Annotated in this window: 57 protein-coding genes (1 of these 57 running past the window's edge); 30 read left to right on the forward strand and 27 right to left on the reverse strand. The window is 71.7% G+C overall.

Translation table 11 applies throughout. The features are described 5' to 3' along the window. The first annotated feature begins 171 nt into the window (after window positions 1–171). The 9 genes from ABD327_RS30460 (at window position 172) to ABD327_RS30500 (ending at window position 13,889) form a co-directional block, all read left to right on the forward strand. A complete protein-coding gene (locus tag ABD327_RS30460; protein WP_344455567.1) occupies window positions 172–1,353 on the forward strand; it encodes a cytochrome P450 in 1,182 nt (393 codons plus the stop codon). Continuing rightward, window positions 1,350–1,538, forward strand: a complete 189-nt coding sequence (locus ABD327_RS30465) for a ferredoxin (protein WP_344455569.1) — start codon at window positions 1,350–1,352, stop codon at window positions 1,536–1,538. Before ABD327_RS30460 ends, ABD327_RS30465 begins: the two co-directional genes overlap by 4 nt. Further along, on the forward strand, window positions 1,535–2,671 hold the full coding sequence (locus ABD327_RS30470; protein ID WP_344455571.1) for an NAD(P)/FAD-dependent oxidoreductase: 1,137 nt from the start codon (window positions 1,535–1,537) through the stop codon (window positions 2,669–2,671). The genes ABD327_RS30465 and ABD327_RS30470 overlap by 4 nt, the downstream gene beginning before the upstream one ends. Before the next feature lie 12 nt (window positions 2,672–2,683). Continuing rightward, a complete protein-coding gene (locus ABD327_RS30475; protein ID WP_344455573.1) occupies window positions 2,684–3,604 on the forward strand; it encodes a LysR family transcriptional regulator in 921 nt (306 codons plus the stop codon). Between the two features lie 95 nt (window positions 3,605–3,699). After that, entirely contained in the window at window positions 3,700–4,146 is a 447-nt protein-coding gene (locus ABD327_RS30480) for a helix-turn-helix transcriptional regulator (RefSeq protein WP_344455575.1), read from the forward strand. 5 nt (window positions 4,147–4,151) lie between these two features. Then, complete coding sequence (locus ABD327_RS30485) at window positions 4,152–4,562, forward strand: VOC family protein (RefSeq protein WP_344455578.1); 411 nt, start codon at window positions 4,152–4,154, stop codon at window positions 4,560–4,562. Between the two features lie 94 nt (window positions 4,563–4,656). After that, complete coding sequence (locus ABD327_RS30490; protein ID WP_344455580.1) at window positions 4,657–7,047, forward strand: ATP-binding cassette domain-containing protein; 2,391 nt, start codon at window positions 4,657–4,659, stop codon at window positions 7,045–7,047. A 259-nt stretch (window positions 7,048–7,306) separates the two neighbouring features. Continuing rightward, the gene (locus ABD327_RS30495) at window positions 7,307–11,539 is read left to right on the forward strand and encodes a HAMP domain-containing protein (protein WP_344455582.1); all 4,233 of its coding nucleotides are present in this window, start codon (window positions 7,307–7,309) and stop codon (window positions 11,537–11,539) included. 4 nt (window positions 11,540–11,543) lie between these two features. Then, window positions 11,544–13,889, forward strand: coding sequence for a SpoIIE family protein phosphatase (locus tag ABD327_RS30500; protein WP_344455584.1), 2,346 nt, complete (start codon window positions 11,544–11,546; stop codon window positions 13,887–13,889). 24 nt (window positions 13,890–13,913) lie between these two features. On the opposite strand, the gene ABD327_RS30505 is transcribed toward ABD327_RS30500, so the two are convergent. The 10 genes from ABD327_RS30505 to ABD327_RS30550 all read right to left on the reverse strand — a co-directional run bounded on the left by ABD327_RS30505 (window position 13,914) and on the right by ABD327_RS30550 (window position 23,880). Next, a complete protein-coding gene (locus tag ABD327_RS30505) occupies window positions 13,914–14,411 on the reverse strand; it encodes a flavin reductase family protein (RefSeq protein WP_344455587.1) in 498 nt (165 codons plus the stop codon). A 51-nt stretch (window positions 14,412–14,462) separates the two neighbouring features. Next, window positions 14,463–15,254 carry a DUF1295 domain-containing protein gene (locus ABD327_RS30510; RefSeq protein ID WP_344455589.1) on the reverse strand — a complete coding sequence of 264 codons (792 nt, stop codon included), beginning with the start codon at window positions 15,252–15,254 and terminating at the stop codon, window positions 14,463–14,465. Then, window positions 15,242–16,486, reverse strand: coding sequence for a class I SAM-dependent methyltransferase (locus ABD327_RS30515; RefSeq protein ID WP_344455591.1), 1,245 nt, complete (start codon window positions 16,484–16,486; stop codon window positions 15,242–15,244). Before ABD327_RS30515 ends, ABD327_RS30510 begins: the two co-directional genes overlap by 13 nt. Beyond that, on the reverse strand, window positions 16,483–17,193 hold the full coding sequence (locus ABD327_RS30520) for a DUF1365 domain-containing protein (RefSeq protein WP_344455594.1): 711 nt from the start codon (window positions 17,191–17,193) through the stop codon (window positions 16,483–16,485). The genes ABD327_RS30515 and ABD327_RS30520 overlap by 4 nt, the downstream gene beginning before the upstream one ends. Next, window positions 17,190–18,410 (reverse strand): NAD(P)/FAD-dependent oxidoreductase, encoded by a 1,221-nt coding sequence (locus ABD327_RS30525; RefSeq protein WP_344455596.1) that lies wholly within the window; start codon window positions 18,408–18,410, stop codon window positions 17,190–17,192. The genes ABD327_RS30520 and ABD327_RS30525 overlap by 4 nt, the downstream gene beginning before the upstream one ends. A gap of 189 nt (window positions 18,411–18,599) precedes the next feature. Beyond that, the gene (locus ABD327_RS30530; protein ID WP_344455599.1) at window positions 18,600–19,502 is read right to left on the reverse strand and encodes a MerR family transcriptional regulator; all 903 of its coding nucleotides are present in this window, start codon (window positions 19,500–19,502) and stop codon (window positions 18,600–18,602) included. A 118-nt stretch (window positions 19,503–19,620) separates the two neighbouring features. Next, window positions 19,621–20,337, reverse strand: coding sequence for a TSUP family transporter (locus tag ABD327_RS30535; protein WP_344455601.1), 717 nt, complete (start codon window positions 20,335–20,337; stop codon window positions 19,621–19,623). Continuing rightward, entirely contained in the window at window positions 20,334–21,665 is a 1,332-nt protein-coding gene (locus ABD327_RS30540; RefSeq protein WP_344455603.1) for an MFS transporter, read from the reverse strand. Before ABD327_RS30540 ends, ABD327_RS30535 begins: the two co-directional genes overlap by 4 nt. Then, window positions 21,662–22,510 carry an SDR family NAD(P)-dependent oxidoreductase gene (locus ABD327_RS30545; protein WP_344455605.1) on the reverse strand — a complete coding sequence of 283 codons (849 nt, stop codon included), beginning with the start codon at window positions 22,508–22,510 and terminating at the stop codon, window positions 21,662–21,664. The genes ABD327_RS30540 and ABD327_RS30545 overlap by 4 nt, the downstream gene beginning before the upstream one ends. Further along, the gene (locus tag ABD327_RS30550; protein ID WP_344455607.1) at window positions 22,507–23,880 is read right to left on the reverse strand and encodes a flavin-containing monooxygenase; all 1,374 of its coding nucleotides are present in this window, start codon (window positions 23,878–23,880) and stop codon (window positions 22,507–22,509) included. Before ABD327_RS30550 ends, ABD327_RS30545 begins: the two co-directional genes overlap by 4 nt. 166 nt (window positions 23,881–24,046) lie before the next feature. Here ABD327_RS30550 and ABD327_RS30555 point away from each other — a divergent pair, with 166 nt between their 5' ends. Continuing rightward, window positions 24,047–25,180: a helix-turn-helix domain-containing protein gene (locus ABD327_RS30555; RefSeq protein ID WP_344455609.1), complete on the forward strand. Its 1,134-nt coding sequence runs from the start codon at window positions 24,047–24,049 to the stop codon at window positions 25,178–25,180. A 1-nt stretch (window position 25,181) separates the two neighbouring features. Here ABD327_RS30555 and ABD327_RS30560 read toward each other — a convergent pair whose 3' ends face one another. The 9 genes from ABD327_RS30560 to ABD327_RS30600 form a co-directional block, all read right to left on the reverse strand. Then, entirely contained in the window at window positions 25,182–26,072 is an 891-nt protein-coding gene (locus ABD327_RS30560; RefSeq protein WP_344455611.1) for an oxidoreductase, read from the reverse strand. Window positions 26,073–26,118: 46 nt separating this feature from the next. Beyond that, window positions 26,119–26,745: a hypothetical protein gene (locus tag ABD327_RS30565; RefSeq protein ID WP_344455613.1), complete on the reverse strand. Its 627-nt coding sequence runs from the start codon at window positions 26,743–26,745 to the stop codon at window positions 26,119–26,121. 82 nt (window positions 26,746–26,827) lie between these two features. Continuing rightward, window positions 26,828–27,559 (reverse strand): TIGR03943 family putative permease subunit, encoded by a 732-nt coding sequence (locus tag ABD327_RS30570; RefSeq protein WP_344455615.1) that lies wholly within the window; start codon window positions 27,557–27,559, stop codon window positions 26,828–26,830. Further along, a complete protein-coding gene (locus ABD327_RS30575) occupies window positions 27,556–28,566 on the reverse strand; it encodes a permease (protein WP_344455617.1) in 1,011 nt (336 codons plus the stop codon). Before ABD327_RS30575 ends, ABD327_RS30570 begins: the two co-directional genes overlap by 4 nt. A 95-nt stretch (window positions 28,567–28,661) precedes the next feature. Beyond that, complete coding sequence (locus ABD327_RS30580) at window positions 28,662–29,039, reverse strand: DUF6234 family protein (RefSeq protein ID WP_344455619.1); 378 nt, start codon at window positions 29,037–29,039, stop codon at window positions 28,662–28,664. Between the two features lie 474 nt (window positions 29,040–29,513). Continuing rightward, window positions 29,514–30,698, reverse strand: a complete 1,185-nt coding sequence (locus tag ABD327_RS30585; RefSeq protein WP_344455621.1) for a zinc-dependent alcohol dehydrogenase — start codon at window positions 30,696–30,698, stop codon at window positions 29,514–29,516. A gap of 122 nt (window positions 30,699–30,820) precedes the next feature. Further along, window positions 30,821–31,633, reverse strand: coding sequence for a cytochrome c oxidase assembly protein (locus tag ABD327_RS30590; RefSeq protein WP_344455623.1), 813 nt, complete (start codon window positions 31,631–31,633; stop codon window positions 30,821–30,823). Then, the gene (locus ABD327_RS30595) at window positions 31,633–32,082 is read right to left on the reverse strand and encodes a DUF2243 domain-containing protein (RefSeq protein WP_344455626.1); all 450 of its coding nucleotides are present in this window, start codon (window positions 32,080–32,082) and stop codon (window positions 31,633–31,635) included. Before ABD327_RS30595 ends, ABD327_RS30590 begins: the two co-directional genes overlap by 1 nt. Window positions 32,083–32,087: 5 nt before the next feature. Beyond that, window positions 32,088–32,879: a DUF72 domain-containing protein gene (locus ABD327_RS30600; protein ID WP_344455628.1), complete on the reverse strand. Its 792-nt coding sequence runs from the start codon at window positions 32,877–32,879 to the stop codon at window positions 32,088–32,090. Window positions 32,880–33,044: 165 nt separating this feature from the next. Here ABD327_RS30600 and ABD327_RS30605 point away from each other — a divergent pair, with 165 nt between their 5' ends. The 5 genes from ABD327_RS30605 to ABD327_RS30625 all read left to right on the forward strand — a co-directional run bounded on the left by ABD327_RS30605 (window position 33,045) and on the right by ABD327_RS30625 (window position 37,368). Then, complete coding sequence (locus tag ABD327_RS30605; protein WP_344455630.1) at window positions 33,045–34,094, forward strand: NAD-dependent epimerase/dehydratase family protein; 1,050 nt, start codon at window positions 33,045–33,047, stop codon at window positions 34,092–34,094. A 59-nt stretch (window positions 34,095–34,153) separates the two neighbouring features. Next, window positions 34,154–35,518, forward strand: coding sequence for a cytochrome P450 (locus ABD327_RS30610; protein WP_344455632.1), 1,365 nt, complete (start codon window positions 34,154–34,156; stop codon window positions 35,516–35,518). A gap of 357 nt (window positions 35,519–35,875) precedes the next feature. After that, entirely contained in the window at window positions 35,876–36,280 is a 405-nt protein-coding gene (locus tag ABD327_RS30615; protein WP_344455634.1) for a DUF2795 domain-containing protein, read from the forward strand. Between the two features lie 85 nt (window positions 36,281–36,365). After that, window positions 36,366–37,163, forward strand: coding sequence for an SDR family oxidoreductase (locus ABD327_RS30620; protein ID WP_425547265.1), 798 nt, complete (start codon window positions 36,366–36,368; stop codon window positions 37,161–37,163). 16 nt (window positions 37,164–37,179) lie between these two features. Further along, window positions 37,180–37,368 carry a hypothetical protein gene (locus tag ABD327_RS30625; RefSeq protein ID WP_344455638.1) on the forward strand — a complete coding sequence of 63 codons (189 nt, stop codon included), beginning with the start codon at window positions 37,180–37,182 and terminating at the stop codon, window positions 37,366–37,368. Window positions 37,369–37,378: 10 nt separating this feature from the next. Here ABD327_RS30625 and ABD327_RS30630 read toward each other — a convergent pair whose 3' ends face one another. The 3 genes from ABD327_RS30630 to ABD327_RS30640 form a co-directional block, all read right to left on the reverse strand. Further along, entirely contained in the window at window positions 37,379–38,044 is a 666-nt protein-coding gene (locus ABD327_RS30630) for a UdgX family uracil-DNA binding protein (RefSeq protein WP_344455640.1), read from the reverse strand. A 39-nt stretch (window positions 38,045–38,083) separates the two neighbouring features. After that, a complete protein-coding gene (locus ABD327_RS30635) occupies window positions 38,084–39,466 on the reverse strand; it encodes an arylsulfatase (protein WP_344455642.1) in 1,383 nt (460 codons plus the stop codon). A 147-nt stretch (window positions 39,467–39,613) separates the two neighbouring features. Next, on the reverse strand, window positions 39,614–40,060 hold the full coding sequence (locus tag ABD327_RS30640; protein ID WP_344455644.1) for a lamin tail domain-containing protein: 447 nt from the start codon (window positions 40,058–40,060) through the stop codon (window positions 39,614–39,616). Between the two features lie 199 nt (window positions 40,061–40,259). Here ABD327_RS30640 and ABD327_RS30645 point away from each other — a divergent pair, with 199 nt between their 5' ends. Continuing rightward, on the forward strand, window positions 40,260–41,030 hold the full coding sequence (locus tag ABD327_RS30645; RefSeq protein WP_344455647.1) for a hypothetical protein: 771 nt from the start codon (window positions 40,260–40,262) through the stop codon (window positions 41,028–41,030). 55 nt (window positions 41,031–41,085) lie between these two features. Beyond that, window positions 41,086–41,556 (forward strand): GNAT family N-acetyltransferase, encoded by a 471-nt coding sequence (locus ABD327_RS30650; RefSeq protein ID WP_344455648.1) that lies wholly within the window; start codon window positions 41,086–41,088, stop codon window positions 41,554–41,556. An 8-nt stretch (window positions 41,557–41,564) separates the two neighbouring features. On the opposite strand, the gene ABD327_RS30655 is transcribed toward ABD327_RS30650, so the two are convergent. After that, a complete protein-coding gene (locus tag ABD327_RS30655; protein WP_344455651.1) occupies window positions 41,565–42,194 on the reverse strand; it encodes a TetR/AcrR family transcriptional regulator in 630 nt (209 codons plus the stop codon). Next, window positions 42,184–43,395 (reverse strand): acyl-CoA dehydrogenase family protein, encoded by a 1,212-nt coding sequence (locus ABD327_RS30660; RefSeq protein WP_344455654.1) that lies wholly within the window; start codon window positions 43,393–43,395, stop codon window positions 42,184–42,186. Before ABD327_RS30660 ends, ABD327_RS30655 begins: the two co-directional genes overlap by 11 nt. A gap of 44 nt (window positions 43,396–43,439) precedes the next feature. Here ABD327_RS30660 and ABD327_RS30665 point away from each other — a divergent pair, with 44 nt between their 5' ends. Together ABD327_RS30665 and ABD327_RS30670 are read left to right on the forward strand one after the other, a co-directional pair. Beyond that, window positions 43,440–44,174, forward strand: coding sequence for an SDR family oxidoreductase (locus ABD327_RS30665; protein WP_344455656.1), 735 nt, complete (start codon window positions 43,440–43,442; stop codon window positions 44,172–44,174). Window positions 44,175–44,187: 13 nt separating this feature from the next. After that, a complete protein-coding gene (locus ABD327_RS30670; RefSeq protein WP_344455658.1) occupies window positions 44,188–45,144 on the forward strand; it encodes a quinone oxidoreductase family protein in 957 nt (318 codons plus the stop codon). 55 nt (window positions 45,145–45,199) lie between these two features. On the opposite strand, the gene ABD327_RS30675 is transcribed toward ABD327_RS30670, so the two are convergent. Both ABD327_RS30675 and ABD327_RS30680 read right to left on the reverse strand, forming a co-directional pair. Further along, window positions 45,200–45,850, reverse strand: a complete 651-nt coding sequence (locus tag ABD327_RS30675; RefSeq protein ID WP_344455661.1) for a response regulator — start codon at window positions 45,848–45,850, stop codon at window positions 45,200–45,202. After that, the gene (locus ABD327_RS30680; protein WP_344455664.1) at window positions 45,828–47,078 is read right to left on the reverse strand and encodes a sensor histidine kinase; all 1,251 of its coding nucleotides are present in this window, start codon (window positions 47,076–47,078) and stop codon (window positions 45,828–45,830) included. The genes ABD327_RS30675 and ABD327_RS30680 overlap by 23 nt, the downstream gene beginning before the upstream one ends. 158 nt (window positions 47,079–47,236) lie before the next feature. Between ABD327_RS30680 and ABD327_RS30685 the strand changes: the two genes are divergently transcribed. From ABD327_RS30685 to ABD327_RS30705, 5 genes are all read left to right on the forward strand, one after another. Next, the gene (locus tag ABD327_RS30685; protein ID WP_344455667.1) at window positions 47,237–47,692 is read left to right on the forward strand and encodes a cysteine dioxygenase; all 456 of its coding nucleotides are present in this window, start codon (window positions 47,237–47,239) and stop codon (window positions 47,690–47,692) included. After that, on the forward strand, window positions 47,689–48,081 hold the full coding sequence (locus ABD327_RS30690; RefSeq protein WP_344455669.1) for a rhodanese-like domain-containing protein: 393 nt from the start codon (window positions 47,689–47,691) through the stop codon (window positions 48,079–48,081). The genes ABD327_RS30685 and ABD327_RS30690 overlap by 4 nt, the downstream gene beginning before the upstream one ends. Window positions 48,082–48,291: 210 nt before the next feature. Then, window positions 48,292–50,247 carry a threonine--tRNA ligase gene (gene thrS, locus ABD327_RS30695; protein WP_344455671.1) on the forward strand — a complete coding sequence of 652 codons (1,956 nt, stop codon included), beginning with the start codon at window positions 48,292–48,294 and terminating at the stop codon, window positions 50,245–50,247. 79 nt (window positions 50,248–50,326) lie between these two features. Next, complete coding sequence (locus ABD327_RS30700; protein WP_344455673.1) at window positions 50,327–50,923, forward strand: TetR/AcrR family transcriptional regulator; 597 nt, start codon at window positions 50,327–50,329, stop codon at window positions 50,921–50,923. Between the two features lie 44 nt (window positions 50,924–50,967). Further along, window positions 50,968–51,489 (forward strand): hypothetical protein, encoded by a 522-nt coding sequence (locus tag ABD327_RS30705; RefSeq protein WP_344455675.1) that lies wholly within the window; start codon window positions 50,968–50,970, stop codon window positions 51,487–51,489. A gap of 35 nt (window positions 51,490–51,524) precedes the next feature. On the opposite strand, the gene ABD327_RS30710 is transcribed toward ABD327_RS30705, so the two are convergent. After that, window positions 51,525–52,157 (reverse strand): Asp23/Gls24 family envelope stress response protein, encoded by a 633-nt coding sequence (locus tag ABD327_RS30710; protein WP_344455677.1) that lies wholly within the window; start codon window positions 52,155–52,157, stop codon window positions 51,525–51,527. A 193-nt stretch (window positions 52,158–52,350) separates the two neighbouring features. Here ABD327_RS30710 and ABD327_RS30715 point away from each other — a divergent pair, with 193 nt between their 5' ends. The 6 genes from ABD327_RS30715 to ABD327_RS30740 all read left to right on the forward strand — a co-directional run. After that, entirely contained in the window at window positions 52,351–52,917 is a 567-nt protein-coding gene (locus ABD327_RS30715; RefSeq protein ID WP_425547262.1) for an HIT family protein, read from the forward strand. A 70-nt stretch (window positions 52,918–52,987) separates the two neighbouring features. Further along, window positions 52,988–53,599, forward strand: a complete 612-nt coding sequence (gene pgsA / locus ABD327_RS30720; protein ID WP_344455844.1) for a phosphatidylinositol phosphate synthase — start codon at window positions 52,988–52,990, stop codon at window positions 53,597–53,599. Further along, the gene (locus ABD327_RS30725; RefSeq protein ID WP_344455679.1) at window positions 53,596–54,501 is read left to right on the forward strand and encodes a phosphatidylinositol mannoside acyltransferase; all 906 of its coding nucleotides are present in this window, start codon (window positions 53,596–53,598) and stop codon (window positions 54,499–54,501) included. The genes pgsA and ABD327_RS30725 overlap by 4 nt, the downstream gene beginning before the upstream one ends. Beyond that, the gene (locus tag ABD327_RS30730) at window positions 54,498–55,640 is read left to right on the forward strand and encodes a glycosyltransferase family 4 protein (protein ID WP_344455681.1); all 1,143 of its coding nucleotides are present in this window, start codon (window positions 54,498–54,500) and stop codon (window positions 55,638–55,640) included. Before ABD327_RS30725 ends, ABD327_RS30730 begins: the two co-directional genes overlap by 4 nt. Further along, window positions 55,637–56,164 (forward strand): LemA family protein, encoded by a 528-nt coding sequence (locus ABD327_RS30735; protein WP_344455683.1) that lies wholly within the window; start codon window positions 55,637–55,639, stop codon window positions 56,162–56,164. The genes ABD327_RS30730 and ABD327_RS30735 overlap by 4 nt, the downstream gene beginning before the upstream one ends. Window positions 56,165–56,212: 48 nt before the next feature. After that, window positions 56,213–56,306, forward strand: partial view of a DUF3048 domain-containing protein gene (locus tag ABD327_RS30740; protein WP_344455685.1) — the start only. The gene runs 941 nt beyond the window's last position; 94 of the gene's 1,035 nt are visible here — the first part of the coding sequence; its start codon is at window positions 56,213–56,215; its stop codon lies off the right edge, out of view.

Here is a 56,306-nt window from a genome sequence, read left to right on the forward strand (position 1 = left end):
CTTTTGCGTTGGGGCGGGTGACCGACCGGGTGATCAGGGCTCTGCGGCGGCGGGCGGCGACTGAGCTGTGTATGCACCGTGTGCATGTTGGGTCATGCAATACATGTGTTTGCTTGATGTGAGTGCAGTCACTTCAATGGGTTGACCGCATTACCGACCCGAGGTGAGCTGATGACCGACTCTGTTCCCCCCGTCTCCGATGTCGACCTGTTCGACGACAAGGTGCTCGTCGACCCGTACCCCTCGTACACGGCGCTGCGCGACCTGGGGAGTGTCGTGCGCCTTCCGGCGAACGGCGTTTACGCGTTGACGCGGTATGACGTCATCCGCAACGCGCTGGCCGACTGGGAGACGTTCTCCTCCGACGGGGCGATCGGGTTCAACCCGATGGTCAACGAGGCGCTGGCCGGCACGTCCCTGGCCTCGGACCCGCCGGTCCACACGCGGCTGCGGGCGGCGCTGACGGCGAACCTGTCGCCGCGTGCGCTCCGCGGGCTCAAGGGCGGCATCGACGCCAAGGCCGACGCCCTCGTGGAGGAGCTGGTCGGCAAGGGGGCGTTCGAGGCCATCGACGAGCTGGCCCGGGCGCTGCCGCTCGAGGTCGTCGCGGACCTCATCGGGTTCACCGGCGACGTCCGCGACAACATGCTGCGCTGGGGCCAGGCCGCGATGCAGGTCATCGGGCCGATGAACCAGCGCACCGCGGAGAACTTCCCGATCGCCGGGGAGCTGTACGGCTGGTGCTCGACCGTGACGGCCGAGGACCTGGCGCCGGGTTCCGTCGGCCGGGGGATCTTCGAGGCCGAGGCGCGCGGCGAGATCCCGGCCGGCTCGGCGGGCCACATCATCCACCAGTACCTCGGAGCCGGCGTCGACACCACGATCGCCGCCATCGGCAACGTCGTCGCCCTGTTCGCGGGGCATCCCGGCCAGCTCGCGCTGGTCCGGGAGAACCCGGCGCTGGCGCCGGCCGCGTTCAACGAGGTGCTCCGCTACTGGTCGCCGATCCACGTCTGGGGACGTCGCGCCACCCGGGACGTGGAGATCGACGGCGTCCTGGTCCCGCGGGGCGCGAAGGTCGCGATCCTGCTCGGCGCCGGCAACAGGGACCCCCGCCACTACGAGAGCCCCGACGAGTTCCTGGTCGAGCGCAACCCGGTCGACCACCTCTCCTTCGGGTACGGCCCGCACGGCTGCGCCGGACAGGGACTGGCCCGCCTCGAGGGGCACGCCGTCATCGGCGCGCTGGCCCGCCGCGTCGACCGCCTGGTCGCCGGCCCGGAGGTACGGGTTCCCGGCAACATCACCCGCAGCATCGAAGAACTGCCCGTCCTGGAGGTGACGCCGACATGAAGATCATTTTGGACCGTCCGCGCTGTGAGGGGCACGGGTTGTGCGAGGAGGCCGCGCCCGGCCTGATGCACCTGGACGACGACGGCGAGCTGGTCCTCGACCGCGAGGAGATCGGCGACGCCGTCGCCGCTGCGGCCAACGCCGCCGTCCGGGTCTGCCCGGTCGCGGCCCTGCGCGTCGCATGAGCGCGCCGATCCAGCGGGTCGTCGTCGTCGGGAACGGCATCGCGGGCCTCACGGCGGCCGACACGCTCCGCGGCGCCGGCTTCGACGGCGAGCTCACCATCGTCGGCGACGAGACGCACGCGGCGTACAGCCGTCCGGCCCTGTCGAAGGCGCTGCTGCTCGACGGCGACGACATGTCGTCCCACGAGCTCGCGCCGACCACCCACGGAGCCAGCGAACTCCTGGGCGTACGCGCGACCGGACTCGACGTCGACCGCCGGCTCGTCGAACTCGACGATGGCACGGAGCTCCCCTACGACCGCGTCGTCCTCGCCACCGGATCCCGTGCGCGGCGGTTGTCCGATGCTCCCGGGGAGTTCACCCTGCGCGGCCTCGACGAGGCGTTCGCCCTGCGTGAGCGGCTCGCCGGGCGGCCGTCGGTCGTCGTGGTCGGCGGGGGCGCGCTCGGCATGGAGATCGCGTCGGGCTGCCTGAACGCGGGCTGCAAGGTCACCCTCGTCTCCCGGGGCGTGCCGCTGATCCAGCAGCTGGGCCCGCACCTGTCCGGCGTCTTCGTCAAGGCGGCACTGGAGCGCGGGCTCACCATCGTCGAGACGGGATCCGCGCGGGTCGAGGAGCACGCGGGAGAAACCCGCGTCGTCCTGGACCGCGGCACCGTCGTCGAGGCCGAACTGGTGGTGTCCGCCGTCGGCGACGTCCCCAACACGGAGTGGCTCGCGGGCACGGGCCTGGCAGACCGGAGCGTCGTCCGGGTCGACTCGCGCGGACTGGCGCGCCCCGACATCGCGGCCGTCGGCGACCTGGCGGCGTTCCCGACGCCCTACGGCCTGCGCCGCGTCCCGCTGTGGAGCAGCGCGATCGAGCAGGCGAAGACGGCCGCGGCCGCCCTCGTCCGGGGGGAGGACACGCCACCGCTTCAGTTCCAGCCGTACTTCTGGACCGAGCAGTTCGGGCTCGGCCTCAAGGCCGTCGGCCATCTTCCGCTGGAAGGGGAGCCGGAGTACGTCGAGGGTGGATACGGTGGTCCGGCGCTGATGCGCTGGCCGCGCGGCGAAGGTTCCGGAACGGCCGTGGCGCTGAACTACCGGATCCCGATTCCGCGCCTGCGCCGCCTGAGCAGGGAAGCCGTGTAGGGTTCCGTCGCGATGAGCGACGACGGAGAGGGTACGGCGGGTTCCAGGCTGGACCGGCTGGCCGCGGTCAACCTCAACCTGCTGGTGCCCCTCCTCGCGATCCTGGAGGAGCGCTCGGTGACGAAGGCGGCCGAGCGCGTCGGCCTGACGCAGTCGGCGATGAGCCACGCGCTGGGCCGCATGCGGCGTCTCCTGAACGACGACCTCCTCGTCCGGCAGGGGAACAGCACCACGCTGACCCCGCGCGCGCTCGAGCTGATCGGGCCGTTGCGGGCGACGCTCCAGCAGGCCGCGGACGTGGTCGATTTCCCGGGCTTCGATCCGGAGACGGATCGCCGTGTCATCACCGTCGCGATGACCACCAGCACGGCCTTCGTCCTCGCGGCGCGGCTGATGCGACTCCTCGCCGAACGAGCCCCGAACACGACCCTCCGCGTGCGCACCATCACCGTGCCGACCGACGACACCTTCACGGAGCACGGTGTCGACGTCGTGCTGATCTCCGAGGCGTTCACGTCGCCGTACCCGCGGGAGCGCCTGTACGACGACCGCATCGTGGTGGTGGCCGCCGCGGACACGCCACCGGAGGCGAGCCCGCTCGACCTGCTGGTCACGCAGCCGCACATCGTCGTCGACACCGAACGGCGGGTCTTCCCGTACTCGGTGCTCGACGAGAAGGAGGTCGCCTACCGCGTCGGCCTGCTGATCTCCGACTTCCTGCTCGTCCCCTACCTGGTCGGACGCGCCGGCGGCGTCGCCCTCCTCCGCCACCGGGTCGCCGCCGAGATGCGGACGCTCGTCGACCTGCGGATCGAGGAGTTCCCGTTCCCGCTCCCGGGGCTGGGCATCGACATGGTGTGGAACCCGCATCTGGGCGACCACTACTTCATCGCCTGGCTGCGCCAGCTCCTGTTCGACGCGGCGAGGCCCTGACGCGCCTCGGCGCGGGCTCGCGGGGCCGCGAGCGAGGCGCTGCCGTGCCGGCGGGGTCAGGCGTTCTGTCTCTGGCGCGGCATAAGATTTCGAAGGTGACCAGCAGACCCACTGCAGAACAGCGTTTGCGGGACCTCGCGCGGCTGCGCCGTGTCCGCGACCGGATCGACCGGGAGTACGCGCAGCCACTGGACGTCGAGGCGCTCGCGCGTGGCGTGAACATGTCGGCCGGGCATCTCAGCCGCCAGTTTCGGCTGGCCTACGGCGAGTCGCCGTACTCGTACCTGATGACGCGGCGTATCGAGCGGGCGATGACGTTGCTGCGTCGTGGTGATCTCAGTGTCACCGAGGTCTGTTTCGAGGTCGGCTGCTCGTCGCTGGGCACCTTCAGTACCCGCTTCACCGAGCTGGTCGGTATGTCGCCGAGTGCCTACCGGCGTGGGGCGGAGGCGACGGAGGGGATGCCGCCGTGCGTGGCCAAGCAGGTGACGAGACCGGTCAGGAATCGAGAAGCGCCGGCGGGCGAGCCGCAACTAGCTTGACCGTCATGGAAATCACCATTCACCAGACCTTCCTCCCGCACAACGACCCGGCCGCGTCCCTGGCCTTCTACCGCGACGCCCTCGGCTTCGAGGTCCGCAACGACGTCGGATACGGCGGTATGCGCTGGATCACGGTCGGCCCCGTCGGCCAGCCCGGCACGTCCATCGTTCTGACGCCGCCCGCCGCGGACCCCGGCGTCACCGAGGAGGAGCGCCGCGTCATCACCGAGATGATGGCCAAGGGCACTTACGCCAGCGTCAACCTCGCCACCACGGACCTCGACAGCGCCTTCGAGCGGTTGCAGGCCGGCGAAACCGAAGTGGTCCAGGAGCCGACCGAACAGCCGTACGGCATCCGTGACTGCGCCTTCCGCGACCCCGCGGGCAACCTCATCCGCATCCAGGAACTGCGCTGAGCCTTCCGGAGCCCGCAGCCGCCCGTACGGCGCGGTGAAGGAACCCGCGTACGACGTCGGCGGAGACCGCCCCCACCTGACAGATGGAGACACCATGAGCATGGACAACAGGACGGATCCGCTGCCGTCCGCACCGCACGCCGCCGACGGTCACGATCTGATCCGCGTGCACGGCGCGCGCGTGAACAACCTCAAGGACGTCAGCGTCGAGATCCCGAAGCGCCGGCTGACGGTGTTCACGGGTGTGTCCGGGTCGGGTAAGAGCTCGCTGGTGTTCAGCACGATCGCCGCGGAGTCGCAGCGGCTGATCAACGAGACCTACAGCGCGTTCGTCCAGGGTTTCATGCCGACGTTGTCGCGGCCCGAGGTCGACGTCCTCGAAGGGCTGACGACCGCGATCGTCGTCGACCAGCAGCGGATGGGCGCCGACCCGCGCTCCACGGTCGGCACCGTCACGGACGCCAACGCGATGCTGCGCATCCTGTTCAGCCGGCTCGGGCGGCCGCACATCGGCCCGCCCAGCGCGTTCTCCTTCAACACCGCCTCGGTGCGGGCGAGCGGCGCGATCACGGTCGAGCGCGGCGCCCGCAAGACCGAGAAGGCGACCTTCAACCGCCTCGGCGGCATGTGCCAGCGCTGCGAGGGCCGCGGCTCGGTCTCCGACATCGACCTCGCCGAGCTGTACGACGACTCCAAGTCGCTCGCCGAGGGCGCGTTCACGATCCCCGGCTGGAAGTCCGACAGCTTCTGGACGGTGCGCGTCTACGCCGAATCGGGCTTCGTCGATCCGAACAAGCCAATTCGCGAGTACACCGAAAAGGAGATGCAGGACTTCCTGTACCGCGAGCCGACCAAGGTGAAGATCGAAGGAGTGAACCTCACCTACGAAGGCCTCATCCCGAAGATCCAGAAGTCGTTCCTGTCCAAGGACAAGGAGGCGCTGCAGCCGCACATCCGGGCGTTCGTGGAGCGCGCGGTGACGTTCACGACCTGCCCGGTGTGCGACGGCACCCGGCTCAGCGCGGAGGCCCGTTCGTCGAAGATCGGGGAGATCTCCATCGCCGACGCCTGCGCGATGGAGATCAGGGACCTGGCCGGGTGGGTGCGCGGCCTGGACGAGCCGTCGGTGGCGCCGCTGCTGAACTCGCTCGGGCACACCCTGGACTCGTTCGTGGAGATCGGGCTGGGCTACCTGTCGCTGGACCGCCCGGCGGGCACGCTGTCGGGCGGCGAGGCGCAGCGCGTCAAGATGATCCGCCACCTCGGGTCGGCGCTCACCGACACCACCTACATCTTCGACGAGCCGACGATCGGGCTGCACCCGCACGACATCCAGCGGATGAACGACCTGCTGCTGCGGCTGCGCGACAAGGGCAACACCGTGCTCGTCGTCGAGCACAAGCCGGAGGCGATCGCGATCGCCGACCACGTCGTCGACCTCGGCCCGCGCGCCGGCGCCGCAGGCGGCCAGGTGGTGTTCGAGGGGACCCTGGAGGGGCTGCGGGCCAGCGGTACGCTCACCGGCCGTCACCTCGACGACCGCGCCTCCCTCAAGGAGGAGGTCCGGAAGCCGACGGGGGCCCTCGAGATCCGCGGCGCGAACCGGCACAACCTGAGCGACGTCGACGTCGACGTCCCCCTCGGCGTCCTCACCGTCGTCACCGGCGTGGCGGGCTCCGGCAAGAGCTCGCTGATCCACGGCTCGGTGGCGGCCCGTGACGGGGTGGTGGCGGTCGACCAGGCGCCGATCAAGGGTTCGCGGCGGAGTAACCCGGCGACGTACACCGGGCTGCTCGACCCGATCCGCAAGGCGTTCGCGAAGGCCAACGGCGTGAAGCCGGCGCTGTTCAGCGCCAACTCCGAGGGAGCCTGCCCCGAGTGCAACGGCGCAGGGGTCATCTACACCGACCTGGGGATGATGGCCGGCGTCGCGACCGCCTGCGAGGGGTGCGAGGGCAGGCGGTTCGACGCGTCGGTGCTGGAGTATCGCCTCGGCGGCCGGGACATCAGCGAGGTGCTCGCGATGTCGGTGACCGAGGCCGAGGAGTTCTTCGGCGACGGCGAGGCGCGCATCCCGGCCGCGCACCGCGTCCTCGGCCGGCTCGCCGACGTCGGGCTCGGCTACCTCACCATCGGCCAGCCGCTCACCACGCTGTCCGGCGGCGAGCGGCAGCGGCTCAAGCTCGCCGTCCACATGGCCGAGGAGGGCGGCGTCTACATCCTCGACGAGCCGACCACCGGCCTGCACCTCGCCGACGTCGAGCAGCTGCTCGGCCTCCTCGACCGGCTCGTCGACTCCGGCAAGACCGTCATCGTCATCGAGCACCACCAGGCGGTCATGGCCCACGCCGACTGGATCATCGACCTCGGTCCCGGCGCCGGCCAGGACGGCGGCCGCGTCGTCTTCGAGGGCACCCCCGCCGAGCTCGTCGCCGCCCGCTCCACCCTCACCGGCGAGCACCTCGCGGCCTACGTCGGCGCCTGACCGAGCCTCCCGCGGGGCCTCGTGACAGGCATCACGGGCGGGCGAGGCCCCGGAGGGACGAACCGTGGTGGTGGTACTACACCTCAATTAATTGTCCAAATGCTGATCAGATCGGAAAAAGTTTCCCAGACGGACATCCGGATCCGGAGGAAGAACACCTCCCTTAAGCTGAGGACGGCTCAGGAAGGAGATGCCGCCAAGGGCTTCTTTCGGGGACTGAGCGGAGACGGAATTCAGTGATGACAGCAGCAGGCACCGTATGAGCACCACCAGCGTGGCAGGAGTCGCGGAGACGGAGCTGCGGCAGCTGCTCGCGGGGCTGACGGCGGTGCGGGACGGGGACTTCGGCACCCAGCTTCCCGACGACGGCGACGGGCTGCTCGGAGAGATCGCGCTCGTCTTCAACGGGATGGTCGACCAGCTGTCGCTGTTCACCTCCGAGGTGACGCGGGTGGCGCGCGAGGTCGGCACCGAAGGGCGGCTCGGCGGGCAGGCCGAGGTTCCGGGGGTGTCCGGCACCTGGGCGGACCTCACCGACTCGGTCAACGCGATGGCGGGCAACCTCACCACGCAGGTGCGGTCCATCGCGCAGGTGACCACCGCGGTCGCCGAGGGCGACCTCACCCAGAAGATCACGGTCGACGCGCGGGGCGAGATCCTCGAGCTGAAGAACACCGTCAACACGATGGTGGACCAGCTGTCGTCGTTCGCCGACGAGGTGACGCGGGTGGCCCGCGAGGTGGGCAGCGAGGGCCGCCTGGGCGGTCAGGCGCAGGTGCCGGGTGTGGGCGGCACGTGGCGCGACCTGACCGATTCGGTGAACTTCATGGCAGGGAACCTCACCGACCAGGTCCGCAACATCGCTCAGGTGACCACCGCGGTGGCCAAGGGCGACCTGACCCAGAAGATCAACGTCGACGCCAAGGGCGAGATCCTCGAGCTGAAGAACACCGTCAACACGATGGTCGACCAGCTCTCCGCGTTCGCCGACGAGGTGACGCGGGTGGCCCGCGAGGTGGGCAGCGAGGGGCGGCTCGGCGGCCAGGCCGACGTCAAGGACGTCTCGGGCACCTGGAAGGCGCTGACGGAGTCCGTCAACGTCATGGCCGACAACCTCACCGACCAGGTGCGGTCCATCGCCCAGGTGACCACCGCGGTCGCCAGGGGCGACCTCACCCAGAAGATCACGGTCGACGCGCGGGGCGAGATCCTCGAGCTGAAGGAGACCATCAACACGATGGTCGACCAGCTGGGCGCGTTCGCCGACGAGGTGACGCGGGTGGCGCGCGAGGTGGGCACCGAGGGCAACCTCGGCGGCCAGGCCAGGGTCCGGGGCGTCTCGGGCACCTGGAAGGACCTCACCGACAACGTCAACGTCATGGCCTCGAACCTGACCGGCCAGGTGCGCTCCATCGCGCAGGTCGCGACGGCCGTCGCCAAGGGCGACCTGTCGCAGAAGATCACCATCGAGGCGGAGGGCGAGGTCGCCGCGCTCGCCGGCGCCATCAACACGATGGTCGACACCCTCTCGGTCTTCGCCGACGAGGTGACGCGGGTGGCGCGCGAGGTGGGCACCGAGGGCAACCTCGGCGGCCAGGCCAGGGTGCCGAACGTCGCGGGGACCTGGAAGGACCTCACCGACAACGTCAACTCGATGGCGAACAACCTGACCAACCAGGTCCGCAACATCGCCCAGGTGACCACCGCGGTCGCCCAGGGCGACCTCACCCGCAAGATCGACGTCGACGCGCGGGGCGAGATCCTCGAGCTGAAGACGACCATCAACACGATGGTCGACCAGCTCTCCTCCTTCGCCGCGGAGGTCACCCGCGTGGCCCGCGAGGTGGGCTCGGAGGGCCGCCTCGGCGGTCAGGCCGAGGTCGAGGGCGTGTCCGGCACCTGGAAGCGGCTGACGGAGAACGTCAACGAGCTCGCCGGGAACCTCACCCGCCAGGTCCGCGCGATCGCCGAGGTCACCAGCGCCGTGACCCAGGGCGACCTCACCCGCTCCATCACCGTGGAGGCGTCGGGCGAGGTCTCGGAGCTGAAGGACAACATCAACTCGATGGTCCGCTCCCTGCGCGAGACGACCCGCGCCAACCGGGAGCAGGACTGGCTCAAGACCAACCTCGCCGCGGTCTCCGGGCTGATGCAGGGCCGCCGCGACCTCCCCGTCGTCGCGGACCTGATCATGGACGAGCTGGTGCCGCTCGTCTCCGCCCAGTACGGCGCGTTCTACCTCGCCGAGGAGACGGCGGACGAGCCCGAGCTGCGCCTCATCGCCTCCTACGGGCTGGCCGGCGAGCCGGGCGCGCCCAGGACGCTGAGGTTCGGCCAGTCCCTGGTGGGCCAGGCCGCGCGCGGACGCCGCATCATCGCCGTGGACGACGTGCCCTCCGGGTACCTGATCTCCTCGGCGCTCGGCGGCGCAGCCCCGGTCAACCTGATCGTGCTGCCGATCACCGTCGAGGACCAGGTCCTCGGCGTCATCGAGCTGGCCTCGCTGCACCGGTTCACCGACGTGCAGCGCACCTTCCTCGAGCAGCTGACGGGCGCGATCGGCTTCAACGTCAACACCATCGTCGCCAACGCCCGCACCGACGAGCTGCTCGGGGAGTCCCAGCGGCTCACCGCCGAGCTCCAGGCCCGCTCGCACGAGCTGCAGATCCGCCAGGAGGAGCTGCAGCGCTCGAACGCGGAGCTGGAGGAGAAGGCGGCGCTGCTGGCCAGCCAGAACCGCGACATCGAGACCAAGAACCTGGAGATCGAGCAGGCCCGGCAGGAGCTGGAGGCCCGCGCCCAGCAGCTGGCGCTGGCCTCGAAGTACAAGTCGGAGTTCCTGGCGAACATGAGCCACGAGCTGCGCACCCCGCTCAACAGCCTGCTCATCCTGGCCCAGCTGCTCGCCCAGAACCCGACCCGCAACCTCACCCCCAAGCAGGTGGAGTACGCGGGCGTCATCCACTCGGCCGGCTCGGACCTGCTCCAGCTGATCAACGACATCCTCGACCTGTCGAAGGTCGAGGCGGGCAAGATGGACGTCAACATCGAGCGGGTCTCGCTGGGCCGGGTCGCCGACTACGTCGAGGCCACGTTCCGCCCGCTGGTGGTGCAGAAGAACCTCGACTTCGGGGTCACCAGCGCCCCGGGCGTGCCGGAGGAGATCGTCACCGACGACGCCCGCCTGCGCCAGGTGCTGGGCAACCTGCTGTCGAACGCGGTGAAGTTCACCGAGTCGGGCAGCGTGGAGCTGCGGATCGAGCCGGCGGCGGACAAGGAGCTGCCCCCGGACATGGAGCGGGGCGTCCCCGTCGTCGCCTTCCGCGTCACCGACACCGGCATCGGCATCCCCGAGCACCAGCTGGAGTCGATCTTCGGCGCGTTCCAGCAGGCGGACGGCACGACCAGCCGCAAGTACGGCGGCACCGGCCTCGGCCTGTCGATCAGCAGGGAGATCGCCTACCTGCTGCGCGGCGCGATCACCGCGCAGAGCGTTCCCGGCAAGGGCAGCACGTTCACGCTGTACCTGCCGGTCGCCGCGGTCGGCCTCGAGTCGGCGCCCGCGGTGCAGGAGACGCGGAGGCCGGCGGTGCTGAGCCTGTCGGCCGCGGCCCCGTCCGACGACCAGGGGCCCGACGGGCTCGACCAGCCGGTCCGCCGACTGCTGGTGGTGGAGGAGCAGCCGCGCGGCCTGCTGACCCTCGTCGCGGAGAGCGCGGTCGCCGAGCTGGCGGGCCGCGACCTGGGCGGGGTCCGGGTCCTCACGGCGGTCAGCGGAGCCCAGGCGGCGTCGCTGCTGGCGGCCGAGCCCTGCCACTGCGTGGTGCTCGGGCTGGACATGCCCGGCGGGGAGGCGCTGCGCCTGCTGGAGGCGTTCGACGGCGACAGCGCGCTGGCGGGGGTCCCGGTGCTGGTGCACAACAACCGCCGGCTCGACCCGGAGAGCGAACGGGCCCTGCGGGAGCACGCGCGCAGCCGTCCGCTGGAGGTGCTGCCGAGCCTGGACGAGCTGCGCGAGCGCGTCGCGCTGCACCTCACCGCCGCGGTCCCCGGCGACGTCCTGCCGCTGCTGTCCGCCGAGCACGAGCAGCCCACGCTGCCGGCCGACGACGGAAGCCTGGCCGGGCGGACGATCCTGGTCGTCGACGACGACGCCCGCAACGTCTTCGCGCTGACCGGGATGCTGGAGCTGCACGGCATCCGGGTCCTGCACGCCGACAACGGCCGTTCGGGCATCGAGACCCTCCAGGCGCACGACGAGATCGACCTCGTGCTGATGGACGTGATGATGCCGGAGATGGACGGGTACGCGGCGACGACCGCGATCCGGAACATGCCGCGCCACGCCGAACTCCCGATCATCGCCGTCACCGCGAAGGCGATGCAGGGCGACCGGGAGAAGAGCCTCGCGGCGGGGGCCAGCGACTACGTGACCAAGCCGGTGGACGCCGACGTCCTCATCTCCTCCATCCAGCGCCTCCTGGACCGGTGAGCCGATGACCGCGAACGTTCCCGCCGTGCGGCCGGACCTGGGCCGCCCGCCCGTCGACGAGGCGGTCGGAAGGCTCGCGGCGACCGTCGAACGGCTGCGCCGCGAGGTGCGGGAGGCGCAGAACTCCGCCGGCGGCAGGGCTCTCATCGAGCTGGCCGCCGGGGTTCTGGCCGACCGGCTCGACTGCGGCCTGGCCGCCGCGCACCAGCAGCTGGAGGAGCTCGCCCGGCGCGCCGGGGGCACTCCGCTGGAGATCGCGGCGGACATCGTGGGGCAGGCGGCCGAGAACGAGCTCTCGGCCGTCACCCGGGCCTTCCTCGCCCAGACCGAGGAGGCCGCCGAGGAGGCCGCGTCCGAGGACCGGCTGAAGGCGGCCGAGAACGCGGCGCTGGCCGCCGACGACACCCAGTCGATGGCGGTCTCGCTGCTGGAGTACGCGCTGGCGCCGCTGGAGGCGAGCGCCGTGGCGGTGTGGGCCGCCGACGCGGACGGTTCGCTGCGGCTCGCGGGGTCCGCCGGGTTCACCCCGGCGGAGGCGCGGCGCTGGCGGCACGTCCCGCCGGCCGTCACGACCCTCGCCCGCCAGGCGCTCACCGACCGGCGGCCGGTGTGGCTGCTCGGCGAGCGGCGGCACCCGCCGTCGATCGGCCAGGCCGAACTGCCGCGCGGCAGCCGGGTCGCGGTGCCCGCGGGCACCGGCGGCAGGCTGCTGGGCGTGCTGGAGATCTGCTGGCCGCGCCCGCTGGAGCACCAGCCCCCCGCGGTGCACCGCCAGCTGGAGTCCCTCGCCGAGCTGTGCGCCTACACCCTGGACCACCGGCCGGAGACCGAGCCCGAGGAGGTCTCCCCGCTGGCGGAGTTCGCGGACGCGGTGCTGGACTCGGCCATGGTGCTGAAGCCCGTGGTGGCAGAGGACGAGGTCGTCGACTTCGTCATCCACCATCTGAACCCGCCGTTCACGGACATGGCCGGGCGTCCCCGCTCCGCCATCGTCGGCACCCGGTTCCTGGAGAGCTACCCGATGTCGGCGCGGGCCGGCGGATTGTTCGAGCGGCTCGTCTACGTGTACGCCACGGGGGACTCCCTGCGGCAGGTCGGCGACCACGTGATCGTGCGCGTGGAGGACCTGACGTTCTCGGGACCCGCCACCTACAGTGTCCTGCGCCAGGGCGGGGACCTGCTGGTGATGTGGCGGATGCACGATGAGTCCACCCGGCTCGCCGAGCTGCTCCAGCACGCCCAGCGGCTGGGCAGGATCGGCGGGTTCGAGGAGAACCTCGTCACCGGCGAGATCATCTGGAACGACCACCTGTTCGAGCTGCACGGGCTGGCGCCCGAGTCCGGTCCGCTCTCGCTGGCGGAGCTGCCCGCCCGCGCCCACCCGGACGACGCCGCGGCGGTCAGTTCGTTCCTGCGCGCGCTCCTGGACCACGGGCATCCGGCGGCGGCGGCGTTCCGGCTCCAGCGTCAGGACGGCTCCTACCGGCACATGCGGATCTCGGCCGAGCCCGTCCTGGACGGCGGGGTCAGGCCCGTCGCGATCCGTGGCGCCTACCAGGACGTCTCCTCCCAGCACTGGACGGAGATCGCCCTGGAGGCCACCCGGGACGAGCTCAGCCACACCCAGGAGCAGGCGGCCGAGCAGGCCAGGCTCACGCTCCGCCTCCAGCACGCGATCATGCCGCCGAGCCAGCGGCCGCTGGAGACCCCGCAGCTGCGGGTCGGCGTGCGCTACCGGCCCGCGGGCAACCAGGCGCTCGTCGGGGGCGACTGGTACGACGTGCTGACGCTGCCGAACGGCAAGGTCCTGGTCTCGATCGGGGACGTGGCGGGCCACGGCATCCAGTCGGCCACCGACATGGTGGTGCTGCGCAACGCGCTGCGCGGCCTGTCGGCGACCGGCGCGGGCCCGGGCCAGCTGCTGTACTGGCTGAACAACGTCACCGTCCATCTGACCGACAACGTCACGGCCACCGCGGTCTGCGGCGTCTTCGACCCCGAGGACGGCCTGCTGCGCTGGGCCAGGGCGGGCCACCCGCTCCCGATCCTGCTGCGCGACGGGAAGGCCGAGCCGCTGCCCGAGGTCGACGGCGTGGTCCTGGGCGTCCTGCCGGACCTGGAGTTCAGCGAGGGCGTCGTCCCGCTGGTCCCGGGCGACCGCATCCTGCTGTACACCGACGGCCTCATCGAGCGCCGCGACAGCTCGGTCGAGGAGGCGCTCCACCACCTCCTGTCGATCGCGGCGGCCCGCGACTCGGAGCTCGACCCGCAACTGGACGACCTGCTGCGGCATGGGGCGTCCGACACCGAAGACGACACCTGCGTGGTCGCCCTGGAGGTCAAGGGATGACGCCTCCTTCGCCGCCCTGATCCGTCAGGCGGGGTGCCCGGCGTTCAGGTGGAGCACGCCGGTCAGCCCGAGGGGCTCGCCGCGCCCGTCCGCCTCCACCCGGACGGGCTCCAGCAGGTGGCCGACGTGGTCTCCGAGGTCGACGCGGTCCAGGACCCGGCCCGCCATGCGCCGGTGGACGTCCGTGAGCAGGGGGACCCCGCCCGATTCCTCCGTCCACGCGCATCGCGCGAACTTGTCGGTCTCGTCGCCGGTCTCCTCACCGAACAGCCTGGCCAGGGCGAGCTGCGAGGGGTCTCCCCGCTCGAGCACGTGGAGGCCCAGGAGTTCGGCTTCCGCCGCCACGCGGAACGTGTGGTTGGCCTTGGACAGGCAGACGAGGAAGCGCACCGGATCGATGCTGCACTGCGTCCAGAAGCCCACCAGGCATCCGGAGCGCTCTCCTCGGGCCTGCGCCGTCACCACCGCCATCGGTCCGTCGAATCCGGCTGTGAACTCGTGAATCGGCTGCTCATCACCCATGTTCGGGCTATGCCCGGTCCCGGCGGCGATTCACTGACGGGATCGTCACGTTTACCGGCGAGAAGGGCTTTTCGGGGGTAGGGGGATGAATCCGCTGGTCCTGGCCATGTACTCGCGGTAGCCGGGCCGGTCGGCCGCCATCCGCGCGTCCAGGAGCCGCTGGCCGGTCACGTTGACGAGGAACCACGTCATGGCGAGCGGGGAAACGACGGTGAGGAGGCCGAGGGGCTCGTCGCAGGCCGTGAGGAACAGCCCCCACCAGAGCAGGGAGTCGCCGAAGTAGTTCGGGTGCCGTGTGTAGCGCCACAGCCCGGTGTCCAGGATGCGGCCCCGGTTGGCCGGGTCCGCCTTGAAGGCCGCCAGCTGGCGGTCCCCGACGGCCTCGAAGGCGAACCCCGCGGCCCACACCGCCGCGCCGAGCCAGAAGAAGAACCCGGGCGGGGAGTCCTGGTACATCGCGACCTGGACGGGGAGCGAGACCAGAAGGGCCGACAGCCCCTGGGGCAGGTAGACGCGCCTCAGCGCGTACCGGGCCCGGCTTGACGGGGCGTTCGCCAGGAGCTCGGTGTAGCGGGGGTCCTCGGGCGCGCCCCGGTTGCGGCGGCCCAGGTGGAAGGCGAGCCGGCCGCCCCACACCACGGTCAGCGCGGCGACGGTCCAGCGGCGGACCGGATCGCCGTGGCTCTCGGACAGGACCAGGCTCACCACGGCGACCGCGGCGAAGAGCAGGCCCCAGGTGATGTCGATGAGGCTGTGGACGTCGCGCTTGACGCCCCTCGCGAAGGTCGCCCCGATCAGGAGCGCCACGACCAGGACGCTGACGGCCAGGTTCACCCAGAGCACGGCGTCTCCTCCCTCGTCAGCAGGAACTGGCGGACGTCCAGGTAACCGGACCGGAATCCCGCCTCCGAGTAGGCCAGGTACAGGTCCCACATCCGGCGGAAGGTCGCGTCGAACCCCAGTTTCCGCACCTGGAGACCGCGCGCCTCGAACGTCTGCCGCCAGATACGGAGGGTCTCGGCGTAGTGGGCGCCGAAGCGCAGGTCGTTTCGGATGCGCAGGGAGGTGGTGGCCAGAGCCTCCTCGAGCGCGGGCCGGGAGGGGATCAGGCCGCCGGGGAAGACGTACTTCTGCACCCACGTCCAGGAGTTCCTGGAGGCGAGCATCCGGTCGTGCGGCATGGTGATGGCCTGCAGGGCGACCTTCCCGCCGGGGGCGAGCACCCGGTCCAGGGCCCGGCAGTAGGCGCCCCAGTGCCGGTGGCCGACCGCCTCGATCATCTCCACGCTGACGATCGCGTCGTACTCGCCGTCGACCTCGCGGTAGTCGCACAGGTCGATCCTGATCCGGCCGGAGACCCCGGCGGCCCGTTCCAGCGCCAGGGAGCGCTGCTCGGCCGAGAGGGTGATCGTCCGCACGTCCGCGCCGCGCCGGGCGGCGCGGATCGCCAGTTCGCCCCAGCCCGTCCCGATCTCCAGCAGCCGGGTGCCCGCCCCGACCCCGGCGAGGTCGAGCAGCCGATCGATCTTCCGGCGCTGGGCGGAGGCGAGGTCGGTGACGAGAGGGCGGCCTTCGCGCTCGGGGAACAGGGCTGAGGAATAGCTGAGCGTCTCGTCGAGGAAGAGGGAGAACAGGTCGTTGGACAGGTCGTAGTGGCTGCTCACGTTGCGCCGGGCGTTGTCCGGGGTCCCGTCCTCGCCCGGGCCGCGCCTGGGCACCGCCACCGGGCGCAGCCACCGCACCGACCGCGGAACCAGGGAGTCCATGCGCGAGGCGAAGACCGTGAGCACCCGGACGAGGTCGTCGGCCTCCCACTCGCCCGCCATGTACGACTCGCCGAACCCGATCAGCCCGTCGCGCCCCAGCCGGGCGAAGAACGCCTCGGGCCGGAGGACGCGCAGGACGGGGCCGCCCCGTCCGGCGACGACCCCGTCCGAGCACTCCACCCGGATCGGCAGGTCGCGGACCGCGCGCAGGAACAGGCTCCGCGCCGCCCGGGACCGCAGCGGCGTCTGCGGGACCGATTCCAGGGCCGGCCACCGGCCCGTCTCCGCCGTTTCGGCGATCATGGTCATGGGGTTCTCCTTGGAGGGGGCGAGAGGCGCGGGACGAGGGGCACCCCGCGCAGGAAGAGCCGGACGCCCTCGATCCGGATCCGGGCGGATCCGGCCAGCGGGGCGAACGGATGGCGGAGGAAGGCGGCGAGGACGCCCGGCCACGCGGCGGAGCGGCGCTCCCCGCGCACCTCGGCGGTGAAGGCGGGGGCGCCGGGAGGCTCGAGGGAGACCGAGAGGTCGAGGCGGGCGCCGGGTTCGGGCAGGCTCAGCCGGTAGAGGCCTGCGACCGGCAGGAACGGCGAGACGTAGAAGTCCTTGGCGGTCTCGGCCTCGCCTCCCGGCCCGGTGCGCAGCAGGTAGCGGTGGCGTCCGCCGTAGGTGTTGTGGACCTCCGCGACCGTGCAGAGGAGGCTCCCCTCCGCGTCCCGGCACCAGTAGACGGTCAGGGGGTTGAAGACGTGCCCGAAGACGCGGGCGTGGCACAGCATGAGGATTCGGGCCGGTCGGGCGATCCCGTTCTCGGAGAGGAACGCCTCGACGTTCTCCCGCAGGCCGAGCGAGGGGTCCCCGCAGTGGTCCGCGGAGGAGAACATCGCGAACGGCCCCCGGGAGGGAAGGTCGTCCAGGTCCACGAGCCACAGGTAGGTCCGGTGCCGGAACGCGTTCCGGACGGGCGAGGTGCGGATGTGCCCGATGTCGCACCGGTAGATCGCCGGCACGGTCACCAGCGGACCCCGAGCGCGCGTGCCGCGTCCACGCCGGAGCGGCAGCCGTCCTCGTGGAAGCCCCATCCGTGGTAGGCGCCGGCGAAGGCCAGCCGCGACGTCGACAGCGAAGGCAGCTCCTTCTGCGCCGCCACGGACTCGTTCGTGAAGATCGGGTGCTCGTAGACCATGCGGGCGCGCACGTGCTCCTCGTCGACCGGGCCGTTGAGGGTGACGAGGTAGCGCTCAGGCCCGGGAAGGCTCTGGAGCCGGTTCATGTCGTAGGTGACGCGGACTTCGTCGGCGGTCGTGTCGCAGGCGTCCATCACGTAGTTCCATGAGGCCCGCGCTCCGCCCGCCCTGGGCAGGAGGCTCTCGTCCCGGTGCAGGACCGTCTCGTTGCGGGAGTAGGTGAAGGCGTCGAGCACCCGCTTCTCGGCCTCGCTGGGGTCGGGGAGCAGGGCGAGGGCCTGGTCGGCGTGGGTGGCGATGACCGCGGCGTCGAAGGAGTGGCGGATCCCGGCGTCGTCGACGACGTCGACGCCGTCGTCGTGCCGGATCACCGCGCGGACGGGCGTGCCCGTCCTGGTCAGGGGAAGCCGTTCGGCCAGGCGCGTCACGTAGGTGCTGGAGCCGCCCGTCACGGTCTTCCAGCGGGGGGAGCCCGAGATCGAGAGCATCCCGTGGTTGGCGAGGAACGCGAACAGGTGCCGGGCCGGGTGGTCCAGGGCGGTCTCGGGGGAGCACGACCACACGGACGCGATCAGCGGCGTCGCGAAGTGCCGGATGAAGTAGGGGGTGAAGAGGCCCGAGTCCAGGAACTCCCCGACGGTGGGGTTCCCCTCCTCCGTCGCCAGCAGGGCCTTCGCCCGGTGGTGGAAGCGGGGGACCTGGGAGAGCAGCCGCAGGTAGCGGGGGGAGGCGTTCCGCCCGGCGAAGAGCCCGCGGGGCCCGCGGGCTCCCGCGTACTCCAGCCCGCAGCCCCCGCAGGACACCGACAGGCTCATCTCGGCGTCCTGCGTGCGCACGCCCAGCTCCCCGAACAGCCGGGTCAGCGTGGGGTAGGTGCGCTCGTTGTGCACGATGAACCCGCTGTCGACCGGCACTTCGAGGTCGTGGGTGTGGGCGTGCCCGCCGAGCCGGTCGTCGGCCTCGAAGAGCGTCAGGTGGCCCAGGTTGCGCAAGACGTAGGCGGCGGTCAGGCCTGAGACGCCGCCGCCGATCACCGCGTATCTCATGAAGGGTTCTGTCTCCCTGGGTCAGAGGCTTCGGGGACGAAATCTATTCAAAACTTGTTCATAGCCCCCAGGTTAGGTCGATCCAAGTCCGGAAGTCAAAAAACCGGTGAACTCCTCACCGGACGGAGGGCAAACGAGAAAAGGCACCCGCGAGCGGGTGCCTCACATCGGACGGTCGACCGGATCAGGTCAGTCCGGTACTCCCAGGGCCTCGGCCACGGCCTCCAGCGCCTCCCGGAGCGACTCCACGAACCGGACGCCCTCGGGGAGGGGCCTTTCCCAGCCAGGACCGCCGATGATCACGCGCAGCGCCGGACGCCCTCCGGGGATTCGCTCCAGCACGCCCACGTCCCCCGTGTGCGCCATCTGCGACCACAGGAACACCGCGCCGGGGCCGATCTTCTCCACCGCGTCCCTCAGGGCCCTCTCCGGCACCCGGGCCCCCAGCATCCTGCTCGCGATCCCCCGCTCGGCCAGGGCCGCGCCCAGCGCGTACGCGGGCAGGCTGTGCTGCTCCTCGGGCGCGCAGGCCAGGAGCACCGGCCGGGTCTCCGCTCCCGGGGAGGGCGGCCTCACCTCGGCCAGGGCCGCCAGCGCCGTCCCGGACAGGAAGTGCTCGATCTCGACCGCCTCGCCCGTCGCGGCGTAACGCTCGCCGATGCCGCGCAGCACCGGGGCGATCAGCTCCTCCCAGGCGGGAATCACCCCGTCCCGCGCCACGGCCTCGCGCACCGTCTCGGTGACCACCGGCCCGTTCAGCGCCATGACCGCCCGTGCCAGCCCGCGCGTCCGGTCCGGAACGGTGCTCAGCGCCAGCCGGTTGCCCCCCGCCCCGTGCGCCCGGGGGGCCCGCTCGCGCACACCCTCCTCACCGAGCGCCACCCGCGCGGCCTCTCCGGGAGGAGCCCCCTGCATGATCAGCCGGTTCATCACCTCGAGCCGCTGGACGTCGGAGGGGTCGTACCGCCGGTGGGAACCCTCGCTGCGCCGGCTGGGCCCGATCCCGTACCGCCGGTCCCAGGTGCGCAGGGTGGAGGCGGACACCCCCAGCCTCCGCGCCACCGCGCCGACGCTCAGCCCCGGTGCCTCCACGGAAATCACCCCCAGCAAGACGTCCGGTACGCTCGGCCCCTCCTATCTTGGCCGAACGGGAGGACGGACCGGCACGCCGGAGCCCCGACCCGCCGGAAGACGGCCCGGAGGGCGGAAGTCACAGGGCGCCGGCGAGGAGGCCCACGCCCCCGGCGAAGGAGACCCCGAGGACGATGGCGCGCAGGGTGCGGGCGGGCATCCGGGAGGTGAGGAGGGCCCCGCAGACGGTGCCTCCGGCGAGGGCCGCCAGTTCGGGGAGGCCGGGGAGGACGAGGCCCAGGGCCAGGGCCGTCACGAGGTTCTGGAGGAGGAAGAAGAGCGAGAGGTTGGCGCGGCCGGTCCGGGCGGCCCAACCGGAGTTGGCGGCGTAGATGCCGATCGGAGGGCCGCCGACCCCGCCGACGACGTTGAGCAGGGCGCTGGTGGCGCCGGCGGCCACGGCCCCCGCCGGGCGGGCCAGCCAGGCCCATCGCACGCCGCGGGCCAGGATGCCCACGGCGACGACGATGCCGATGCCGGACGCCAGAGCCAGCCAGCGGGTGTCGGCGCCGCGGACCAGCAGGGCGATGAGCGGGGTGCACAGCAGCGTCGGCACGAGCAGGCGGGACACGTCGGCGGGCCGGGCGTGGCGGCCGTCGCGCAGGAGCGGGACCACCGACGCGAGCACCGCCAGCGCCAGGGTGACGGCGACGCCGTCGCGGGGGCCCAGATGGAGGACGAGGACGGGGGCGGCCGCCAGGGAGAAGCCCATGCCCGTGGCGGCCTGGACGGTGGCGCCGAGCCAGATCCCGGCGAGCGCGAGGATCTGCGTGCCGGTGAGGACTTCCTGGATCACCGGAGTGCGGATCCGTCCAGGGAATAGCGGCGCTGGAAGAGGATCGCGACGGCCATGAGGACGGCGGGGACCAGGGTGAAGCCGAAGACCAGCGCCGTGAGCGCGGAGTCCGCCTGCGCCACGTCCTGCCCGTCCGTGGTGGAGACGAAGCCGCCGAAGGCCAGGACCGCCGAGTAGACGTAGGGGCCGATGGCCGTGCCGGTCGCTTCGGTCGCCGTCCACACCCCGGTGTAGGCGCCGGCGCGGGAGGAGCCCTGCGCTTCGGCGGCGGCCACCGCGTCGGGCACCATCGAGAAGGCGAAGAGCTGCAGCCCGGCGAACGCCGAGCCGAGCGCCACGATGACGACGACGGTGGCGGCGACCCCGAGCCGCTCGCCCGCCAGCAGCGCCAGCGAGCCCGCGATGAAGATCCCCTGGGAGATCAGCAGCCCGCGCTGCTTGCCGATCCGGCGGGAGATCCGCTGCCAGACGGGTCCGGCGATCAGCGCGGGGCCCAGGAAGGCTCCCATGAACGCCGCGGTGAGCCCGCTGTTCTCGAAGACGTACTCGGTGTAGAAGGGCACCGCGGCGAGGAAGAGGTGCGTGGTGGTGCCGGTGAACAGGTACGACAGCACCAGCGTCCGGAATTCGCGGTCCCGCCAGGCGACCTTGATGTCGTCCAGGAACGAGTGGTCGCGCGCGTCGGGCGCGCGGAACCCGCACCGCGTGGTCAGGTCGCGCACGCCCTTCAGCGCGACGAACCCGGTGACGGCCATGCCGGCGGACAGCACCAGCGCCATCTTGACGTAGTCGCCGCGCCCGCCCGCCGAGACCATGGCCGGTGCGACGACGCCCGCCCCGAGCAGGCCCAGGGTGAGGAAGAGCATCCGGAACATGAACACCCGGGTGCGCTCGTGGTAGCCGATCTTCAGGTCGGACGGGGTGGTCAGGTAGGGCACCTGGAAGCACGCGAAGAGCAGGTTCCCGGCGATGTACCAGGCGCCGACCCACAGGGCGGCCGCCGTTCCGGAGAACCCGGCCGGGACGGTGAACATCGCGGTCATCGCCACGGCCAGCAGCAGCCCCCAGCGGAGCATGCCGCGCCGGTTCCCCGACCGCCGCGCCTGCCGGTCCGACAGCGTGCCGAGCAACGGGTGCACGACGGCGTCGATGATCTTGGGCAGCAGCAGGACCAGGCCGGCGAGGAAGGGGGAGACGCCGAGCGTGTGGGTGAGGAAGTACAGCAGGAGCAGCCCGGGGACGGTGACCCACACCCCCATGCCCAGGGAGCCGGTGGAGTACTTGACGAGGTCGCCGGTCCGGGGGGCGGCCTCGGTCCCGACGCTCACGCCCCGAACCTTCTGACGACTCCGGCGGCCAGCTCGACGCCCTTGAACGCCCCGGAGCGGACGCGTTCGGCGAGCGTCCGGGAGATGATCCGGTCGGTCACCGAGGGCAGGTGGCGGGCGAGGAAGAACTCGACGGACCCGCGGGGCGTGGTCGGCAGGTCGCGGTGGACCCGGCGGCTGAGGGCCGCCCGCAGTACCGCGTCCACGACGCCCTCCAGCGGCTCGTAGCGGCTCATGCCCTCCAGCGAGAGGCCCGCCGAGGCGGTGGAGTCGTGGATCGGGCTGCGCACCATCGAGGGGTAGACGCAGGTGACGCCGACGTGCGTGCCGATCTCCATGCGCAGCGCGTCCGCGTACGCCACGAGCGCCCGCTTGGACGCCCCGTACGCCGCCGCCAGCGGCAGCTGCATGACCGCCATCCGGGAGGACAGCATGACGACCCGGCCGCGCGATGCCACGAGCGCGTCCACGCACGCGGCCGTCACCCGCCAGACGCCCAGCAGGTTGATGTCCAGCTGGCGGCGCACCTCCTCCCCGGGCGGGAGTTCCGCGGGGGCGGGCCCGCCGATCCCGGCGTTGTTGATGAGCAGGTCGAGCCCGCCGAGCCTTCCGATGGCCTCGGCCACGGCCTCGGGGACCTGCTCGTCGTCGGTGAGGTCGCAGGCGACGACCTCGACGGGGTCGTCCTCGCGGGGGGCCACGTCCAGGCCGATGACGTGGGCGCCGAGCCCGCTCAGGCGGGTGCAGATCGCCCGCCCGAACGTGCCGGAGGCACCCGTGACGATCACTCGCAGACCGTGTGCGTCACGGTGGCCGCCGTCGAGAAGGGAGAGGGGGAGGTTCACGCGGGGGTCTCCTTGCCGCGGGTCGGGGCGAACGGCCGGGTCTCGCCGCGCAGGAGCCTATCCCGCCCGGTTTTGATCTCTTTGGGTATGTCGGCGACGTAGTCGTCGAAGTCGATGCGCATCTGGGGACGCCGGTCCCGGCCCCACCTGGCGGTGGAGTACCGCAGGGCGCGGGCCACCGAGCGCAGCCGTTCCGGAGGGTCGGGCAGCGCGTAGGAGCCCGACAGGTAGGCGGCGGCGAGCTTCGACTGGGCCTCCACGACGGGCAGCGCCGCGCCGGTGGACTGCATCAGCCCGACGAAGACCAGGCTCGGGTCGTCCAGGTGGAACACCCGCTTGTACAGCGGGAGCTCCTCGGGGTCGCCGCCCAGCCAGCGCTCGGACAGGAAGGGGATGCTCACCCGGTAGCCGGTGGCCCAGACGATCACGTCGACGGCGTCGGACGTGCCGTCGGTGAAGACGACCCGGTCCCCGTCGAAGCGCTCGATGCCGGGCCGCGGGACCACCTCGCCGTGGGTGAGCCGGTGCAGGATCGTGTCGCTGATCGTCGGATGGTTCTGGAAGAGCCCGCCCTGGGGCGCGGGCAGGCCGTAGCTCTGGGGGGTGCCGACGGCGACCCGGAGCATGGTCTCGGCCAGGCCCTGGCGCAGCCGCCACGGCAGGGCGGCCAAGGCGCCGCCGGTGGCGTCCGAGGGACGGCCGAAGAGGTACTTGGGCACGATGTGGACGCCGTGGCGGGCGGACAGGAGCACGGGCCCCCGCGACACGTACGAGGCGTCCACGGTGATGTCCATGGCGGAGTTGCCCATGCCGACCACGAGCACCCGCTCGTCCCGGAAGATCTCGGCGTCGCGGTAGTCGTGGGCGTGCATCTGCTCGCCGGTGAACTCGCCGGGGTAGGCGGGGTCCGGCAGCCGGGGGTCCCAGTTGTGGCCGTTGGCGACGACGACGGCGTCGTACCGCTCGGCGTCGCCGGTCTCCCGCCCGTGCGCGGACGCGGTCACCTTCCACCCGCCGTCCTCCTCCCGTTCGACGGAGGTGACGGTGTGGTGGAAGCGCAGGTGCGGGGTGAGCCCGAACTTCTCGGCGTAGTCGGCGAGGTACCCGGCGATGTGGTCGGCCGACGGGTAGTCCGGCCACTCGCCGGGCATCGGAAAGTCGGCGAACTGGGTGCGCCCCTTGCTGGTGTTGAGGTGCAGGGAGGCATAGGCGGGGGAGAGACCGCTGGCGTTGTCCCGCGCCCACAGCCCGCCCGGCCGGTCGCCCTTCTCGTAGGCGACGACCTCGGCGCCCGCGTCCAGCAGTGCCTTGACGGCGGTGAGACCGGCCGCTCCGGCGCCGATGACGGCGACACGGCAAGGAGGGGTCATGGTGCTCGTGCTCCTCGATGGGTGGGGTGGGACAGCGCCAAAGCCGGTTGGGGCGAAGTTGTGATTCACACCAACATAGGTCTTGATCCTGGCTTGGAATATGGCGCTTACCACCTGTTTTGCTGCCCAGGTTGTGGTGGCCCACAACCTGGGGCACGATGGTGGAGTGCGCTCCCGGGAAGAGTGGACGTCCGTCGTCGACCTGATCGAGCGGATCGTCGGCGAGGACGACCTGCTGCCGTCCGTGGTCGTCGGAGTGCGCACGATGGTGCGCGAGGCCGCCTCGCTGTCGTCCGCCGACATCACCGGCCACACCCGCGCCCTGCTCTTCGCCGCGACCAGGGCGCTCGCCGCCCGACGCGGTCCCAGCCAGGCGGAGTTGTCCTTCGTGGAGGACCTGGCCGTCACCCGGGCCCGGCAGGGCGTGCCGATCGAGGCGGTGCTCGGGGCCATCCACATCGCCGAACGCACGATCTGGTCGCGGGCCAGGGAGACGGCCCCCTCCGCCGGGGTCACCCCCGATCTCCTGCTGGACGCCCGCGAGCTGTACGACGACTGGGCGGAGGCCGTGCGATCCCGGCTGATCACCGCCCACCGGGCCGCGAAGGCCGACCCGGACCCGCGGACGGACGCGCGGGACGCGGTGATCCTGCGCCGGCTCCTGGAGGGTGGCTCGGCCGCCGCGCTGGCCGCCGCCGAAGCGGGGCTGCCGACCGCGGGCGGCCTGTGGGCCCTGGTCGCCCGCGCCGACGACCTGCCGGCCGCCGCGGCCCTGGAACGGGCGCTCCGCGAGTACCCTCCGGTGCTGTGCGCCAGGCTCGACGGCCTGCTCGTCGCGGTGCTCGCCCGGGCCCCCGCGCCCCGCGCCGTACGGGCCGGCCTGACGGCGGGGCTGGCCGGACCCGTCGAAGCCGAGGAACTGGCCGCGGCCCGGAGACTGGCGCTCGACGCGCTGGCCGCCGCCGAGGCGTCGGGGCGGTCCGGCGTGACGCACGTCGCGGAGGTGGCGTCCCTGGTCGCGCTGGTGGGGCGGCCCGATCTGGCGGCGGTGCTGGTGGACCGCCACCGGCAGGCATGGAACACCCTCGGCGCGAACGCCGGGCCCGTCGCCCTGGCCGTCTCCGCCTGGCTGGAGGCCGACCGGGACGTCAACGCGGCGGCCGGGAAGCTGTTCGTCCACCCCAACACCGTGCGCAACCGGGTCCAGCGGTTCGCGGACGTCACCGGCCTGGACCCGGCCACCACGTTCGGCGCGGTGGACGCCTGGTGGTTGTGCCGCACCTGGCTGGCCCGGGCCTGAGTCAGAGGTAGCGGACGGCGGTGAGGTCCTCGGAGGCCTCCCAGAGCCGGCGCGCGAGCTCCGGGTCGGCGGCGGAGCGCGCCGGGCGGACGGGCTTGGGGTGGCGCCCGCGGAACTCCTGGAAGCCGTCGGGGCCGTAGAACCCGCCCGGCTCCGCCTCGGGGGCGGTGGCCGCGTACAGCTGGGGGATCGCGCCCCGGGAGGCGGGCTGCGCCAGGAGCAGGTTGGCCGGCTTCGCGAGCAGGCTCACCAGCCCGGTGGGACCGTTGGACTGGAGGTTGGTGGCCGCGTAGCCGGGGTGGGCCAGGAGGCTGGAGACGGGACTTCCCGCCGCACGCAGCCTGCGGTCCAGCTCCAGGCCGAACAGGACGTTGGCGAACTTGGACCGGGCGTAGTTCCCGGAGGGGGAGTAGGACTTCTCGGAGCCCAGGTCGTCGAAGTCGATCGACCCCTGGCGGTGCAGGGCGGAGGTGACCGTCACGACGCGGGGCGCGCCGCCTTCGGCGAGCCGGTCCAGCAGCAGGCCGGTGAGGGCGAAGTGCCCCAGGTGGTTGGTGCCGAACTGCAGCTCGAAGCCCTGCTTGGTGCGGCGCAGGGGCGGCATCATGATCCCGGCGTTGTTGACCAGGACGTCCACCTTCTCCACGCCGTCGGCGAACTCGCGGATGGAGCCGAGGTCCGCCAGGTCCAGCCGCCGCACCTCCACCTGCCCGCCGTGCAGCCCCGCGCACGCCTTCTGGCCCTTGGCCAGGTCCCGGCAGGCCATGATCACATGCGCGCCCCGGGCCGCGAGCTCCCTGGCGGTCTCCAGGCCGAGCCCGCTGTTGGCGCCGGTGACCACATAGGTCCGGCCGCTCTGCTGGGGAATGTCGTTGATCGTCCACTTAGTCATGGGGTCAGCATGCCCCGGTACGGCGGGCGCCGGTACTCCCGCGCCGCTAACGATCGGTCTCGCGGCGGGAGTGCACCCAGGGGGAGGTCAGGACGTGGTACGAGGGCATCGTGACGTTGAGCTCGTAGACGGCGTCCATCACCGACTTGACGCGGGGCGGGATCTCGCGCAGCTCCGCGTCCGCGACGTCGTCCTCCGAGGTGAAGTACAGCAGGTGGGTGTAGCCGTCGTCGGGATGGAAGGCCAGGGTGGAGCCGAGCATGTCCTGGCGGTGCAGGAGCAGCTCCTTCTCCATGCTGCGCATCAGGGTGCGCATGAGCGCGGAGTCCCGCACCCGGCCCTGGACGATCTGGACGAAGCCCGCCTTGTCGATGGCCGTGGGGTCCGGGGCGAAGACCTCCACCTCGCGGCAGTTGGTGAAGACCGGTTCGCCGGTGAGGCCCTCGCGGAGCTCGGAGAACCAGCGGCGGCGGCCGGGCCGCCCGGACTCCACCCACATCTTCTGCTCGGACTCGAACCGTTCGGCGGTGAAGAACACGCCCTCCTCGGTCACCCCGCCGGTGCAGCCCAGCCAGCCGACGGAGGTGGATCCCAGCTTGTCGGCCCACCGGTAGCTCGCCGCGCGCAGGGCGTCGGCGTCGCCTGCCGGTGCCTGGATGATCTGAAGGAACATCTTGATCTCCTTGCTCGGCGAGTCCCTCCTACCGTACCGATTGATGTGGTTATCGATTGCTTCATTCGGGAGGAAGGCCAGGTCATTCATAGGGGTTGTCCGGCTTGGCGACCGGGGTGACGCGCTCGGCGGCGAACTCGTACACGCCCTGCTGGTCCGGTCTCCCGGCGGGGCGCCAGACTCCGACGACCTCGACCCAGGCGCCCTTCTCCGGGGCCGGCGCGTTCAGGATCCTGACGCGCAGCGCCATGGCGTCGGCGGCGCAGCAGCTCATCTGGAGCCGGGTCAGGTACCAGGATCCCCCCTTGCCGGGGGTGGCGAAACCCTTGAGTTCGAGCCTGCGGTCGGCGAGGGTCACCTGACCGCCGATCTGCGCCTCGAAGGACCGGCCCATGAACTCCCCGATCGACATGGGCAGCGGGTCCGGGCCCGGCGGCAGCGCGTAGTCGTCCTCCTCGACCTGGATCTTCGGGGGCGCCGCCCGGCTCTCGTCGGCGCGGGTGGCGGTGAAGACCCCGAGTTCGGGCGGGGCGATGGCGAAGATCGCCAGGACGGGCAGGCACAGCAGCCAGGCGACCCGCGGCCCGCCCGGGCCGTGGTGGTGCCCCTCGTGCTCCGCCTTCTCACGAGGGTCCTCGCGCCAGTCGCGGCGCATCCCGGCCAGGCCGAGGACGACCAGGACGAGCGAGGCCGCGACCAGCGGCCAGCGCAGCCCCTCCTTGACGAAGTTGACGACCTCCCCGGTGACCAGGGTGATCCACAGGACGGACCCGCCGACGAGCACCATCAGCAGGTTCTGCATGGCTCTGCTCACAGGAACACCCCTCCCGCGAAGGCGCTGACGGAGACCGCCAGGACGAACGTCAACGGGATGAAGCGGACCGCGAACCGCCGTCCGAACATCCCCGTCTGCAGTGCGATGAGCTTGAGGTCGACCATCGGTCCCACGACGAGGAACGTCAGCTTCGCGGTGGGGGAGAACGCGGTGAGACTCGCCGCCACGAAGGCGTCGGCCTCCGAGCAGATCGACATCAATACGGCCAGCACGGCCAGCGTCAGCACCGCCGCCCACGGGATCCCGGCCACCTCGTTCACCCACGCGGCGGGGATCACCACGTTGATCGTGGCCGCCGCCGCCCCGCCCACCACCAGGAAGCCTCCGGCGTGCATGAAGTCGTGCCGTACCGCCACCCGGAACGCGTCCCAGCGGCCGCCGGAGTGCTCGGGCCGCTCGGGTATCCGCAGCCATTCCCCCTTGCCGAACCGCAACCACGCCCATCCGGCGAGCACGGCCACCACCAGGGAGGCGCCGAAGCGCGCCGCCACCATCTCCGGGTTCCCCGGGAAGGCCACGGCCGTCGCGACCATGACGACCGGGTTGATCGCGGGAGCCGCCAGCAGGAACGTGAGCGCCGCGGCGGGGGCCACCCCCCGGGCCATCAGGCTTCCCGCCACCGGCACGGACGCGCACTCGCACCCGGGAAGCACGGCTCCGGCCATCCCGGCCACGGGCACCGCCGCCGCGCCGCGCCGGGGCAGGACCCGGCTCCACACCGACGCGGGGACGAACGCCGTGATCCCCGCGGACAGCACCACCCCGAACACCAGGAACGGCAGCGCCTGCACGCAGATCGCGATGAAGACCGTCGCCCAGGCCCGCACCCCGTCCTGGGTCACCCACGGCGCCACCCAGATCCGCCCGATCACCAGCAGTGAGACGATCGAGACGAACCACCAGGCCGCATCGGGTCCCGGATGCTCCTCGCGTGTTCTCCGCCCGGCCGGCGGCAGCCCTTCCTCGAGCCGCGTCCCCGTCGTCATCCCGTCCTCCTTCACACCGACGACGGGACATCCTAATGAAAACAGTTTTCATTTTAAAACCCCCGATCCACCCGGACGCCGGGTGTCCGGACCGGCTACGGGGCGCCGGTGGCGGGCGCCGGCCCGGGCGCGGGTCCGCGCGGGGGCGAGACGGAGGAGGGGAGGGTGAGGACGGCCAGGAGGAGGGCGCAGGCGAGGAGCAGGTGGAGGAGGGCGGTGATGGGGGCCTTGGCCCGGGAGAGGAAGGCGATCAGGAGGGCGAGGCAGGCGAGGGCGCCGAAGCCGAGCACGAGGATCTGGCCGGCGCGGTCGGCTCCGCCGTGGGAGCCGTCGGGATCGGCGCTGTTGGTCAGGCCGGAGGCGATGACCACGAAGAAGGCGGCGACCGCCTCCAGGGAGAGGCCCGTCAGGGCCGTGAGGAGGTCGGCCCGCCAGGGGGGCCGCGTCCGCCCGGGGGAAGCGGAGGAGCTCACCGGCGCAGGGTCGGAGGCCCGGGCCGCGGTGTGTCCAGGATGGGATCGGGGCGTCGGCACACGGAACCACTCCCTCGGGCGCTCGTTGCAGTACGGATATTCCCGGTCACCCTCGGTATAGACCTGAAAGTGGCCCTGTCAAACGTCCGGGGTGATCGGAATGTCGAATTGATCTACAAAGAAAAGGCAGGAGAGGGGGAACTCGGGCGAAGTGCCCGACCTCTCGGTAACCGCCTGCCTCATATGTCTCTCACCTTGTGTTTTCTCGCAAAAAGGGGAGAATATAAAGATCTACTTAGTAAAATCCCCAGGTCGGCCCGAGCCCTGCCGGGGGCGGAGTGAAGGGCCTCGCGGATCGCTCCGGCGCCCTGCCTGTGGATTCTCCGGAGGGTCGGAGCAAAGGTGGATCTACTATGTAAAGGCCCCGGGCCCGAGAAGCGGCCCGGGGCGCGATCCCGAGGAGTCGGCGGAAGGTCAGAGCGCCGGGTCGAAGACGATCTTGACGGCTCCGTCGCGCTTCTTCTGGAAGGCCTCATAGGCCTGCGGGGCGCGGTCCAGGGGGACGCGGTGGGTGGCGAGGTCCAGGACGCCCAGCGGGTCCGACTCGTCGGTGACCAGCGGCATCAGGTCGTCCAGCCAGCGGCGGACGTGGGCCTGGCCCATCCGGAAGGTGATGCCCTTGTCGAAGGCGCGGAGCATGGGCATCGGGTCGGCCATGCCGCCGTAGACGCCGGACAGGGAGATCACCCCGCACCGGGCCACCACTTCGATCGCCAGGTGGAGGGCGGCGAGGCGGTCCACTCCCGCGTGGGTCATGAGCGGAGCGGCGACCTTGTCGGGCAGGAGGGCGGTGAAGGCCTGGGCGGCCTTGCCGAAGGGCGAGCCGTGGGCCTCCATGCCGACGGCGTCGATCACCGAGTCGGTGCCGCGGCCTCCGGTGAGGTCGCGGACGGCGGAGACGACGTCGGTGTTGCGCAGGTCGATGGTCTCGGCGCCGTGCCGACGGGCCATCTCCAGCCGTTCCGGGACGAGGTCGACACCGATGACCCGGTAGCCCCGGTGCCGGGCGATCCGGCAGCACATCTGGCCGATGGGCCCGAGGCCGAGGACGGTCACGCTGCCGCCTTCGGGCACCTCGGCGTACTCGACCGCCTGCCAGGACGTCGGCAGCACGTCGGAGAGGAACAGGAACCGCTCGTCCGGGGTCCCGTGCGGTACCGGGATCGGGCCGAACTGGGCCTGCGGGACGCGCAGGTACTCGGCCTGGCCGCCGGCGACCTGCCCGTACAGCTTGGTGTACCCCAGGAGCGCGGCGCCGCTGTCGTACTCGCGCACCTGGGTCGTCTCGCACTGCGCGTAGTACTGCCGGTCGCACATGTGGCAGTGGCCGCAGGAGACGTTGAACGGGATGACCACCCTGTCCCCGGGCTTGATGTGGGTGACCTCGGGCCCGACCTCCTCGACGATGCCCATGGGTTCGTGCCCGAGGATGTCCCCCTCCTGCAGGAAGGGGCCGAGCATCTCGTAGAGGTGCAGGTCCGAGCCGCAGAGCGCGGTGGACGTGACCCGGATGACCGCGTCGTTCGGCTCCTTGATGATCGGGTCGGGCACCTGGTCGACTCGGACGTCGCGGCGGCCATGCCAGGTCACTGCCTTCATTGTTCCCCCCGGTTTCGTCGGAAGTTCTGGTGATCGAGAACTGTGGGATGTTTGCCCCGTTGTGACCCTTCTGCCCTTGGCTGTGATCATCAATCTCGGCGGTCATCCAGATTTGCCGCAGATCACACCCGGCTCGGCACCGCGTCCATCCGCCGCCGTTCCCGCCGCAGAGTCCGCCCGCCCTCGGCGTACCAGTCCAGCACGATCACCAGCGCCAGCCCCACCTCCACCAGGTCGCCGCCGTAGTACATCAGCTGCGCCCCCGCGTGGAGGTCGGCCGCCGTGAACGTGAGTCCGGGAGGCGGAGCGGCCCACAGGGACTTGGCCAGGACGGAGTGGGCCGCGCTCGCGACGACCAGCGTCCCCGCCCGCAGCGCCAGGGAGTAGCGGTGCCGCATCGGGTCCAGGCGGCACAGGGCGGTGGTGAACAGCATCCCCGCCGCGAACACCCGCAGATGCAGCAGCGCGTGCGCCCACGGCTGGTCGTGGACGGCGGACAGCAGCGGCGTGCGGTACATCATCCACAGTCCGCCGAAGTCGATGAGGGCGGCGACCGGCGGGAACACCAACACCGCGGCGAGCCGCGACTGCACCACGGCCAGCAGCGTCCGGCGCGTCCTTCCCGGCTGCAGTATCCGCAGCAAGAGGGTGACGGGGCGGGCCAGGACGAGCAGCAGCGGTCCGGCCATCCCGAGGATCAGATGCTGCAGCATGTGCGCGGTGAACGGCTCGCCCGGCAGCGGCGCCACGGCCGCCGTCGCGACGGCCGCGCCCCCGGCCGCGAAGGAGAGGTCGCGAAGCCACGGCCAGGCGTCGCCCCGCCGCCGCAGCCGGGCGGTCGCGGCGAGATAGGCGACGACGACGCCCGTCATGGCGAAGGCGGCCAGCCACGGCGCGAGCCCCGCCTGGACGGGCGCCTGATGCGCGAGTCCCATCAGCTCGCCCTGCCCGGCCGCCGCAGCATCGGAAGGAGGAGCAGGAAGCCCGCGAGGAGCATGAGCACCGCCACGACGTTCCACGTCCAGTCGTAGGGGGCGATGTCGACCTCGTAGCGGATCTGGTGCAGGCGCATGAGCTTGTGGTGGACGAGGCCGTCGTAGAGCTGGAAGGCGCCCGCCCCCAGCAGCACCCCTCCGCCCGCGACCCGTTTGGCGAGGGTGTTCCGCCTGGCCGCGTCGGCGGCCAGCACCAGCCCGAAGACGGTGGTGAACCAGCCGAAGGCGTGGAGCAGCCCGTCGGAGACCAATCCCATGTCCGTGGTCGATCTGTCGTAGAAGTGGTGCCAGTGCAGCAACTGGTGGAAAACGGCCTCGTCGACGAACGCGGCCGCTCCCACTCCGAACAGGACTCCGGCCCACAGGGACCGGTCAGATCGGACGGACATCACATTCACCTGTCTCTTTCGAGTTCCCGGGGTCGGGTGAAGGGCGAAGCGTGCGGAGAGGAGGCGAGCTCGGCGAACCGCAGCGCGTTGTGGACGGCCGCGGCGGAAGGGTCGTTGTTGAAGTAGACGTAGGCGTCCCCGCCCTCGGCGGTGACCTCGGACGTGCGGCGCGCCCACGCGTGCAGCGCGGCCTCCCCGTATCGGGGCCGGGGACGGGCCGCTCCCTCGTGGCAGCGCAGGTAGACCCATCCGGTGGTGCGCCACAACGGGGTCACCGGGCGGCTCTGCCGGTCGGCCCAGCACAGGGCCGCGGCGTGGTCGGCCAGCAGGTCGCGGATCTCCGCGGTCCACCAGGACGGGTGCCGGGGTTCGACCGCCACCCGCACGTCCGGCGGGAAGCAGCGCAGGCACCGGGCGAGCAGCCCGGCGTTCGCGCGCAGCGTCGGAGGCAGCTGCAGGAGGACGGGCCCGAGCTTGTCGCCGAGTCCCGAGGCGGCTCGCAACAGCCGTGCGACGGGTTCTTCGGGCGCCGAAAGACGGCGTATGTGAGTGAGGTAACGGCTCGCCTTGACCGCCATCACGAAGTCCGGAGGAGTCCTCTCGCGCCACTGCTCGAAGGTCTCCAGGGAGGGCAGCCGGTAGAACGCGGCATTGCTCTCGACGGTGTCGAACCGTTCGGAGTAGTGCTCCAGCCAGCGGGTCTGCGGAAGGCCCCGGGGATACAGCACGTCGCGCCAGTCGGCGTACTGCCAGCCGGAGGTACCGACCCGCAGCCTGCCCCTGGTAACCGGACTCACGTGACCCATCGGGCCGAATCCCCCCGATCCCGCTCGTTCCCTCCGTTTCTTTCATGCCTTCCCGGGGAGGGAGAAGATGAACACGGCGTACTTCGTGATCATGGTACGTCGGTCGCGGGGCGAGGAAGCGGAGCGACCCGGCGGGGGCCGGAAGGGCGGGGGACGATGCGGGTAGCGGTCATCGGCGGCACGGGGAACCTCGGTACGAACACCCTGAGGTCGCTGGCGGAGGATCCGGAGATCACCCAGCTCGTCGGCATCGCCCGGCGCAGACCGCGCCTGGAGATCGGCCGCACCCAGTGGGTGGCCGCCGACATCACCAAGAGCGACCTGGTGCCGCTGCTGCGCGGCATGGACGCCGTGGTGCACCTGGCGTGGATCTTCCAGCCGACCCACGACCCCTACAAGACGTGGCAGACGAACGTGCTGGGCAGCGCCCGGGTGTTCCGCGCCGTCGCGGAGGCGGGGGTGCCCTCGCTCGTCTACTCGTCGTCCGTCGGCGCCTATTCGCCGGGCCCCAAGGACCGCTTCGTCGACGAGGACTGGCCCACGCACGGCTGGCCCATGGCCGCCTACAGCAGGGAGAAGTCCTACGTCGAACGGATGCTGGACGCCTTCGAGGCCAGGTATCCGCAGTGCCGCGTGGTGAGGATGCGCCCCGGCTTCGTCTTCGAGCGCAGGACCGCGACGGAGCAGCGGCGGCTGTTCGCGGGTCCTCTGGTGCCGGGCAGGCTCGTCCGGCCCGGCATCGTTCCGGTCGTCCCGGACATCCCCGGGCTGAAAATGCAGATGCTGCACTCGTCGGACGTGGGGCGCGCCTTCCACCAGGCCGTCGTGCGGCCCGCGTACGGTGCCTTCAACCTCGCGGCCGAGCCCGTCATCGGTGCCGACGAACTGGCGGAGCTGTTCAACGCCCGCAAGGTGAAGGTGCCGGCGCGGGCCGTCCGGACGCTCCTGGCCGCCGCGTGGGGCCTGCGCCTCGTTCCGGCCTCCCCGCACCTGTTCGACCTGGCGCTGCGGTTGCCGCTCATGGACGCGGGAAGGGCCCGGGAAGAACTGCGCTGGACGCCCGAGCACAGCTCCGTCCACGCACTGTCGGAGTTCCTCGCGGGCCTCAGGGCCGGGGCGGACGAGGACACGCCCGCCCTGTCGAAGTCCTCCAGCGGGCCGCTGCGCGTCCGTGAGTTCCGCTCGGGCGTCGGCGGCACTTCCTGACGCCGTTCTCGCACCTGCCCTTCCTTTGTCATCCGTCATGTTCCTGGAGAGGAGTTCCCATGGTCGCCCCAGTGGAAGAGGGGACGAAGAAACACACCCGCCGACGCGCCTCGGACAAGGCGCCCCTGATCAGGGCGTCGGTCGCCGACACTGTGAAGGTCGGCGCGCTCGTCATGGCGCCGACGATCGCGCGCGGCGTCATCGCACGCCGTCCCCGTGTCGTCGCGCTCGCCGAGGGGATGCAGGCCGACCTGCGGGCGGGCCGCCTCCTGCGGCGGCTGCGCCACCGCTACGGCCGGGGTCCGCTGCGGCTGCGGCTGCCCGGCAGGTCCTACGTGCTGCTGCTGTCGCCCGAGGACGTTCGGCGAGCGCTGACGGAGTCGCCCGAGCCCTTCTCCCTCGACAACCGGGAGAAGCACGCCGCCCTCTCGCAGTTCCAGCCGCACGGAGTCCTCATCTCCAGGGGAGCGGACCGGGCGGACAGGCGGGCCTTCAACGAGGAGGTGCTCGACACCGCCCATCCCGTGCACTGCCTGTCCGGTGAGATCTCCCGCAAGATCGAGGGCGAGGCCGCCGAGCTGACCCGGATCATCGAGGACTCCGGCGAGCTGGGGTGGGGGGAGTTCCGCGCGGCCTGGTGGCGCGTCATCCGGAGGGTGGTGCTGGGCGACGGGGCCCGCGACGACCACCGCGTCAGCGATCTGCTCACCAAGCTGCGCATGAGCGCGAACTGGTCTTTCGCCCGGCCCCGCCGCAGGGTGCTGCGCGCCCGCTTCCAGCGTCGTCTGGACGGCTACCTGAGCGAGGCCGAGCCGGGCAGCCTGGCCGAACTCGTCGCCAAGGCCCCGAAGACGGAGCGCACCGATCCGGCGCAGCAGGTGCCGCAGTGGCTGTTCGCCTACGAGCCCGCGGGCATGGCGGCGTTCCGCGCGCTGGCGCTGCTGGCCGCCCACCCCGAGCACATGCGCCGGGCCCGCCGCGAGGCCGAGAGCGGCTCGCTGGAGCTGCCGTTCCTGCGGGCCTGCGTGCAGGAGTCGCTGCGGCTGTGGCCGACCACTCCCGCGCTGCTGCGGGAGAGCACCGAGGACACCGTCTGGCACGGCAGGACGATGCCCGCCGGGACGGGGATGCTCATCTTCACCCCGTTCCTGCATCGGGACGACGAACTGCTGCCGTTCGCCGACTCCTTCGCTCCGGACATCTGGCTGGACGGCACGGCACGGGAGAGCTGGTCGATCGTCCCGTTCAGCGCGGGGCCCGGCGAGTGCCCGGGCCGGTCGCTGGTGCTGCTGTCGGCGAGCCTGTTCCTCGCGGCGCTGCTGCGGGAGCACGACTTCCGGCAGAGGGCGGGGGTACAGCCGCGTCCGGACCGTCCGCTACCGCGCACTCTCGGCCCCTTCCGCCTGCGCTTCGGTGTCGTTTGAGTAGATCCTTAGCCTTTCTTGAAAAAAGTGAGTGCGTATCACTCGGCTGGGGTAGTGGATAAACCATGACCAAATATGACGATCTGGGTCATGAGCCCGAAGAAACGCACGACAGGAAGTTCGCTCCGGTCAACAAGGGATCGGACGAACGCGGACGCACCGACCCCTCGGCTGAGAACGAAGGACCGGTGCCGCGGAGCGGAACCGGGGTTCCCGGAGTGCGCAACGCCCATCCGGAATCCCTTCCCCCCGACGAGAGCGGAGTGCGGGAATCGGAGGAGCAGGACGCCACGCGGAAACATCCGGGCTGATCCTCTGGATCGGTGTACGGAATCACGAAGATGTGAAAGGCAAGCCATGGGCGATAAGAGTGGAAAGCACGGTCCGAAGCTGGACGAGGAGATGCACAGGGAGGCCGAGGGGCTGACGCGCAGCGGCGGACCCACGCACCCCCAGCCGTGGAACGACCCCGAACCGGTCGACACCGACACGGGCGTCGACCCGACGGCCACCCGCGCCGACCGCAGGGGAGCGCCTCCCGGGATGACCCCGCGGGACGTCGAGGAGCGCAGCACCATCGCCTCGGTCCTGGCCGGTGTGAACTACCCGGCGAGCCCCCGGGAGCTGGCGGACCACGCGGCCTCCACCGCCGCGCCCGACAATGTGGTCTCCCGGCTCTCCCGGCTGCCCGGCGAGTCCTACGACGGGCTCCCGGAGATCGTCAAGGACCTCGGCATCGGTCACGAGGAACGCCGCACCTGACCCCTCGCCCCTCTCACCGCGGAAGGAGAAGCCCTTGAGTGAAAGACCGGCGCAGAGCCAGGAGTACCCCGGCCGGACCGGAGAGATGACCCCCGAACCGCAGGACGAGATGCGCGGCCACCGGGGAAGCGGGCTGCTCTCCGGCGCCCGCGCCCTGGTGACCGGAGGCGACTCCGGCATCGGGCGGGCGGTGAGCGTGGCCTTCGCCAAGGAGGGCGCGGACGTGGCGATCACCTACCTGGAGGAGGACTCCGACGCCCGGCACACGGCGGGCCTCGTCGAGGCCGAAGGCCGGACCTGCCACACCTTCGGCGGGGACATGGGGGACGAGAGCCACTGCCGGAAGGTCGTCCGGGACGCGGGCACCGCCCTGGGCGGGCTCGACGTCCTGGTCCTGCACCACGGGACCCAGACGCCGGCCGACGACGTCCAGAAGATCGACTCGGCGCAGCTGCGCCGCACCGTCGACGTCAACCTGCTCAGCCTGTTCTGGTGCGTGCAGGAGGCCCTGGAGTTCATGGCGGAGGGTTCGTCCATCGTCATCACCGGGTCGATCAACGGGCTGCGCGGCAACCCGAGCCTCATCGACTACGCGGCCACCAAGGCGGGGGCGATGAACCTCGCCCAGTCGCTGGCCGGCTCCCTGATGGACCGGGGGATCCGGGTGAACTGCGTGGCCCCGGGCCCGGTGTGGACCCCGCTCATCCCCGCGACGTTCGACGCCGAGAAGGTCGCGGACTTCGGGAAGCAGGCCCCGATGGGGCGCGCGGCGCAGCCGGACGAGATCGCCCCGTCCTACGTCTTCTTCGCCGCGAACCGCAGTTCCTCCTACTACACGGGCCAGACCCTGGTCCCCGCCGGCGGTGAGATCCACCCCGGCTGACCCGGAAGGATCCGCCATGACGGATGAGAAGAAGGAAGAGAACCGGAGTTTCGCCGACCGCAGGGCGGAGCAGGGAGCCCCGCTCGAGGACGAGTCGCCCGACCTGGCGGAGGAGTTCGCGCCCGGTCCGACCGACCCGCCGAACGCCGAGGCCGACGCTCCGGGCGGGGAGGACGAGGGATACGAGCCGCAGACCCGGGTGTGATCCTGGCGGCTCAGTCCAGCAGCCGGGCCGCGACCCTGAGGTCGCCGACGAGCCCGGCGTAGACGGCGTCCCGGTCGGGGGCGCGCAGGACCGCCGACGGGTGGATCGTCGCCACGATCCGCCCGGCCGGCGGTCCCTGCGCGGGGGCCGGGGCGCCGATGGCGTCGAACGGCGGGCAGTCCAGGGGCACGCCCCGCTGCTTCGTCACACGGAAGGACGGCCCGAGCAGAGCCCTGCCCGCGACCGCCCCCAGCGCCACGACCACCTCGGGGGACACCGCCTCCAGTTCGGCGACCAGCCAAGGCCGGCAGGCGTTGATCTCGATGGTGCCCGGGCTCTGGTGGAACCTCCGCTTCGACCACTCCTTCAGGGTGAACTTGAAGTGCTTGACCGCGTTGGTGACGTAGACGGCGTCACGTTCGATCTCCGCCTCCTCCAGGGCGCGGCCCAGCAGTTTCCCGGCGGGTCCCACGAACGGCCTGCCCTGCCGGTCCTCCTGATCGCCGGGCTGCTCCCCGACCAGGAGGAGCCGGGCCCCGACAGGGCCCTCCCCGAACACCGTCTGAGTGGCCCGCTCGTAGAGCGGGCAGCCGCGGCATCCCGCCGAGGCTCTGCGCAGTTCCGGCAGGTCCGCGTTCTCGGGCACGAACGGCCCGGCATCCCGTGATTCCCCCATATCCCGTCCCTACCCCGGAAAGGGCGGGGCGAGGCGGATTCAGCCCGCCCAGGAGGCGCTGGCCGTCCGGGAGAGGCGGATGACGACCTCCGGATGCCGTGAGGCGACGTTCCGGCGCTCTCCAGGGTCCTTGTCCAGGTTGTACAGCTCGCACCGCCAGCCGGAGTCCGAAGAGGGGCGGCGGGAGCCGGGCGCGAAGCGCACCAGCTTCCAGTCTCCCTGCCTCACCGCCTCCGCCATCCGGGTGACGCTCCCGTTCTCCGCCGCGTTCGCCCGCCGGGTGGAGTGGGTCTCGCTCCGGTACCAGTACAGGTGCCGGGCGGGAGGCTGACCGCGCCGGCCGGTGAGCGTCCCGCGCAGGGAGGTGCCGTCCAGGTGCCGGGGGATGGACGCCCCGGCGAACTCCGCGAGGGTGGGGAACAGGTCGGTGTGCTGGGTGATCCTCGAACTGCGCCCCTTCTTGACGAGGCCGGGGCCCCAGGCGATCAGCGGAACGCGGATCCCGCCCTCGTAGAGGTTGCGCTTGTACCCGCGCAGCGGCCCGTTGGCGTTGAAGCGGTCCGGATTCACGCCGCCCTCCTCGTGGGGGCCGTTGTCGCTGGTGAACAGGATGATGGTCCGCCGTTTCGAGGGCAGGGCGTCCAGCAGGTCGCCCAGGTGCGAGTCCAGCCGCGTGAGCTGCGCGGCGTGCGCCCGGTCGGCGCGCGACCAGGGTCTGGCGCGGTACCGGCCGAGGCTGGGCACGTCGCTGGGGGCGTGGGGGAGGTTGGGCGTGTAGACGAGCAGGAACGGGTCCCCGCCCGCCTTCTTGATGAAGGACACCGCCCGGTCGCGCAGCAGGTCGGGCGCGTACACGCCGTGCCGCCCCTGCCTGTTCGCCTTCAACCGGACCCGGCCGCCGTTGCGCCAGAGGTGCTCGGGGTAGTAGTCGTGGGCGTGGCGGTGGGTGATGTAGCCGTAGAACTCGTCGAACCCCCGTGCGTTGGGGTGGCTGGGCTGCTCTCCCCGCTCGGGGCCGAAGCCCCACTTGCCGATCAGCCCGGTGCGGTACCCGACGGCGCGCATCGCCTCGGCGAAGGTCGTGTCGCGGTCGCGCAGCGCGCCGGGCAGGCCCGCCCGCGGATTCTGGCGGACCTGGGAGTGCCCGGTGTGCAGGCCGGTGTACAGGGAGCAGCGGGCGGGCGCGCAGACCGCGGCGCCGGCGTAGGCCTGGGTGAACCTGAGCCCCTCGCGGGCCATCCGGTCGAGCACCGGGGTCTTGATCTTCTTCTGCCCGTAGGAGCCGATCGCGCCGTACCCCAGGTCGTCGGCCACGACGAGGACCACGTTGGGACGGTCGTCGGTGGCCCGCGCCTCCTCGGCGGCGGGTTCGAACGGCAGGGACACCGCCGGCCCGGACAGCGCGGGCGAGGAGGTCAACACCGGTGCGCCGAGACCGAGGACGGCCGAACCACGGAGCAACTGACGGCGGCTGAGCACGAGGATCACACTCCGACCAGGGACCAAGGGGGTACATGTCCATGATCGGAGATATTTCCCATTAAAGCAATAGGAATAGTCAACTTATGGTCAACAGCGCTTGACCGTCCCCCGGGATCTCCAGCCGCAGGAGTCGGCGCGGCCCGCGGGGGAGCTCAACCGGACGGTCGAGCCCGAGTTCCGCCAGGCGTGGGTGCCGCGGTGCCAGTAGAGGTGGCCGCGTCCGTCGCGGCCCGGGCCGGTGTGGACGCGGACGGTCCGGCCCGGCCCCAGCCGGAGGTCCTTGAACACATAGGTCTGGCCGTCCGCGCCGCGCAGCCGCCAGCCCCGCAGGTTCCGCGTCTTTCCGGAGCGGTTCCCGACCTCCACCCATTCGCCGTTCAGGCTCCGGTTCGTCCGGTCGTCGACGCCGGGCGCGTCGAAGCGGATCCGCTCGATCCGGACGCCAGGGGAGGAGGGGGAGGGGGAGGCGCCTTTCTCCGGCGCCAGCAGGCCGATGACGATGAAGGCGGTGAGGAAGAAGGGGACGGCGTTCACTCTTCCGAGCGTAGGAGCGGACTCCGGGGCCGACCATGGCCGTTCCGGGGAGAAAGGGGCGGCGTCAGGGTCAGTCAGCTCTCTCGTAAAGTGAGGATTCTCCGGAGACTTCTTCGCTTTGGGGTGAATATGCCCTACTCGGAGGGAGAGTCTGATCACTCCCGGATTCTGAGGAGATCTCCGGTGGTAGTTATCGATTGTGGACCTCAATGCGGCGATCGAAGAGCTCTACCGCGTGCCGCCCTCGGAGTTCGTCCAGGCCCGGCGCCGGCTGGCCGACGCCGCGCACCTCGAGGGGGACGAGGCCGCGGCCAAGCAGATCAGGGCGCTGCGGCGGCCGACGGTCTCGGCCTGGGCGGTGAATCTGCTGGTCCGGGAGCAGGGCGAGCTGGTGGGGGAGCTGCTGGAGCTCGGCGTCGAGATCCGCAGGGGCTGGGCCGAGGGCGAGGACCCCGCCAGATTCGACCGGGTGCGCAACCTGGCGGTGGCCGAGGCCGTCCGGGTGGCGGGCGTCCTGGTGGAGGCCACCGGCCGTCCGCTGGGGGAGCAGGCCGCCCACGAGGTCGAGGAGACGCTCCAGGCCGCGGTCGTGGACGCCGAGGCCGCGGAGGAGGTGCGCTCGGGCAGGCTCACCCACCCGCGCAGCCACGCCGGCTTCGCCGCCCCCGAGGCGCCGGCTCCGGGGGAGGCGGTCGCGGAGAGGGGGGACGCCGCCCGCGTCCGGGAGGAGAAGGCGCGCAGGCGCCTGGAGCAGCTGGAGCAGCGGGCGGCCGAACTGGCTGCGGAGCGCGACGCCCTGCGCCGGGAGCTGGAGCACGTCGAACAGGAGTCGGAGAAGCTGCGCCACCGCCTGGACCAGCTCCGCCTCCACCACTCCGCCGTCCGCCGCAGGCTCGAGGACGCCGAGGCGCAGACCGAGACCGCGCTGTCCCGGGCCGCGGAGGCCCGCTCCGAGCTGGGCCCGCCCTGAACCGGCGCCCTACGACGGGGATGAGACCCTCGCGAACCACCGGTATCTTCGCACGGTGATCGAAGTACGGACATGCGACTGGAGCGACCCGGACGGTGCGCGGCTGCGGGCCGCGATGGCGGTGGAAATCGACGAGCGCTACGCGGACAGGGACGCCAAGGCCTCTCCCGCCCTGATCGAGGCGCTGGCCCTCGACCCCGGAGAAGTCGTCTTCGTGGCCGTCGCGACCCGGGACGGCGTCCCCGCCGGGCACGCCGCGCTGCGCCGGTGCGGCCCCGACCTGGAGCTCAAGCGCATGTACGTCACGCCGGAGGCCCGGGGCGGCGGCGTCTCCCGCGCGCTGCTCGACTGGGTCGAGCAGACGGCGCGCGAGGACGGCGCGCTCCGGGTGGTCCTCCAGACCGGCGACCGCCAGCCCGACGCCGTCCGCCTGTACGAACGCGAAGGCTACGTCCGCATCCCCGTCTACCCGCCCTACGTCGGCGTCCCGGAGCTGCACTCCATCTGCATGGCCAAGACGCTCTGACCCTCCCGCTACTCCCGGGGCAGGCGCTCGCCTTCGCGGACGCGTTCCAGGCCCAGCCAGATGAAGTCCAGGGCCATCGCCTCGGCTCGTTCGCGCTCGACGTCGGGGTGCTCCAGCCACCAGGAGATCAGCGAGAACAGGGAGCCGTAGATGAGAGGGACCAGCAGGCGCGCCCGCCGCTCGTTGGCGGCCAGCTCCTGGGGGCCGAGCCGCTGCCTGCGCCGCGACAGCAGGCGGTCGGAGGCGGCCTCGCCGAAGCTCTCCCGCAGCTCCCGCAGCTCCACCCCGACCTCGGGCTTGTCCAGGTGCCGGATGATGACCGACCAGGCGTCGGGCTCGGCGGTCGCGTAGTCGAACAGGGTCGAGACCATGCCGCCGACCCGCTCCAGGGACGAGGCGTTCTCCACCTCGGAGTCGGCCAGCCGCGTCGTCAGGTCGTCGACGATCGCCTGGGCCACCTCGGAGAACAGCTGGTCCTTGGACTCGAAATGCTGGTACAGCAGTGCCTTGGAGACCCCGGCCGCCGCGGCGACGTGCTCCATCTGGGTCAGGTGGAAGCCGCGCCGGCCGAACTCGGCCAGCGCGGCGGCCATCAGCTGCTCCCGCCGCGTGGCGGCGGACAGTCTTCTACCTGCCAAGATACGGAGCCAGTTCGGTGCGGGCGACGGAGCGGACGTGCACCTCGTCGGGGCCGTCCGCGAGCCGCAGCGTACGCGCCCCCGCCCACATCGCGGCCAGCGGGGTGTCGGAGGAGACGCCCGCGCCGCCGTGGACCTGGATGGCCTTGTCGAGCACGTCGAGCGCGACGCGCGGCGCCACCACCTTGATCGCGGCGACCTCCGAACGGGCCGCCTTCACCCCCTGGGTGTCGATCAGCCAGGCGGTCTTCAGGGTGAGCAGCCTGGCCTGCTCGATGGCCATGCGGGACTCGGCGATCCACTCCTGGACCACGCCCTGGCGGGCGATCTCCTTGCCGAACGCCACGCGGGAGGCCGCCCGCTCGCACATCAGCTCCAGCGCGCGCTCGGCCATGCCGATGGCGCGCATGCAGTGGTGGATGCGCCCCGGCCCGAGCCGGGCCTGGGCGATGAGGAACCCGCCGCCCTCCTGCCCGATGAGGTTGGACACCGGCACCCGGACGTCCTCCAGCCGGATCTCGCAGTGCCCGTGCTGGTCGTGGTAGCCGAACACCGACAGGTCGCGCACGACGGTGACGCCCGGGGCGTCCATCGGGACCAGCACCATCGACTGCTGGGCGTACGGGTGGCCCTCGGGGTCGGTCTTGCCCATGAGGATCATGACGGCGCAGCGCGGGTCGGCGGCGCCGGTCGTCCACCACTTGCGGCCGTTGATGACGTACTCGTCGCCGTCACGGACGATGCTCGTGGAGATGTTCCGGGCGTCGGAGGAGGCCACGTCCGGCTCGGTCATGCCGAAGCAGGAGCGGATCTCGCCCTCCAGCAGCGGCTTGAGCCAGCGCTCCTTCTGCTCCTCGGTGCCGAACATGTGCAGCACCTCCATGTTCCCGGTGTCGGGGGCGGCGCAGTTGATCGCCTCGGGGGCGAGTGCGGAGGAGCGGCCGGTGAGCTCGGCCAGCGTCGCGTAGTCGGTGTTGGACAACCCGGAGACGTCCGGCAGGAAGAGGTTCCACAGGCCGCGCTCGCGGGCGTCGGCCTTCAGCTCCTCGACGACCGGGGGCAGGTCGTGGGGCCGCCCGGCCTCGGCCAGCTCCGCCCGCTGCGCCGCGTAGACCGCCTCGGCGGGGTAGACGCGGGCGTCCATGAAATCCTGCAGCCGCGCCAGATATCCGGCGGCCCGTTCGCTCAATGAGAAGTCCATGCCAGTATCATAACTGACGGGTCAGTTACTTAATGGGAGGGTCCGTGGAAGTCAAGGGAAAGGTCGTCTGGATCACCGGCGGCGCCAACGGCATCGGCGCGGCCACGGCCCGCCGCCTGGCCGGCCTCGGCGCCCGGCCGGTCCTGTGCGACGTGGACGTCGAGCGGGGCGAGGCCCTGGCGGCCGAGCTGGACACCCTGTTCGTGCGGTGCGACGTGCGCGAACCCGCCGACAGCGTCCGCGCGGTGGAGGCGGTGGTCGAGAACTTCGGCGGCCTGGACGTGGCGTTCCTCAACGCCGGCGTGAGCACCGGCTGCGACCTGGGCGAGGGCTTCGACCCCGAGGTCTACCGGCGCGCGATGTCCATCAACCTCGACGGCGTCGTGTACGGCGTGCACGCGGCGCTGCCCGCGCTGCGCGCACGGGGCGGCGGCGACATCGTCCTCACCGGGAGCATGGGCGGCCTGGCCCCCATGCCCTACGAACCGGTCTACGCGGCCAACAAGGCGGCCGTCGTCGCCCTGGCCCGCTCGCTGGGCCCGGCCTACGAGGAGGAGGGCATCCGCGTCAACGCGCTGTGCCCGTCCTTCGCCGACACCGACATCCTCACCCGGCTGCGGGACTTCCTCGGCGACTTCCCCATCCTGGACGTGGAGACCGTCGTCGACGCCTTCCTGACGCTCCTGGCCTCCGGCGCCACCGGCCAGGCCTGGCCGGTGGTGCCCGGCCGCGAGTTCGAGCCGTTCCGTTTCCGCGGGGTCCCCGGGCCCCGGGTCTGAGGAGGAGCCGACCATGAGAGCCATCCAGATCACCGAGTTCGGCGGACCCGAGGTGCTGCGCCTCGCCGAGGTGCCCGCCCCCGTGCCCGGGCGCGGGCAGGTGCTCGTCGACGTCACCCGCGCCGGGGTGAACTACGCCGACACCCACCAGGCGGAGAACAGCTACCTGGCGGCCGCCGAGCTGCCGATGATCCCCGGCGGCGAGGTCGCGGGCACCGTCGACGGGCGCCGCGTGGTCGCCCTGACCTCGAACGGAGGCGGCTACGCCGAGCAGGCCGTGGCCGACGCCGGAGCCGTCTACGACATCCCCGACGGGATCGACGACCTGACCGCGCTCGGCCTCGTCGTCCAGGGCGCGACCGCCTGGCTGCTGCTGCGCAAGAGCACGCACCTGGAGCCCGGGGAGTCCGTCGTCGTGCACGCCGCCGCGGGCGGGGTCGGCAGCCTGGCCGTCCAGCTCGCCAGGGCCTGGGGCGCGGGACGCGTCATCGCCACCGCCTCGAGCGAGGACAAGCGCAAGCTGGCTCTGGACCTCGGCGCGGACGTCGCGCTGGACCCGGACGTCCCCGACCTCAAGGCCGCGCTCATCGAGGCGAACGGCGGCAGGCGCGTCGACGTCGTGCTGGAGATGACCGGCGGAGACGTCACCGACCGGTCCCTGGCGGCGCTGGCGCCCTTCGGAAGGCTCGCCTTCTACGGGATGGCCTCCCGCAAGCCGCCGTCCCCGATCCAGGCGCCCTCCCTGCTGCGCCACTCCACCGCCGTGGCCGGCATGTGGCTGCCGCACGTCTTCACCCTGCCGGGCGACATCATGCGCCGGGCGATGACGGAGCTGTTCGGCCTGGCCGCCTCGGGGGCGCTGCGCGTCCTGCCCGGCGGCGAGTACGGGCTGTCGGAGGCCGCCGCCGCCCACGAGGCGCTGCGCTCCCGCCGGACGGCGGGCAAGCTGGTGCTCGACCCGTCGCGCTAGGCGCGGGCCGCCCCACCGGCCGGGTCCGCGCCGGTGGGGCGCCGGGACGGCCGCCTCACCCGGCGATGCCGTTCTCGTAGGAGAAGACGACGGCCTGGGTGCGGTCCCGCAGGCCCAGCTTGCTCAGGACGTGGCCGACGTGGGTCTTGACGGTCTGCTCCGACAGGAACAGCTCCCCGGCGATCTCGGCGTTGGACAGGCCCCGGGCGATCAGCCGCAGGACGTCCAGCTCGCGGGGGGTGAGCACGTCCACCAGGTCCGAGCGGGGCCGCTCGTGCCGCCGCCGGCGGGCGAAGTCGGAGATGAGCCTGCGGGTGATCGAGGGGGCCAGCAGCGCCTCGCCGGAGGCCACCACCCGCACCGCGTTGATGAGGTCGCCCGCCGAGGCGTCCTTCAGCAGGAATCCGCTGGCTCCCGCGCCGAGCGCCTCGTAGACGTACTCGTCCAGGTCGAACGTGGTCAGCACGAGGACCTTGGGGCTCTCCTTGTCGTCCGTGGCGATGCGGGCGGTGGCGGCCAGCCCGTCCAGCCTCGGCATCCGGATGTCCATGACGACGACGTCGGGGCCGAGCTCGGCGCACAGCTCCACCGCCTCCAGCCCGTCCCCCGCCTGGCCCACCACCTCGATGTCCGGCGCGGAGGCCAGCAGCGTGGCCAGCCCGTCCCTGATCATGACCTGATCGTCAGCTATCACCACGCGGATCATGCGCGTCATCATAGGGAAGCTCGGCCAGCACGGCCCATCCTTCGCCCTCCTCGCCCGCGAAGAGGGTGCCGCCCAGCATCGTCACCCGCTCGCGCATCCCGACCAGGCCGTGCCCGCCGTTGCTGGTGTCGGGCTCGCCGTGCGGGCCGTCGTCCCGCACCGACAGCCTCAGCCGGTCGGGGTCGTAGCGGACCTCCACCGAGACGGCGGCTCCGGGGGCGTAGCGGGAGGCGTTGCTCAGCGCCTCCTGGATGATCCGGTAGGCCGACAGGTCCAGGCCCTCCGGGAGCGCCAGGGCGGCGCCGATCACGGTCAGCGAGATCCGCAGCCCGTCGTGGGAGGCCACGAGGTCGGGCAGCCGGTCCATGCCCGGCTGGGGCACCCTTTCGGCCGTCTCGTCGTGGGCGCGCAGCAGCCCGACCACCCGCCGGGTCTCGGTGAGCGCGGCCCGCGCCTCGTCCCGCAGCAGCGTGAAGGTGGCGCGGGCGGCGTCGGGCAGTTCCGGGATCTTGTAGGGGGCGGCCTCGGCCTGCAGCGCGATCACGGACATGTGGTGGGCGACGACGTCGTGCAGTTCCCGCGCGATGCGGGAGCGCTCCTCCAGCACCGCCTGGCGGGCCAGGTCCTGGCGGCGCAGCTCGGCCTGCTCGGCCAGGGTCATCTCGGCCCAGCGCCGCCCGCCGACGGCGTCGCCGAAGACGAGGGCCAGCCCGGCCAGCGCGCTGAGGATGAGCCCGAACCACGGCTCGAGCCCGTTGAACAGGATCGGCACGATCGCCAGGACGGTGATCGTCAGCACGCTCACGCCCTTGGCCACCAGGCGGGCGGAGACCGCCGCGACCAGGGCCAGCACCGGCAGCAGCCCCAGCAGGGAGGTGACCGGCCAGGGCATGAACTCCTCGTGGTGGCCCAGGGAGATCTCGGCCAGCAGCAGCCCCGCCACCATGATCCGCCAGGAGGCCAGCGGCAGGTAGGGCGCGACCAGGAGCGGCAGGCCCTGCAGCAGCCCGAGCAGCCAGCTCTGGCTCGCCCCCAGCCCGTGCAGGTTGATGTAGAGGGCGATGCTGCCGCCGGTGAACCCGATGGCGAGGGCCAGGGTGAGGGCCAGGACGGAGGCCTTCACCCAGGTTTTGTCAGTGGAGTACAGGCGCCGTTCCGGCCGGACGGGGGCCCGCACCGCGGCGTCGAGGAGCGCGGCGAAGACGCCCCGGGGGACTTGTTCGATCACACTGGCGAGGCTAGCCATCGAAGGCGTGTCCCGTCCTGCCCCCGCCGGGTGATCCCCCGAACACCTCCCGAGAGCGAGCCGGCGCCTGAAGGGAAACGGCCCTCATAAAATGAAGAATTCCGATTGACTTAATAGGAAATGCAGGCCAGGATGGGCGCATGACCTTGACCGCTACCGATTCCGGGACGCGCGCGCTGAGCGGGCGCGCACGCGCCCTCGCAGAAGACAGCGCAGAGTGGCTGCACCGGGTCCGCCTGGACCCGCAGGGCCGCTGGTACGAGAGGCTGCACGCGGACGACGACCACGAGGTGTGGATCATCAGCTGGCTGCCCGGGCAGAGTACCGGCTTCCACGACCACGGCGGCTCGGCGGGCGCGTTCGCCGTCGTCCTGGGAGAGCTGGAAGAGGCCACGGTGGGCGACGCCCGGACCCTGGAGTCCGGCGAGGTGCGCGGTTTCGGCGAACGCCACGTCCACGACGTCCGCAACGTCTCGGCGGCCCCCGCGGTGAGCGTCCACGTCTACTCGCCGCCGCTGTCGAGCATGAACCGCTACGACCTCGGCCCCGAAGGGGAGCTGGTCACCCTGCGGTCGGAGTCGGCGGAGGACTGGTGAGCCGGCCGCCCGGGGCGAGGTCCATCGACGAGATCCTGGAGGAGGCCCGCGCCCGCCTGGTCCGGATCACCCCGGCGGAGGCGCACGCCGAACCGGACGCCCTGCTCATCGACATCAGGCCCGCCGCGCAGCGCGCCGCCGAAGGCGCCGTCGAGGGCGCGCTGATCGTCGAGCGCAACCACCTGGAGTGGCGGTTCGACCCGGAGAGCGACGCCCGCCTGCCCGAGGCCGTCGGCTACGGCGTGCGCGCGGTCGTCTTCTGCTCCGAGGGCTACACCTCCAGCCTGGCCGCGGCCGCGCTGCAGGATCTCGGCCTGTCCCGCGCCACCGACGTCATCGGCGGATTCCTGGCCTGGAAGGAGGCGGGACTGCCCGTCGTCGCGGGCTGAGGCCGTATCCGGATGGACGCGGGAGGAGATCGGGTTAGACTGGGGGGCATGGCAGCCGCTCACCTCGCTCACGAGACGACCACGCCGGGGTTCTCCCCGGCCGTCTGAGCACGCGCGCTGACCATCTGCGACATGCGAAGGGCCCTGGGAGAATTCTCCCGGGGCCTTTTGCTCATTATCCGACCGTTTCACACGATTCAAGGAGTTCCCGTGTCCGAACTGCGCGTCACCCTCGGCGGAAGCGAGCGAGTGGTGGACGCCGGCACCACGGCGGGGCAGGTGCTGGACGGAGGTTCCCGGATCGTCGCGGCCCGGGTCGGCGGTGAGCTGCGCGACCTGGAGTACGTCGTGCGGGACGGGGACGTCGTCGAGGGCGTCGAGATCGACTCCAAGGACGGCCGCGACATCCTGCGCCACTCCACCGCCCACGTGATGGCGCAGGCCGTCCAGGAGATCTTCCCCGAGGCCAAGCTCGGCATCGGGCCGCCGGTCGAGAACGGCTTCTACTACGACTTCGACGTCAAGGAGCCCTTCACCCCCGAGGACCTCAAGCGCGTCGAGAAGCGCATGCGCGAGCTCGTCAAGCAGGGCCAGCGCTTCTCCCGCCGGGTCGTCTCCGACGAGGAGGCCCGTGAGGAACTGGCCTCCGAGCCCTACAAGCTCGAGCTGATCGGCCTGAAGGGCGGCGCGGAGGACGAGGAGTCGGTCGAGGTGGGCGGCGCGGAGCTGACCATCTACGACAACCTCAACGCCAAGACCGGCGAGCTGTGCTGGAAGGACCTCTGCCGCGGCCCGCACCTGCCGACCACCCGCAACATCCCGGCGTTCAAGCTGATGCGCGCCGGCGGAGCGTACTGGCGCGGGAGCGAGAAGAACCCGCAGCTGCAGCGCATCTACGGCACCGCCTGGGAGTCCCGCGAGAAGCAGGACGAGTACCTCAAGATGCTGGAGGAGGCCGAGAAGCGCGACCACCGCAAGCTCGGCGCCGAACTCGACCTGTTCTCCTTCCCCACCGAGATCGGCTCCGGCCTGCCGGTGTTCCACCCCAAGGGCGGAATCATCCGGCGCGAGCTGGAGAACTACTCGCGGCTCCGGCACGAGCAGGCCGGCTACTCCTTCGTCAACACCCCGCACATCACCAAGGGCCACCTGTACGAGATCTCCGGGCACCTCGGCTGGTACCGCGAGGGCATGTTCCCGCCCATGGAGCTGGAGGGGGCCCAGTACTTCCTCAAGCCCATGAACTGCCCCATGCACAACCTGATCTTCGACGCGCGGGGCCGCTCCTACAAGGAGCTGCCGCTGCGGATGTTCGAGTTCGGCACCGTCTACCGGTACGAGAAGTCCGGCGTGGTGCACGGCCTCACCCGGGTGCGCGGCCTGACCCAGGACGACGCGCACATCTACTGCACCCGCAAGCAGATGCAGGACGAGCTGCACTCGCTGCTGAAGTTCGTGCTGGATCTGCTGCGCGACTACGGCCTGGACGACTTCTACCTGGAGCTGTCCACCCGGGACCCGAAGAAGTCCGTCGGGTCGGACGAGGAGTGGGAGGAGGCCACCGAGATGTTGAGGGTGGCCGCCGAGAACTCCGGTCTCGAGCTCACCCCCGACCCGGAGGGCGCCGCCTTCTACGGTCCGAAGATCTCCGTCCAGGCCCGTGACGCGATCGGCCGCACCTGGCAGATGTCCACCATCCAGGTGGACCTCCAGCTGCCCAAGCTGTTCAACCTGGAGTACCAGGCGGCCGACGGCACCCGGCAGCAGCCGGTCATGATCCACCGGGCGCTGTTCGGCTCGATCGAGCGGTTCTTCGGCGTCCTGCTGGAGCACTACGCCGGCGCGATGCCGCCGTGGCTGGCCCCGGTCCAGGTCGTCGGCATCCCGATCGCCGACGAGCACGCGCCCTACCTGGAGGAGATCGCGGCGAAGCTGCGCTCCCACAACATCCGGGTGGAGGTCGACTCCTCGTCCGACCGCATGCAGAAGAAGATCCGCAACGCCCAGAAGCAGAAGGTCCCGTTCATGCTGCTGGCGGGCGACGAAGACGTGTCCAAGGGCGCGGTGTCGTTCCGCTACCGTTCCGGCGAGCAGAACAACGGGGTGCCGGTGGACGAGGCCGTGGCCGAGATAGTGAAGGCCGTCGCCGACCGCGTCCAGGTCTGAGCGCCCGCCGGAGGGGCCGCCCCGCATGGGCGGCCTTTCCGGTGGCCGTGGAAGATCTGTTCTTTGTACGATTCCCCGGGTGACGGTGACACATGACGCTCGTCCCCCGGTGAGAGAACGCCTGCTGGACGCCGCCCGCCTGCTGATCGAGACCCGGGGCTGGCCGCGGCTGCGGGTGGCCCACGTCGCGACCGAGGCCGGGGTCAGCAGGCAGAGCGCCTACAACGAGTTCGGCTCCAAGGCCGCGCTCGGCGAGGCCCTGGTGATCCGGGAGTTCGAGCGGCACCTGACCGGGCTCAGCGAGTGCCTGCTGGACCAGCGGGACGACGTCGAGGCGGCGGTCGTCGAAGGGGTGCTCTACACCTTCCGCCAGGCCGCGCCGGACCCGGTGCTCCGCAGCATCCTCACCAGCGCCAGGCTCGGCTGGTCGGCCGAGGAACTGGTCGACGTGCTGCGCCGAAGGAAGGACCCGCCGCTGGTGATGGCGGTGCAGACCTTCACCGACCTGGTGGCCCGGCACCGTCCGGACCTGGACCCCGAATCGGTCCACCTGGCCGTCGACATGGTCTGCCGGGTGACCATCAGCTACCTGGTCACCCCGCAGGGCACGGCGGAGGAGTCGGCCCGCCGGATCGCGTTGATGGCGACCCGGGTCCTGGGCGTCCCCGTGCGGTAGCCTCTATCACCCCCTACCCCCTAGTAACGATTGTGGGAGCGCCCATGCCGGAGAGCCCTCTGATGCACCGGGTGCTCCGCAGCTCCGGTTACGCGATCACGGCGCTTCTCGTCCTGGCGGCGGTCGGCGTCCTGCTGTGGCCGCTGATGGACGACGGCGCCCCGACCGCGGCGCGTCCCGGGCCCACGGCGCCCGCGCAGCCGGTTCCGGGCACGACCGGGAGCGCCGGCGACCAGGAGGACAACCCGTTCACCGCGCTCGACCCGGGGAAGGGCGTCACGGAGCAGCAGCCGAGGGGGAACGGGCCCTGCGGCACCAAGTCGGCGTACTACAAGCGCGCCGGAAAGGGCATCGAGGTGACCGTCGTCTACACCGGGTTCGGCGCGGTCCGCGCGATCGTGGTGCCGGTCAACGGCGAGCCCGCCGCGCAGAGCTACACCACCTCCGGCGACCCGACCCCGCATGTCTTCAAGTTCGAGGACGTCTCGTCCCAGGCCATCAAGAAGGTCGGCCTGACGGTGATGGGCCGCACGGGCGAGGTGGAGTGCGAGCTCCAGCGCAAGTGAGCGTCCGGGCGGGGTGACCCGCGGGCGGGACGGGTTCAGGCGTGGACGGAGCCCGGCATCCGCACGTCCTCCACGGTCACGTCGACCGAGGAGACCTTCATGCCCAGCATGACCCCCACGCTCCTGGCCACGTTGTTCTTCACCGTCCGGGCGACGTCCATGACGACGCTGCCGTACTCCACGACCAGGGCGAGCTCCAGGGAGATCTCCTCGCCGGTGACGCGGGCCCGCACCCCGGGCTCGCGGCGCCCGTCGCCGCCGATGCGCCGGCGGACCTCCTCCATGGTCTCGGAGGCCTCCCGCCCGCCGCCGAGCGAGGCGACCCCGGAGACCTCCAGCGCGGCCAGGGCGGCGATCTTCTCCACGACCTCGTCCTCGATCCTGATCTGGCCCTTGACGGAGGCGCCGCGGGCGGCGGGCTCCACGGGGGCGCTCTCCGGGGCGGGGGAGGGCGGCTGGACCGGAGCGGGCGGCGCGCTCTGCGGGACCGGTCCCGCGCCGCCGGGCAGGACCTCGCCGCGCAGCGGCGGCGGGAGGGTCGCGCTGAGGCCGCCGGAGGGAGCCGGCGTGGCGGGGGGAGCGGGGAAGAAGGGCATCGCCGACCGCGGTTCGTGCCGGTGCTCGCCGCCGGTGCCGTTGCTGGAGTAGAGGGGGTCGAGATCGGGCATCGCGGTCTCCTGACTGGGGCGCCGCCGGGTACGGTGTCTGCCATCTTGGCGGAGCGTGGCCGGGATACGCCAGACAAGTGCGTTTTTCCTGCTCTTTGTTGCTAAAAGTTAAGTTTGTACGCCCGGTTTCCGGCTCCGCCTCCGTCCCGCCTATCCTGAGCGGGCCTGGTGCTGAGAAAGGGGCGTGGCCGTGGTGAGGGAGCCGTCTGACAGGTCCTCCGAAGCCGAGGAGCAGGAGGGCACGGGCACACCGGACGGTTTCCAGCGGTTGTGGACCCCGCACCGGATGGCCTACATCAAGGGCGAGAACAAGCCGACCGGCCCGGGGGAGGGCGACGGCTGCCCGTTCTGCGAGATCCCCAAGGGCGCCGACGAGGACGGCCTGGTCATCCGCAGGGGCGCCTCGGTCTTCGCGGTCCTCAACCTCTACCCCTACAACACGGGGCACCTCATGGTCTGCCCCTACCGCCACGTGGCCGATTACTCCGAGCTCGACGACGACGAGACGCTGGAGCTCGCCCGGTTCACCCAGCGGGCGATCGGGGCGCTGCGCAAGGCCAGCGGGGCGCACGGCTTCAACGTCGGCATGAACCTCGGCACGGTGGCGGGGGCGGGCATCGCCGCGCACCTGCACCAGCACGTCGTCCCGCGCTGGGGCGGCGACACCAACTTCATGCCGGTGATCGGCCGCACCAAGGTGCTGCCCCAGCTGCTGCGCGACACCCGCGCCCTCCTCGCGGAGGCCTGGCCCGAGGACTGAGCGCCGGACCCCCGGGCCCCGGGGCAGCCACTACGATGGCGGAGCCCTGCAATCGATGGTTTGGACGAAGATGCTCAACCGCTTGCGGCCCGCGCTCGCCAAGGTGGTGACCCCGATCGGGAGGACGCTCGCCCGCACCGGAGTCACCCCCAACGTGATCACCGTGACGGGCACCGTCGGCGTCGCCGCCGGTGCGCTGCTGTTCTACCCGCGGGGCGAGCTGTTCTGGGGCACCGTCGCGATCACCGCCTTCGTCTTCTTCGACATGTTCGACGGCGCCGTCGCCCGGATCACCGGCAAGACCGGGACCTGGGGCGCCTTCCTGGACTCCACCATGGACCGGGTCGGGGACGCCGCCATCTTCGCCGGGCTGATCCTGTGGTTCACCGGCGCGGGCGACAACGCGCTGCTGTCCTGGCTCGCCCTGTTCTGCCTGGTCGCCGGGGTCGTCATCTCCTACGCCAAGGCGCGGGCCGAGGGCCTGGGCCTCACCTGCGACGTCGGCATCGCCGAGCGCTCGGAGCGGCTCGTCATCAGCCTGGTCGCGGCGGGCCTGCACGGGCTGGGCGTCCCCTACGCGCTGCACGTCGGCCTGAGCCTGCTGGCGGTCCTCAGCACCGTCACGGTCGCGCAGCGCTTCCACGTCGTCCACCAGCAGTCCGCCGGCCGGGTCGCCTCGTGAGCGGGGCGGCCGAACTCCGGGACAAGGCCTTCGACAACCTCTACGCGCTGGGCTGGACGGCCGTCAAGCACATGCCCGAGGGAGCCGCCCGCCGCCTCTTCCGGCGGATCGCGGACCGCACGTGGGCCAAGCGGGGCAAGGGCGTCCGGCAGCTGGAGAAGAACCTCGCCCGGGTGCTCGGCGTCCCGCCGCAGGATCCGAGGGTGCGCCGGCTCAGCCGCGAGGCCATGCGCTCCTACCTGCGCTACTGGCTGGAGAGCTTCCGCCTGCCCGTCATGAGCGAGGAGCGCATCGTCTCGGGGATGAACATCACCGGCTACGAGCAGATCGAAAGAATCCTCGGCGAGGGCAGGGGAGTGGTGGTGGCGCTCCCGCACATGGGCAACTACGACCACGCCGGGGCCTGGCTGGTGCTGAGGGGGCGCGCGCTCACCACGGTGGCCGAACGGCTGAAGCCCGAGTCGCTCTTCGAGCGCTTCGTCGCCTACCGCGAGTCCCTGGGCTTCGAGATCCTGCCGCTGACCGGAAGCGACGTGTCGGTCTTCGGCGTGCTGGCGCGGCGGCTGCGCGAGGGCAAGGTGGTGTGCCTGGTGGCCGACCGGGACCTGACCGCCACCGGGATCGAGGTCGACTTCTTCGGCGGCCCGGCCCGGCTGCCCGGCGGGCCCGCCGCCCTGGCGGTCCAGACGAACGCCGCCCTCCTGCCGGTCACCCTGTGGTATGAAAAAGACGGCTGGGGCGCGCGCGTGCACGAGGAGATCCCCGATCCCGGGGAGGGCGACCGCAAGGCCCGCACCCGCGCGATGACCCAGTCGCTGGCCGACGCCTTCGCCGAGGGCATTTCCGCTCACCCCGCGGACTGGCACATGCTGCAGAAGGTCTGGGTGGAGGATCTGTCTTGAAGATCGGCATCGTCTGTCCCTACACCTGGGACGTCCCCGGCGGAGTGCAGCAGCACATCCGCGATCTGGCCGAGGCGCTGCTGGCGCTGGGCCACGAGGTGTCGGTGATCACACCGGTCGACGACGACGACACCGTGCTGCCCCCCTACGTCGTGGCGGCGGGCCGGGCGGTGCCGGTGCCCTACAACGGCTCGGTGGCCCGGCTGGCGTTCGGCTTCCTGTCGGCGAGCAGGGTGCGCCGCTGGATCCGCGAGGGCGGCTTCGACGTCCTGCACATCCACGAGCCCGCCGCGCCGAGCCTGGGCCTGCTGGCCTGCTGGGCGGCGGACGGGCCGATCGTGGCGACCTTCCACGCCTCCTACGAGAAGTCCCGCGCGGTCACCGTCTCGGCGCCGATCCTGCAGAGCGCCCTGGAGAAGATCACCGGCCGGATCGCGGTGTCGGAGGCCGCCCGCAACACCCTGGTGGAGCATCTGGGCGGCGACGCCGTCCTCATCCCCAACGGGGTCGCCACCGAGCGGTACGCGTCGGCCGAACCGCTGCCCGGTTGGGACAGCAGGGACGACGGGGGCTCCCTGGGCTTCCTCGGCCGCATGGACGAGCCGCGCAAGGGCCTGCAGGTGCTGCTGACGGCCTTCGAGACGCTCGGCAGGCAACGGCCGGGCCTGCGCCTGCTGGTGGCCGGTCCGGGCGACGCCGAGGACGTGCTGTCCAAGGTCTCGCCCGAGCTGCGGGACCGGGTCGTGGTGCTGGGCATGGTCAGCGAGGAGGACAAGATCCGCGCCTACCACTCGGTCGACGTGTTCGTCGCGCCGAACCTGGGCGGGGAGAGCTTCGGCATCGTGCTCACCGAGGCGATGTCGTCCGGGGCCCCGATCCTGGCCAGCGACATCGAGGCGTTCCGCCGCGTGCTGCAGGACGGCCGGGCCGGGGCGCTGTTCACCACCGGCGACGCCGGTTCGCTGGCGGCGGAGGCGGGGGCGCTGCTGGACGACCCGGCGCGGCGCAAGGAGCTGTCCAAGGCCGCTCGGACCGCGGTGCGGGCCTACGACTGGTCGACTGTCGCCCGCGACGTGCTGCACGTCTACGAGACGGTCGTGGTCGGCGCGGTCGGAGTGGTGGAGTCGGCCCCGCGATGAACCTCCTGCTCGACCTGCTGGTCGTCCTCCTGGCGCTCTTCCTGCTCAGCACCTACCTGTCCTGGCGGGCGGGCCGGCTCGACCGGCTGCACGCCCGGGTGGACCTGGCCAGGGCGGGGCTGGACGCGGCGCTGGTGCGCCGGGCCGCGGTCTCCCTGGAGCTGGCCGCCTCCCGGGTGCTGGACCCGGCCACCAGCCTGGTGCTGGCCACCGCGGCCCACCAGGCGCGCACGGCCGATCCCGAGCAGCGCGAGTTCGCCGAGAGCGACCTGTCGCGGGCGCTGCGGGCGGTGCTGGAGCAGCCGGGCTTCCGCGGCGCCGTGGAGCGGGAGGGCGACGCCCTCCTGGAGGAGCTGGAGACCGCGGCGCAGAAGGTCGCCTTCGCCCGCCGCTTCTACAACGACGCCGTGGCCACGACGAGGATCGCGCGCCGCAGGCCGCTGGCCCGGGTCCTGCCCCTCGCCGGACATGCGCCTTTGCCGGAGTTCTTTGAGATCGACGACGTTCCGCCCGAAGTGTTGTAATTCCGGTATCTTCGTCGCGGCATGTCGTCGGGGCGAGAGGCAGTACCTGTGCAGCGTGTTTCACGGCGCGGCTTCACCTTCACCATGGCGGGACTGGTCCTCGGGGCCGCCGGCTGCTCCTCCGGAGAGGAGAAGCCGAAGA

This window comes from Actinocorallia aurantiaca (assembly GCF_039533685.1).
Taxonomy (GTDB): Bacteria; Actinomycetota; Actinomycetes; order Streptosporangiales; family Streptosporangiaceae; genus Actinocorallia; species Actinocorallia aurantiaca.

Bases quoted from the DNA above. Each gene is read 5' to 3' on its own strand.
- ABD327_RS30705 (WP_344455675.1), top strand. From the start codon at position 50,968: ATGCCGGAGAGCCCTCTGATGCACCGGGTGCTCCGCAGCTCCGGTTAC.
- ABD327_RS30625 (WP_344455638.1), top strand. From the start codon at position 37,180: ATGACGGATGAGAAGAAGGAAGAGAACCGGAGTTTCGCCGACCGCAGG.
- ABD327_RS30465 (WP_344455569.1), top strand. From the start codon at position 1,350: ATGAAGATCATTTTGGACCGTCCGCGCTGTGAGGGGCACGGGTTGTGC.
- ABD327_RS30495 (WP_344455582.1), top strand. From the start codon at position 7,307: ATGAGCACCACCAGCGTGGCAGGAGTCGCGGAGACGGAGCTGCGGCAG.
- ABD327_RS30585 (WP_344455621.1), bottom strand. From the start codon at position 30,698: ATGAAGGCAGTGACCTGGCATGGCCGCCGCGACGTCCGAGTCGACCAG.
- pgsA (WP_344455844.1), top strand. From the start codon at position 52,988: ATGCTCAACCGCTTGCGGCCCGCGCTCGCCAAGGTGGTGACCCCGATC.
- ABD327_RS30460 (WP_344455567.1), top strand. From the start codon at position 172: ATGACCGACTCTGTTCCCCCCGTCTCCGATGTCGACCTGTTCGACGAC.
- ABD327_RS30670 (WP_344455658.1), top strand. From the start codon at position 44,188: ATGAGAGCCATCCAGATCACCGAGTTCGGCGGACCCGAGGTGCTGCGC.
- ABD327_RS30595 (WP_344455626.1), bottom strand. From the start codon at position 32,082: ATGTCCGTCCGATCTGACCGGTCCCTGTGGGCCGGAGTCCTGTTCGGA.
- ABD327_RS30660 (WP_344455654.1), bottom strand. From the start codon at position 43,395: ATGGACTTCTCATTGAGCGAACGGGCCGCCGGATATCTGGCGCGGCTG.
- ABD327_RS30470 (WP_344455571.1), top strand. From the start codon at position 1,535: ATGAGCGCGCCGATCCAGCGGGTCGTCGTCGTCGGGAACGGCATCGCG.
- ABD327_RS30710 (WP_344455677.1), bottom strand. From the start codon at position 52,157: ATGCCCGATCTCGACCCCCTCTACTCCAGCAACGGCACCGGCGGCGAG.
- ABD327_RS30630 (WP_344455640.1), bottom strand. From the start codon at position 38,044: ATGGGGGAATCACGGGATGCCGGGCCGTTCGTGCCCGAGAACGCGGAC.
- ABD327_RS30605 (WP_344455630.1), top strand. From the start codon at position 33,045: ATGCGGGTAGCGGTCATCGGCGGCACGGGGAACCTCGGTACGAACACC.
- ABD327_RS30620 (WP_425547265.1), top strand. From the start codon at position 36,366: ATGACCCCCGAACCGCAGGACGAGATGCGCGGCCACCGGGGAAGCGGG.
- ABD327_RS30685 (WP_344455667.1), top strand. From the start codon at position 47,237: ATGACCTTGACCGCTACCGATTCCGGGACGCGCGCGCTGAGCGGGCGC.
- ABD327_RS30485 (WP_344455578.1), top strand. From the start codon at position 4,152: ATGGAAATCACCATTCACCAGACCTTCCTCCCGCACAACGACCCGGCC.
- ABD327_RS30610 (WP_344455632.1), top strand. From the start codon at position 34,154: ATGGTCGCCCCAGTGGAAGAGGGGACGAAGAAACACACCCGCCGACGC.
- ABD327_RS30675 (WP_344455661.1), bottom strand. From the start codon at position 45,850: ATGATCCGCGTGGTGATAGCTGACGATCAGGTCATGATCAGGGACGGG.
- ABD327_RS30615 (WP_344455634.1), top strand. From the start codon at position 35,876: ATGGGCGATAAGAGTGGAAAGCACGGTCCGAAGCTGGACGAGGAGATG.
- ABD327_RS30475 (WP_344455573.1), top strand. From the start codon at position 2,684: ATGAGCGACGACGGAGAGGGTACGGCGGGTTCCAGGCTGGACCGGCTG.
- ABD327_RS30575 (WP_344455617.1), bottom strand. From the start codon at position 28,566: ATGACGACGGGGACGCGGCTCGAGGAAGGGCTGCCGCCGGCCGGGCGG.
- ABD327_RS30505 (WP_344455587.1), bottom strand. From the start codon at position 14,411: ATGGGTGATGAGCAGCCGATTCACGAGTTCACAGCCGGATTCGACGGA.
- ABD327_RS30565 (WP_344455613.1), bottom strand. From the start codon at position 26,745: ATGTTCCTTCAGATCATCCAGGCACCGGCAGGCGACGCCGACGCCCTG.
- ABD327_RS30525 (WP_344455596.1), bottom strand. From the start codon at position 18,410: ATGAGATACGCGGTGATCGGCGGCGGCGTCTCAGGCCTGACCGCCGCC.
- ABD327_RS30560 (WP_344455611.1), bottom strand. From the start codon at position 26,072: ATGACTAAGTGGACGATCAACGACATTCCCCAGCAGAGCGGCCGGACC.
- ABD327_RS30590 (WP_344455623.1), bottom strand. From the start codon at position 31,633: ATGGGACTCGCGCATCAGGCGCCCGTCCAGGCGGGGCTCGCGCCGTGG.
- ABD327_RS30500 (WP_344455584.1), top strand. From the start codon at position 11,544: ATGACCGCGAACGTTCCCGCCGTGCGGCCGGACCTGGGCCGCCCGCCC.
- ABD327_RS30490 (WP_344455580.1), top strand. From the start codon at position 4,657: ATGAGCATGGACAACAGGACGGATCCGCTGCCGTCCGCACCGCACGCC.
- ABD327_RS30515 (WP_344455591.1), bottom strand. From the start codon at position 16,486: ATGACCATGATCGCCGAAACGGCGGAGACGGGCCGGTGGCCGGCCCTG.
- ABD327_RS30550 (WP_344455607.1), bottom strand. From the start codon at position 23,880: ATGACCCCTCCTTGCCGTGTCGCCGTCATCGGCGCCGGAGCGGCCGGT.
- ABD327_RS30735 (WP_344455683.1), top strand. From the start codon at position 55,637: ATGAACCTCCTGCTCGACCTGCTGGTCGTCCTCCTGGCGCTCTTCCTG.